51 protein-coding genes, 1 tRNA gene and 2 pseudogenes (2 of these 54 running past the window's edge) are annotated in these 56732 nt (G+C 73.5%); 29 read left to right on the top strand and 25 right to left on the bottom strand.

The genetic code is table 11. The features are described from left to right. The 3 genes from mycP to OG799_RS30410 form a co-directional block, all read left to right on the top strand. Nucleotides 1-1305, top strand: the 3' portion of a protein-coding gene (gene mycP / locus OG799_RS30420) for a type VII secretion-associated serine protease mycosin (RefSeq protein WP_406039978.1). Its footprint begins 78 nt before the window's first position; the window shows 1305 of its 1383 coding nt (coding positions 79-1383); the start codon falls outside the window, past its left edge; the stop codon is at nucleotides 1303-1305. A gap of 77 nt (nucleotides 1306-1382) precedes the next feature. After that, complete coding sequence (locus OG799_RS30415; RefSeq protein ID WP_406039976.1) at nucleotides 1383-2168, top strand: phosphatase PAP2 family protein; 786 nt, start codon at nucleotides 1383-1385, stop codon at nucleotides 2166-2168. Nucleotides 2169-2198: 30 nt separating this feature from the next. After that, the gene (locus OG799_RS30410) at nucleotides 2199-2921 is read left to right on the top strand and encodes a phosphatase PAP2 family protein (protein WP_406039974.1); all 723 of its coding nucleotides are present in this window, start codon (nucleotides 2199-2201) and stop codon (nucleotides 2919-2921) included. Nucleotides 2922-2957: 36 nt separating this feature from the next. On the opposite strand, the gene OG799_RS30405 is transcribed toward OG799_RS30410, so the two are convergent. From OG799_RS30405 to OG799_RS30380, 6 genes are all read right to left on the bottom strand, one after another. Next, the gene (locus OG799_RS30405; protein ID WP_406039972.1) at nucleotides 2958-4136 is read right to left on the bottom strand and encodes a MarP family serine protease; all 1179 of its coding nucleotides are present in this window, start codon (nucleotides 4134-4136) and stop codon (nucleotides 2958-2960) included. A gap of 63 nt (nucleotides 4137-4199) precedes the next feature. Next, nucleotides 4200-4892, bottom strand: a complete 693-nt coding sequence (locus OG799_RS30400) for an NUDIX hydrolase (RefSeq protein ID WP_406039970.1) — start codon at nucleotides 4890-4892, stop codon at nucleotides 4200-4202. Between the two features lie 55 nt (nucleotides 4893-4947). Beyond that, on the bottom strand, nucleotides 4948-5556 hold the full coding sequence (locus OG799_RS30395) for a TlpA family protein disulfide reductase (protein ID WP_406039968.1): 609 nt from the start codon (nucleotides 5554-5556) through the stop codon (nucleotides 4948-4950). After that, nucleotides 5553-6332 (bottom strand): endonuclease III, encoded by a 780-nt coding sequence (gene nth / locus OG799_RS30390; protein WP_406039966.1) that lies wholly within the window; start codon nucleotides 6330-6332, stop codon nucleotides 5553-5555. Before nth ends, OG799_RS30395 begins: the two co-directional genes overlap by 4 nt. Before the next feature lie 55 nt (nucleotides 6333-6387). Further along, on the bottom strand, nucleotides 6388-7554 hold the full coding sequence (locus OG799_RS30385) for a CapA family protein (RefSeq protein WP_406039964.1): 1167 nt from the start codon (nucleotides 7552-7554) through the stop codon (nucleotides 6388-6390). Between the two features lie 89 nt (nucleotides 7555-7643). Beyond that, complete coding sequence (locus OG799_RS30380; RefSeq protein ID WP_406039962.1) at nucleotides 7644-8306, bottom strand: adenosylcobinamide amidohydrolase; 663 nt, start codon at nucleotides 8304-8306, stop codon at nucleotides 7644-7646. 219 nt (nucleotides 8307-8525) lie between these two features. Here OG799_RS30380 and OG799_RS30375 point away from each other — a divergent pair, with 219 nt between their 5' ends. From OG799_RS30375 to OG799_RS30335, 9 genes and pseudogenes are all read left to right on the top strand, one after another. Next, on the top strand, nucleotides 8526-9203 hold the full coding sequence (locus OG799_RS30375) for a Crp/Fnr family transcriptional regulator (protein ID WP_007466162.1): 678 nt from the start codon (nucleotides 8526-8528) through the stop codon (nucleotides 9201-9203). 111 nt (nucleotides 9204-9314) lie between these two features. Then, entirely contained in the window at nucleotides 9315-10058 is a 744-nt protein-coding gene (locus OG799_RS30370; protein ID WP_406039960.1) for a metallophosphoesterase family protein, read from the top strand. 196 nt (nucleotides 10059-10254) lie between these two features. Continuing rightward, nucleotides 10255-10857: pseudogene (locus OG799_RS30365) on the top strand (TetR/AcrR family transcriptional regulator); the annotation flags it as partial. 197 nt (nucleotides 10858-11054) lie between these two features. After that, nucleotides 11055-11858 carry a TIGR03084 family metal-binding protein gene (locus OG799_RS30360; RefSeq protein ID WP_406039958.1) on the top strand — a complete coding sequence of 268 codons (804 nt, stop codon included), beginning with the start codon at nucleotides 11055-11057 and terminating at the stop codon, nucleotides 11856-11858. Beyond that, nucleotides 11855-13543: an acyclic terpene utilization AtuA family protein gene (locus OG799_RS30355; protein WP_406039956.1), complete on the top strand. Its 1689-nt coding sequence runs from the start codon at nucleotides 11855-11857 to the stop codon at nucleotides 13541-13543. Before OG799_RS30360 ends, OG799_RS30355 begins: the two co-directional genes overlap by 4 nt. After that, nucleotides 13540-14736: an acyl-CoA dehydrogenase family protein gene (locus tag OG799_RS30350; RefSeq protein WP_406039954.1), complete on the top strand. Its 1197-nt coding sequence runs from the start codon at nucleotides 13540-13542 to the stop codon at nucleotides 14734-14736. The genes OG799_RS30355 and OG799_RS30350 overlap by 4 nt, the downstream gene beginning before the upstream one ends. A 56-nt stretch (nucleotides 14737-14792) precedes the next feature. Further along, on the top strand, nucleotides 14793-16394 hold the full coding sequence (locus OG799_RS30345) for an acyl-CoA carboxylase subunit beta (protein WP_406039952.1): 1602 nt from the start codon (nucleotides 14793-14795) through the stop codon (nucleotides 16392-16394). Nucleotides 16395-16522: 128 nt separating this feature from the next. Next, nucleotides 16523-18553 (top strand): biotin carboxylase N-terminal domain-containing protein, encoded by a 2031-nt coding sequence (locus OG799_RS30340; RefSeq protein WP_406039950.1) that lies wholly within the window; start codon nucleotides 16523-16525, stop codon nucleotides 18551-18553. Then, the gene (locus tag OG799_RS30335; protein ID WP_406039948.1) at nucleotides 18550-19713 is read left to right on the top strand and encodes an acyl-CoA dehydrogenase family protein; all 1164 of its coding nucleotides are present in this window, start codon (nucleotides 18550-18552) and stop codon (nucleotides 19711-19713) included. Before OG799_RS30340 ends, OG799_RS30335 begins: the two co-directional genes overlap by 4 nt. Nucleotides 19714-19888: 175 nt before the next feature. Here OG799_RS30335 and OG799_RS30330 read toward each other — a convergent pair whose 3' ends face one another. Next, on the bottom strand, nucleotides 19889-21121 hold the full coding sequence (locus OG799_RS30330; RefSeq protein WP_406039946.1) for a GH25 family lysozyme: 1233 nt from the start codon (nucleotides 21119-21121) through the stop codon (nucleotides 19889-19891). Nucleotides 21122-21520: 399 nt separating this feature from the next. On the opposite strand from OG799_RS30330, the gene OG799_RS30325 reads away from it, so the two are divergent. Further along, the gene (locus OG799_RS30325; protein WP_406039944.1) at nucleotides 21521-21904 is read left to right on the top strand and encodes a hypothetical protein; all 384 of its coding nucleotides are present in this window, start codon (nucleotides 21521-21523) and stop codon (nucleotides 21902-21904) included. On the opposite strand, the gene OG799_RS30320 is transcribed toward OG799_RS30325, so the two are convergent. From OG799_RS30320 to OG799_RS30290, 7 genes are all read right to left on the bottom strand, one after another. Further along, a complete protein-coding gene (locus tag OG799_RS30320; RefSeq protein WP_406039942.1) occupies nucleotides 21891-23405 on the bottom strand; it encodes a protein kinase domain-containing protein in 1515 nt (504 codons plus the stop codon). The two genes, OG799_RS30325 and OG799_RS30320, sit on opposite strands and share 14 nt — an antisense overlap. 30 nt (nucleotides 23406-23435) lie before the next feature. After that, nucleotides 23436-23960, bottom strand: coding sequence for a hypothetical protein (locus OG799_RS30315; RefSeq protein WP_406039940.1), 525 nt, complete (start codon nucleotides 23958-23960; stop codon nucleotides 23436-23438). A 119-nt stretch (nucleotides 23961-24079) separates the two neighbouring features. Then, nucleotides 24080-27652 carry an adenylate/guanylate cyclase domain-containing protein gene (locus OG799_RS30310; RefSeq protein ID WP_406039938.1) on the bottom strand — a complete coding sequence of 1191 codons (3573 nt, stop codon included), beginning with the start codon at nucleotides 27650-27652 and terminating at the stop codon, nucleotides 24080-24082. Further along, on the bottom strand, nucleotides 27649-28485 hold the full coding sequence (locus OG799_RS30305; RefSeq protein WP_406039936.1) for an MBL fold metallo-hydrolase: 837 nt from the start codon (nucleotides 28483-28485) through the stop codon (nucleotides 27649-27651). The genes OG799_RS30310 and OG799_RS30305 overlap by 4 nt, the downstream gene beginning before the upstream one ends. A gap of 121 nt (nucleotides 28486-28606) precedes the next feature. Continuing rightward, entirely contained in the window at nucleotides 28607-29068 is a 462-nt protein-coding gene (locus OG799_RS30300) for a RidA family protein (RefSeq protein WP_130329714.1), read from the bottom strand. An 85-nt stretch (nucleotides 29069-29153) separates the two neighbouring features. Then, nucleotides 29154-29309, bottom strand: coding sequence for a DUF4177 domain-containing protein (locus OG799_RS30295; protein WP_013289021.1), 156 nt, complete (start codon nucleotides 29307-29309; stop codon nucleotides 29154-29156). Nucleotides 29310-29361: 52 nt separating this feature from the next. After that, entirely contained in the window at nucleotides 29362-29703 is a 342-nt protein-coding gene (locus tag OG799_RS30290) for a hypothetical protein (RefSeq protein WP_406039933.1), read from the bottom strand. Nucleotides 29704-29920: 217 nt separating this feature from the next. On the opposite strand from OG799_RS30290, the gene OG799_RS30285 reads away from it, so the two are divergent. Genes OG799_RS30285 through OG799_RS30275 form a run of 3 tightly spaced genes read left to right on the top strand, consistent with a single transcriptional unit; the run spans nucleotide 29921 to nucleotide 32784 of the window. Further along, complete coding sequence (locus OG799_RS30285) at nucleotides 29921-30586, top strand: hypothetical protein (RefSeq protein ID WP_406039931.1); 666 nt, start codon at nucleotides 29921-29923, stop codon at nucleotides 30584-30586. Between the two features lie 26 nt (nucleotides 30587-30612). Continuing rightward, nucleotides 30613-31578, top strand: a complete 966-nt coding sequence (locus tag OG799_RS30280; protein ID WP_406039929.1) for an ArsA-related P-loop ATPase — start codon at nucleotides 30613-30615, stop codon at nucleotides 31576-31578. Nucleotides 31579-31632: 54 nt separating this feature from the next. Continuing rightward, nucleotides 31633-32784 (top strand): ArsA family ATPase, encoded by a 1152-nt coding sequence (locus tag OG799_RS30275; RefSeq protein WP_406039927.1) that lies wholly within the window; start codon nucleotides 31633-31635, stop codon nucleotides 32782-32784. Between the two features lie 10 nt (nucleotides 32785-32794). Here OG799_RS30275 and OG799_RS30270 read toward each other — a convergent pair whose 3' ends face one another. After that, entirely contained in the window at nucleotides 32795-33115 is a 321-nt protein-coding gene (locus OG799_RS30270; RefSeq protein WP_406039925.1) for a WhiB family transcriptional regulator, read from the bottom strand. A 403-nt stretch (nucleotides 33116-33518) separates the two neighbouring features. Between OG799_RS30270 and OG799_RS30265 the strand changes: the two genes are divergently transcribed. Then, nucleotides 33519-35954, top strand: a complete 2436-nt coding sequence (locus OG799_RS30265; protein WP_406039923.1) for a penicillin-binding protein — start codon at nucleotides 33519-33521, stop codon at nucleotides 35952-35954. 77 nt (nucleotides 35955-36031) lie between these two features. On the opposite strand, the gene OG799_RS30260 is transcribed toward OG799_RS30265, so the two are convergent. After that, nucleotides 36032-36487 carry a GatB/YqeY domain-containing protein gene (locus tag OG799_RS30260; RefSeq protein WP_088959887.1) on the bottom strand — a complete coding sequence of 152 codons (456 nt, stop codon included), beginning with the start codon at nucleotides 36485-36487 and terminating at the stop codon, nucleotides 36032-36034. Nucleotides 36488-36512: 25 nt separating this feature from the next. On the opposite strand from OG799_RS30260, the gene OG799_RS30255 reads away from it, so the two are divergent. Both OG799_RS30255 and OG799_RS30250 read left to right on the top strand, forming a co-directional pair. Continuing rightward, nucleotides 36513-37406, top strand: coding sequence for a metallophosphoesterase (locus OG799_RS30255; protein ID WP_406039921.1), 894 nt, complete (start codon nucleotides 36513-36515; stop codon nucleotides 37404-37406). 75 nt (nucleotides 37407-37481) lie between these two features. Next, nucleotides 37482-37558 (top strand) — tRNA-Pro (locus OG799_RS30250). Between the two features lie 43 nt (nucleotides 37559-37601). On the opposite strand, the gene OG799_RS30245 is transcribed toward OG799_RS30250, so the two are convergent. Then, entirely contained in the window at nucleotides 37602-38234 is a 633-nt protein-coding gene (locus OG799_RS30245; protein ID WP_406039919.1) for a tyrosine-type recombinase/integrase, read from the bottom strand. 295 nt (nucleotides 38235-38529) lie between these two features. Between OG799_RS30245 and OG799_RS30240 the strand changes: the two genes are divergently transcribed. Continuing rightward, complete coding sequence (locus OG799_RS30240) at nucleotides 38530-38859, top strand: DUF4190 domain-containing protein (RefSeq protein WP_406039917.1); 330 nt, start codon at nucleotides 38530-38532, stop codon at nucleotides 38857-38859. A gap of 383 nt (nucleotides 38860-39242) precedes the next feature. Continuing rightward, nucleotides 39243-39428: pseudogene (locus tag OG799_RS30235) on the top strand (IS5/IS1182 family transposase); the annotation flags it as partial. A 7-nt stretch (nucleotides 39429-39435) separates the two neighbouring features. On the opposite strand, the gene OG799_RS30230 reads toward OG799_RS30235, so the two are convergent. Next, nucleotides 39436-40305, bottom strand: coding sequence for an alpha/beta hydrolase (locus OG799_RS30230; protein WP_406039916.1), 870 nt, complete (start codon nucleotides 40303-40305; stop codon nucleotides 39436-39438). Between the two features lie 340 nt (nucleotides 40306-40645). Here OG799_RS30230 and OG799_RS30225 point away from each other — a divergent pair, with 340 nt between their 5' ends. After that, a complete protein-coding gene (locus tag OG799_RS30225) occupies nucleotides 40646-41542 on the top strand; it encodes a hypothetical protein (protein WP_406039914.1) in 897 nt (298 codons plus the stop codon). Continuing rightward, nucleotides 41530-41673: a hypothetical protein gene (locus OG799_RS30220; protein WP_406039912.1), complete on the top strand. Its 144-nt coding sequence runs from the start codon at nucleotides 41530-41532 to the stop codon at nucleotides 41671-41673. Before OG799_RS30225 ends, OG799_RS30220 begins: the two co-directional genes overlap by 13 nt. A gap of 94 nt (nucleotides 41674-41767) precedes the next feature. Here OG799_RS30220 and OG799_RS30215 read toward each other — a convergent pair whose 3' ends face one another. Continuing rightward, nucleotides 41768-42226: a dihydrofolate reductase family protein gene (locus tag OG799_RS30215; RefSeq protein ID WP_406039910.1), complete on the bottom strand. Its 459-nt coding sequence runs from the start codon at nucleotides 42224-42226 to the stop codon at nucleotides 41768-41770. 346 nt (nucleotides 42227-42572) lie between these two features. On the opposite strand from OG799_RS30215, the gene OG799_RS30210 reads away from it, so the two are divergent. The 3 genes from OG799_RS30210 to OG799_RS30200 all read left to right on the top strand — a co-directional run bounded on the left by OG799_RS30210 (nucleotide 42573) and on the right by OG799_RS30200 (nucleotide 47257). After that, a complete protein-coding gene (locus tag OG799_RS30210; protein ID WP_406039908.1) occupies nucleotides 42573-43673 on the top strand; it encodes a calcium:proton antiporter in 1101 nt (366 codons plus the stop codon). A 92-nt stretch (nucleotides 43674-43765) separates the two neighbouring features. Continuing rightward, nucleotides 43766-46375: an ATP-binding protein gene (locus OG799_RS30205; protein ID WP_406039906.1), complete on the top strand. Its 2610-nt coding sequence runs from the start codon at nucleotides 43766-43768 to the stop codon at nucleotides 46373-46375. Between the two features lie 69 nt (nucleotides 46376-46444). Continuing rightward, nucleotides 46445-47257, top strand: coding sequence for a class I SAM-dependent methyltransferase (locus OG799_RS30200; protein ID WP_406039904.1), 813 nt, complete (start codon nucleotides 46445-46447; stop codon nucleotides 47255-47257). Between the two features lie 6 nt (nucleotides 47258-47263). On the opposite strand, the gene OG799_RS30195 is transcribed toward OG799_RS30200, so the two are convergent. Continuing rightward, the gene (locus tag OG799_RS30195) at nucleotides 47264-47737 is read right to left on the bottom strand and encodes a hypothetical protein (RefSeq protein ID WP_406039902.1); all 474 of its coding nucleotides are present in this window, start codon (nucleotides 47735-47737) and stop codon (nucleotides 47264-47266) included. A 111-nt stretch (nucleotides 47738-47848) separates the two neighbouring features. Here OG799_RS30195 and OG799_RS30190 point away from each other — a divergent pair, with 111 nt between their 5' ends. After that, the gene (locus OG799_RS30190; RefSeq protein WP_406039900.1) at nucleotides 47849-49138 is read left to right on the top strand and encodes an MFS transporter; all 1290 of its coding nucleotides are present in this window, start codon (nucleotides 47849-47851) and stop codon (nucleotides 49136-49138) included. A gap of 85 nt (nucleotides 49139-49223) precedes the next feature. On the opposite strand, the gene OG799_RS30185 is transcribed toward OG799_RS30190, so the two are convergent. Continuing rightward, on the bottom strand, nucleotides 49224-50963 hold the full coding sequence (locus OG799_RS30185; protein ID WP_406039898.1) for a bifunctional metallophosphatase/5'-nucleotidase: 1740 nt from the start codon (nucleotides 50961-50963) through the stop codon (nucleotides 49224-49226). A gap of 284 nt (nucleotides 50964-51247) precedes the next feature. Here OG799_RS30185 and OG799_RS30180 point away from each other — a divergent pair, with 284 nt between their 5' ends. After that, nucleotides 51248-52051, top strand: coding sequence for an alpha/beta fold hydrolase (locus tag OG799_RS30180; RefSeq protein WP_406039896.1), 804 nt, complete (start codon nucleotides 51248-51250; stop codon nucleotides 52049-52051). A 5-nt stretch (nucleotides 52052-52056) separates the two neighbouring features. Here OG799_RS30180 and OG799_RS30175 read toward each other — a convergent pair whose 3' ends face one another. Together OG799_RS30175 and OG799_RS30170 are read right to left on the bottom strand one after the other, a co-directional pair. After that, nucleotides 52057-52185 carry a hypothetical protein gene (locus OG799_RS30175; RefSeq protein ID WP_406039894.1) on the bottom strand — a complete coding sequence of 43 codons (129 nt, stop codon included), beginning with the start codon at nucleotides 52183-52185 and terminating at the stop codon, nucleotides 52057-52059. Nucleotides 52186-52313: 128 nt separating this feature from the next. Continuing rightward, the gene (locus tag OG799_RS30170; RefSeq protein WP_406039892.1) at nucleotides 52314-53093 is read right to left on the bottom strand and encodes a phosphodiesterase; all 780 of its coding nucleotides are present in this window, start codon (nucleotides 53091-53093) and stop codon (nucleotides 52314-52316) included. A gap of 186 nt (nucleotides 53094-53279) precedes the next feature. On the opposite strand from OG799_RS30170, the gene OG799_RS30165 reads away from it, so the two are divergent. After that, nucleotides 53280-54698, top strand: a complete 1419-nt coding sequence (locus OG799_RS30165) for a diguanylate cyclase (protein ID WP_406039890.1) — start codon at nucleotides 53280-53282, stop codon at nucleotides 54696-54698. A gap of 106 nt (nucleotides 54699-54804) precedes the next feature. Here the strand turns inward: OG799_RS30165 and OG799_RS30160 are convergent, their stop codons facing one another. Both OG799_RS30160 and OG799_RS30155 read right to left on the bottom strand, forming a co-directional pair. Then, the gene (locus OG799_RS30160) at nucleotides 54805-55866 is read right to left on the bottom strand and encodes an aspartate-semialdehyde dehydrogenase (RefSeq protein ID WP_406039888.1); all 1062 of its coding nucleotides are present in this window, start codon (nucleotides 55864-55866) and stop codon (nucleotides 54805-54807) included. A gap of 4 nt (nucleotides 55867-55870) precedes the next feature. Beyond that, on the bottom strand, nucleotides 55871-56732 hold the 3' portion of the coding sequence (locus OG799_RS30155; RefSeq protein ID WP_406039886.1) for an aspartate kinase. Its footprint extends 404 nt past the window's final position; 862 of the gene's 1266 nt are visible here — the last part of the coding sequence; its start codon lies off the right edge, out of view; its stop codon occupies nucleotides 55871-55873.

Here is a 56732-nt window from a genome sequence, read left to right as displayed (position 1 = left end):
CTCGGGGTGGCGGCCACCGCCGCCGCGGTCGCCGGCCCGCTCGCCCCGCCGGCGCACGCCGCCCCGGCCCGTGCCGGCACCTCGACGGTCGCGACGTCCCGACAGGTCACCGCCCTGCCGACGGCCGGCCGGGCACCGGCGTGGCGCGTCCCCACGGACACCCGGGTCGACGAGGTCCGCGGGGAGCAGTGGCAGCTCGACGAGTTGCAGGCGAAGACCGCCTGGCGCAGCTCGACCGGCCGGGGCGTCATCGTCGCGGTGATCGACTCCGGGGTGGACGGTTCCCACCCGGACCTGGCCGGTCAGGTGCTGCCCGGCATCGACCTGGTCACCCCGGACGGCGCCGACGGGCCGGACCCGGTGGGGCACGGCACCACCGTCGCCGGCCTGATCGCCGGCCGCAACGACGACGACCGGGGTGTGGTCGGGCTGGCCCCGGACGCCAGGATCCTGCCGGTCCGGGTGCTCGACGACGAGAACCGGTACGACGACGCGATGATCGTCGCCAAGGGGGTGCGCTGGGCGGTCGACAACGGCGCCCGGGTGATCAACCTGTCCCTCGGTGGCAGCGGCGACAGCCCGGCCCTGGCCGCAGCCCTCGACTACGCCTTCGCCCGGGACGTCGTGGTGGTCGCCTGCACCGGCAACCTGGCCACCTCCACCACCCCCAAGGTCTGGTATCCGGCCCGCGAGCCCGGCGTGCTCGCCGTCGCCGGCCTGGAACGCAACACCCAGAACCTCTGGTCCGGCTCGGTCACCGGCCACGAGACCACGCTCACCGCCCCCGCGACGGCGCTCTTCGGGGCCCGTACCGGCGGCGCGTACTGGCGGGTGCAGGGCACCAGCTTCGCGTCCCCGCTGGTCGCCGCGACCGCCGCCCTGGTCCGGGCCCGCTTCCCGCAGATGTCCGCCGGGGACGTGATCAACCGGCTGATCACCACCGCGAAGGATCTGGGGCCCACCGGCCGCGACGACCGCTTCGGCTACGGCATGGTGGACCCGGTCGCCGCGCTGACCGCCGACGTGCCGGCGGTGGGGCGCAACCCGCTCGACGACAACGACTCCCCGGGCGTGGTGGGCTTCGGCGCGGCGCCCGGCGCCGGGCAGGGCGAGCGGGCCGCCGGGCGGGGCGCCGACCCGTTCAGCTTCACCGCGCCGAAGCAGCAGACCCGGTGGACGGCCCACCCGGCGGGCCAGCCGGACGAGTCCGCGCCGGAACGGCTCTGGACCGGCCTGGCCCTCTTCGTCGCCCTGGTCACCGGGGCCGCGATGATGGTCCGCCGGTTCCGCCAGTCACGGCGGTGACCTCGGCGCTGCCGGGTCTGACCGGGCCGTCGGCTGGGTAGTGCTGGGGCATGCGCGGGTCGGGCGAACACAGTCGGATGTCCACGGTCGAGCGGTCCTGGCGGACCCGTCGGTTGGATCCGGACCATTCGCTGGGTCTCCGGCTCACCCTGGCCGGCACCGCGGCGTTCCTGGTGCTGGTGCCGTTCGCCCTGCTGGCCCTGCTGGTGCTGGGGGCCTGGCCGCCGCTGTTCCGGCTGGACGCGTCGGTGACCGACGCGCTGCACGGGTACGCCGTCGCCCACCCGGCCTGGGTGCGGGTGATGAGCCTGTGGACCGACGTCTTCGCCCCCGGCCCGCTGCGGGCCGCCACCGCCGTCGTCGTCGGCTGGCTGCTGTTCCGCCGCGCGCGGCGGCTGGCCCTCTGGGCGGTCACCACGATGGTGGTGGGCGGGCTGCTCGGCGTGCTGCTCAAGCTGCTGGTCGGCCGGCACCGGCCGGACCTGCTCGATCCGGTGGCCCGCGCCGCGGGCTTCTCCTTCCCGTCCGGGCACGCGCTGAACGCCACCCTGGCCGCCGGGGTACTGCTGCTGGTCTTCCTGCCGTTCGCCCGAGACCGGCGGCCGCTGCGCTGGGCGCTGTGGCTCGCCGCAGTCGTGCTCGCGGTCGTCACCGGGCTCAGCCGGATCGCCCTCGGCGTGCACTGGAGCAGCGACGTGCTGGGCGGTTGGCTGCTCGGCGCCGCGGTGGTCGCGGCGACGTCGGCCGCGTTCCGCACCTGGCGCACCCGGACCGGTCGGCGGCCGACGCGTACCACCCGGGAGGGGGTCGAGCCGGAGCTGGCCGAGCCGGCGCCGGACGAGGCGCGCCGGGGGCACGCGTAGTTCCGTGTCCGATGGGGTAATGCGCGGCCCATGTCCAATGTCGCGGTCCAGGTGACCAAGCGCGTACTGCTGCCGCTGGCCCTGCTCTTCGCCGTCATGGTGGGGCTGGGTCTCCTGGTCACCCGGGTCCTCACCCGGACCTGGCCGTTCACCGTGGAGGACGCGGTCAACCGGGAGCTGGCGGCCGACCGTACCGCCGGCTGGAACAACGTCTCGCTGGTGTTCAGCACGCTCGCCAGCACCCAGCTGATCGTCGTGGTCACCGTGCTGGTGGCCCTGGTGCTGCGGCTGGTGCTGCACCGCTGGCGGGAGCCGCTCTTCCTCTGCGCCGCGGTGACCGCGCAGGCGCTGGTCTTCCTCTTCACCACCATGGCCATCGACCGGCGCCGGCCGGCCGTCGAGCACATGGACGTCTCGCCACCCACCTCCAGCTTCCCGTCCGGGCACACGTCCGCCGCCGTGGCGCTCTACGTCGGCATCGCGGTGCTGCTGGCGCTGCGGGCGAAGCGCACCCCCGCGAAGATCGCGTGGTGGACGCTGCTGGTCCTGGTGCCGGTCGGCGTCGCCCTCACCCGGATGTACCGGGGCATGCACCACCCCAGCGACGTGGTGGCGTCGTTCCTCAACGGCGGGACCTGCGTGGCGATCATGGCCCGGGCCGTGCTCGACCGGACGCTGACCTGGGGCCGGGCCAAGCTGCCACTGACCCGCTCGGGTGACGACGTGCCCGCCCCCGCCGCCGCGGGCGGCTGACCGGGCGTCCGTCGCGGTCGGGCGCCGCCGGTCGGCTCAGGTGCACTCGCCGGTGCCGACCCCGCGGGTACGCTCCGCGCCGGCCAGCGCCACCGGCCGCGCCTCCGCGGCGGTCACCGCGAAGCCGGTGTTCGGGTCGTCGGCCGCCGCCGCGAAGATCACCCCGAGCACCAGCCCGTTCGCCGAGACCAGCGGGCCCCCCGAGTTCCCGCTGCGGACCAACGCCCGGATGGTGTAGATCTCCCGGGTCACGTCCCCGGAGGAGTAGATGTCCGGCCCGGTGATCCGGTCCACCTCCCGCACCCGGGCCGGCCGGGCGTCGTACGGGCCGTCGAGGGGGAAGCCCAGCACGATCGCGTCCGCGCCGCTGCCGGCCTGCCCGGCGGCGAAACGCAGCGATGGGCCGGGCAGCCCGGGCACGTGCAGCACGGCCAGGTCCCGCTCCGGGTCGTAGGCGACCACCTCGCCGTCGTACCGCTCGCCACGCAGCTCGACCGCCACCGAGCGGGTGCCGGCCACCACGTGCGCGTTGGTCATCACCCGGTCGTCGGCGTACACGAAGCCGGAGCCCTCAATGCGGCGGGCGCAGCTCGGCGCGGAGCCGAGCACCTTGACCACCGCCCGCTGGCTGTTCGCCACCACCGTGGAGCCGGCGAGCGCCGGATCGGGCGGGGAGACCTGCCGGGCCCGGGTCGGCGCGAGGTCGCCGAAGACGTCCGGGAAGCCGTTGGTGTCGACCGTGTCCCGCAGCGCGGTGGAGAGTTCCTGGGCCTTGTCGGGCAGGATCCGGTCGATCACGGTGAGCAGCGCGCTGTTGCGGATCGAGGAGGCCACCGCGGGCACCGCGGAGGAGCCCAGCGGCACCGCGACCAGCCAGGCCACCAGCATGACGGCGACCAGCGACACGATCGCCCCGCCGATGTCGTCGAGCCGCTTCGCCACGTCGTTGGTGATCGTCTTGCGCAGGTGCGAGCCGAGCCATCCGGCGAGCGCCTGGCCGAGCACGGCGAGCCCGAAGATCGCGACCAGGGAGATCAGCACGCGGATCCCGCTGTCGACGAACTGCCGGGCGATCAGCGGGCCGACCTGGAGGCCGATCAGCGCGCCAAGGAAGAAGCCGGAGAGCGACAGCGCCCCGATGGCGAAGCCCTGGCGGTATCCGCTGACCGCGAACACGAGCATGAGCAGGAGCAGTACGAGATCCACGACGGACACGCGTCCAGGGTACGGGCAGCCGGCACGGAAGCGGCCCACCGCTCGCGCAACGTGACCGTCAGGTCAGCGGACCGGGCTCTCGTCGACCTCGTCGGTGCCGGCCGAGGGGGCCGGGGCGGCGGCGGTCGGCGGCAGTTCCACCACCCGGCCCCGCGGCCACGGGCGGGCCCAGCCGCCCATCTCCAGCAGCGTGGCCAGCACTCCGGCGGTGAACCCCCAGACCAGCATGCCCCGGGCCGAGAAGGCCGGGCCGATCCAGCCGCTCGGGTGGCGGACCCGCATCCGGTTCTCCGGGTCCACCAGCTCGGCGATCGGCAGCCGGGCGACGTGCGCGACCTCGGCCGGCTCCCGCGGGTGCACCGGGTGCGGCGCGTGCCACCAGGCGAGCACCGGGGTGACCACGAAGTCGCTGACCGGGATCCAGAGCTTCGGCAGCTCGGCCAGGACGGTGACGCTGGCCGGGTCGAGCCCGACCTCCTCGTTCGCCTCGCGCAGCGCGGTGGCGCTGGCGTCGGCGTCCTCCGGGTCGGCCGCGCCGCCCGGGAAGGCCGGCTGGCCGGCGTGGTTGCGCAGGGTGGCGGCGCGCTGGAGGACCAGGACGTCCGGGCCGCCGCCCGGCTCCTGGCCGAGCAGCACCAGCACGGCGCTCTCCCGGCCGCCGCTGGCCGGGGTGGCGAGCCGGGTGAAGTCCTCGGCGCGGGCGGTGCCGAGCCGGCCGAGCAGCGGATCGAGCCACGACGGCGGCTGCCGGTTCACCGTGCCACCTCTGTTCGCGACTGCGGGGCCCGCAGCACCGGCTCACTCCTCGCGCTCACGCGTCCACCGCCACGCCGAGGTGGGTGCGGACCAGCTCGGTGAGCCTGGCGTCGTCGAGCGCGCCGCTCGCGTCGGCGTACCGGACCCGACCGTCCGCGCCGACGAAGAGGGTCAGCGGGAAGGAGGTCCGGTTGAGCGCCCGCTCGAAGGCGTCCCCCTGGTCGACGAGCATCGGGAAGCGGACGCCGAAATCCTCGCCGATGGACTGCGCCCCGCTGCGGCTGTCGCGGCTGTTCACCCCGATCACCTGGAACCGGCCGGCGGCGCGTTCGCTGAGCCGCTGGAACGCGGGCAGCTCCTTACGGCACGGCGGGCACCAGGACGCCCAGACGTTGACCACGGCCGGGCCCCGCACCGCGCGCAGGTCCACCGGGGCGCCCCCGGTGAAGCAGTTGAGGGTCAGCTCGGGCAGCGGCTCACCCGGCCCGGTGGTGGGCGCGGGTGCGGCGGAGGCCGGCGCGGTGGTCAGCGCCGCACAGTCGGCGAACGGCGAGGGGCGCTCGGCGCGGGTGGCGGTCGGCGCGGCCGCCTGCTGGTCGGTGGCGGTGCAGCCGGCGACCGCCAGCAGCGCCGGGACGAGCAGGGCCGCGAGTCGGCGGTTCACGGCACCTCCGCCGCGACGGCCTGCTGCGGCACCAGCTCCGGGTCGATCCCGACGGCCGCCGCGAGGTCCCGGGCCCGGGGCCCCTTGAGCAGCTTGGCGGCCGCCGCCGGCTCGGTCGGCCCGGTCCCGTACGACGGGCAGAGCTTCGCCAGCGTGCAGGCGCCGCAGGCCGGCTTGCGGGCGTGGCAGACCCGCCGGCCGTGGAAGATGATCCGGTGCGACAGCATGGTCCAGTCGCGCTTCGGGTAGAGCGCCCCGATCGCGTGCTCGATCTTGACCGGGTCGGTCTCGGCGGTCAGCTTCCACCGCTGCACCAGCCGCTGGAAGTGGGTGTCGACGGTGATGCCGGGGACGCCGAAGGCGTTGCCGAGGATCACGTTGGCGGTCTTGCGGCCGATCCCGGGCAGGGTCACCAGGTCGGCCAGCTTGCCGGGGACCTCGCCGTCGTACCGCTCGCAGAGGGCGCGGCCGAGGTTGATCAGGGAGCTGGTCTTGTTGCGGTAGAAGCCGGTGGGCCGGATCAGTTCCTCCAGCTCGGCCCGGTCCGCCCCGGCGTAGTCGGCGGCGCTGCGGTAACGGGCGAAGAGCTTCGGGGTGACCTCGTTGACCTTCTTGTCGGTGCACTGCGCCGACAGGATGGTGGCGACGGCGAGCTCCAACGCGGTCGAGTGGTCGAGTTCACAGTGCGCGTCGGGGTGCGTCTCGGTGAGCACCCGGCCGATCCGCCGGGCGCGGCGCGTACGGCCGAGGTCGGTCTCGGGGGAACTGGTGGTCACGCCGGCCAGCCTACGTCGCGGGGGCGACGTCCCGGCGGGCCGACGCGGGCCCCGGTTACGGCGCGGTGATCCGCCCCGCGGTGTCGAGCCGCGCCCCGGTCGTCGGGAAGTCCGCCCGGCTCATCTCCCGGACCAGTCCGAGACCCTGCCGCCCGGAGTCGATCGACGGCCGACCCACGCCGCTCATGACGGTCGAGGTGAACGTCCCACCGGCGAAGCTGCCGTCCGGCTTCAGGGACACCTTCAGCACGCCGCCCCAGCCGAGCCGGCCGGCGCTGTTCAGCGACTTGCCGCCGCCGGCGAAGTTGCCCAGGCTGTACGCGATCAGCCGCCCCCGGTAGAACTCCATCCCGCGCAGCACGTGCGGGCCGTGCCCGACGACCAGGTCCGCCCCGGCGTCGACGACGGCGTGCGCGAAGCGGACCGGGTCGCCCCGGTTCTCGCCGAAGAACATCTCGGTGCCCGGCTTCACGTGGCTGCGGTCGGCGCCCTCGGCGCCCATGTGCACCTGCACCACGACCAGGTCGGCCATGGTGGCCGCCTTCGCCACCACCCGCTTGGCCGACTCGATGTCGACCAGGCTGTTGGACCAGACGTACGACGAGAAGCCGGCCACCGCGACCTTGACGCCCTTGACCTCGACCACGGTGATCTGGTCGGGCGCGCCGGTGTGCTCGAGGCCGTGCTCCTCCAGCGTCCGCTGGGTGTTCTGGTAGCCCTTGGGGCCGTAGTCGTACCCGTGGTTGTTGGCCTGGTTGAGCAGCTCGAAGCCGGCGTCGCGGAGGTGCGCCGCGTACTCCGGGGGCGCCCGGAACTGGTAGCAGTTCTTGGGCGTGGGCCCGCACTTGCCGGCGCCGGTGTCCTCGGTGAGCGGCTCCTCCAGGTTCCCCATCACCAGGTCGGCCTTGAGCGCGGCCTTGACCTGGTCGAAGAAGCCCTTGCCGCCGTTGGAGGGCAGCCGGGACGGGGCGTTGCCCATGATCACGTCGCCGGTCGCGGCGAGCGAGACGGCCGCGTCCGCCGGTCCGGGGTCCGCCGATCCGGCGGGGTCGGCCGGGACCGGCGAGCCGGTCGACCCGCCGCCGGTGCCCTGCTGCCAGACCGAGTGGGTACCGGCGTCGTCGGCACAGCCGGCGGCGAGGAGCGCGACGAGCAGTGCGCCGAGGGCGGCCGCCAGGCGGCGGCGACGCGGGCGGGACGCGGCGGAGGCGGGAGAGTACATCGCCCGCGACGCTACCGCGCGGCAAACGCTGCGACGAGGGCCGATCGGTCGGAAAACCGGGCCGCCCGACGCGCCGCCCGACACCAGGTTCACCCGGCCCGCCGGTCGGACCAGGGGACGACGGGGCCGGCCCCGCCGGCGAGCACGGCCGCGTGCACCGCCCGGGCCAGCGGGCCGCCCCACGCCGACCGGGGGCCGCCGTACGGGGCCGGCTCGCCGTCGGCCGGACAGAGCACGGTGACCGCGTCGGTGGGCGTGCCGGTGGCGGGCAGCCCCAGCTCCCAGATCGCCTGCGCCTTCGCCTCGGTGGCGGTGGCCACGGCGTTGACCAGCGCCGCGTCGCCGAGCCGGGCGGGGACGTATGCGACGATGTTGACCGTGCCGACCCGCTGCGCGGGCGGCGCCGGCGCGGGCGCGGCGGCCCAGACCGGGGTGCCGAGGCCGACGGTCGCCCAGACCCGCACGCCGGTGTCGGCCCGGGCCACCACCTCGGCGACGTCGACCCCGGTCAGCAGCCCGACCCCGGGCCCGGCCAGGCCGAGCCCGCCGGCCAGCTCGGCCAGGTGGGCGGCGGGGTCGTCCCGGTGGTACGACATCGGCACGGTCGCGTTGACGACCCACCGTCGTACGCCGATCCCGCCGCCCAGTGGGCTGGTGCCGACCGCCAGCAGCGGCTCGGCGGCCCGCCACACCAGCAGCGGGATGTCCCACCCGTCCTCGTGGCGGGTGGTCAGGAACGGCTCGCTCAGCACGCCATCGACCCTACGATCCAGGTGGGGAGGGGCGGCGGCCACCCGCACCGGGCGCGGGATCGTAGTCGTTGATCAGGTCGGGCACGTTACGTCCACCGATCAAGATTCCAGGGGTGCACCTCTGATTCGTGCTCACGTGCGCCTAGACTGGCGGCGCGCGAGGGGATCAGCGGACGGCGGACCCGGCCGACGGACGGCACGCGCTGGCGGAGGTGACCGATGGACGAGGTACTGGCCCGCAGCGGCATCTTCCAGGGTGTCGACCCGGAGGCTGCCGAGGCGCTCGCCAAGGAGATGGAGACGATCGAGGTCCGCAAGGGCGAGATCGTCTTCAACGAGGGCGAGCCCGGTGACAGTCTCTACATCCTGCTGTCCGGCAAGATCAAGGTCGGTCGTCGGGCGGCGGACGGCCGGCAGAACCTGATCGCGGTGATGGGCCCGTCGGACATGGTCGGCGAGCTGTCGCTGTTCGACCCGGGCCCGCGTACGGCCACGGCCACCGCGGTGACCGACACCCGGCTGGTGCGGCTGCGCAAGCAGGCGCTGCGGCCGTGGCTGAACAACCGGCCGGAGATCGCCGAGCAGCTGCTGCGGGTGCTGGCCCGGAGGCTGCGCCGGACGAACGACTCGTTGGCCGACCTGATCTTCACGGACGTGCCGGGGCGGGTCGCCAAGAACCTACTCCAGATGGCCGGCCGGTTCGGCACCCGCGACGGCGGCGTGCTGCGGGTGACCCACGACCTGACCCAGGAGGAGATCGCCCAGCTCGTCGGCGCCTCCCGGGAGACCGTCAACAAGGCGCTCGCCGACTTCGCCTCGCGCGGCTGGCTGCGGCTGGACGGCAAGAGCATCATCATCCTCGACCCGGAGCGCCTGGCCCGCCGCGCGCGGGTCTGACCCACACCCGGACATCGACGGGGACCGCCCTCCGGGCCGGTCCCCGTCGTCGTTTTCTGCCCGGCGCAGAACCCTCTCGACGGGCGGCGGCCGGACGGGCACGGTGGGCTGATGCTTGAACGTGTCGCCGTCCTCTCCGACATCCACGGTGCGCTGCCGGCGCTGGAGGCCGTCCTGGCCGAGCCGGACGTCGCCGCCGCCGACCTGATCGTGCTCACCGGTGACATCGCCACCGGCCCGCAGCCGGTCGAGGTGCTGGACCTGCTCGCCGCCCTCGGCGACCGGGCCTGCTGGGTGGGCGGCAACTGCGAGCGGGAGCTGGTCGAGGCCCGGTCCGGCCGGCCCTCCGCGCACGGCGTCGCGAACTGGGCGGCGGCGCAGCTCCGGGACGACCAGGTGGCCCGGCTGGCCGCGCTGCCGCTCACCGTCACCCTGCCGGTCGCCGGCCTCGGCGAGGTGCTGTTCTGCCACGCGACGCCCCGGGACGACGAGGAGATGGCGGTGGTCGACTCGCGGCCGGCCCGCTGGGCGGAGGTCTTCGCCGGGCTGCCGGCCGAGGTCGGCACGGTGGTCTGCGGGCACACCCACATGCCGTTCGTCCGGCTGGTCGACCGCCGGCTGGTGGTCAACGCGGGCAGCGTCGGGATGCCGTACGGCGGGGCGGGCGCCTGGTGGGTGCTGCTCGGCCCCGGGGTGCAGCTCCGCCGCACCGGGTACGACGTGGACGCCGCCTGCGCGCGGGTGGCGGCCGAGTCGGGCTTCCCGGACGCCGCCGAGTGGGCCGACGAGTACCTCCGTTCCCGGCACAGCGACCTCGATGCGCTCGCCGTCTTCGCCCCCGCCGACGGCCGCTGAGGCCGCCGGCTCCCGCGCCGGTCAGTCCGCTCAGGCGTGGGCGACCGACGGGCTGTCCTCGTAGACGTGATGCCGGGTGACGAGCCCGTTCGCCACGGTCAGGTGCAGGGCGAAGTGGCTCGGTACGACTTCCCGGTGACTGTCGCCTAAAAAAGTCAGTCTTGACTGTTTGTTTCATGCGCGGCACGCTGTCCCCGTGCCCGCCACATCGACCCGCGTCCCTCAACAGGAGCGCAGCCGCGCCACCCAGGCCCGGCTGCTGGAGGCGACCGTCGAGTGCCTGGTCGAGCACGGCTGGTCCGGCACCACCACCACCGTGGTGGCCGCCCGGGCCGGCGTCTCCCGCGGCGCCCAACTGCACCACTACCCCACCAAGGCCGCCCTGGTCACCGCCGCGGTGGCCCACCTCGCCGAACGGCGGGCGGCGGAGCTGCGCACCGAGGCGGACGTCCTGCCCGCCGGCCCGCAGCGGCTGGACCGGGTGATCGACCTGCTCGGCGCGGCCTTCACCGGGCCACTCTTCGTCGCCGCCCTCGAACTGTGGATGGCCGCCCGCACCGACGCCGAGCTGCGCGCCGCCCTGGTGCCGTTGGAGGCCCGGTTGGGCCGGGAGATGCACCGGCTCACCGTCGAACTGCTCGGGGTGGACGAACGTCGCCCCGGTGTCCGCGAGGCGGTGCAGGCCACCCTCGACCTGCTCCGCGGGCTCGGCGTGGCCAACCTCCTCAGCGACGACTCGCCCCGCCGCACCGCCCTGCTGCATACCTGGAAACGCCAGCTCGCCACCCTGCTCACCCCGAACGTCGCCACGGCGGACGCAGGTTCGCCGAGCCTCGACACCGCGGCCGCCGGCCTCCCGGAGACGGGCGGGCCGCGGCAGCCCACCGCGCCGGAGACCGGGCCGCCGGACGCGGCGGCGCCGGCGACCGGCGGCCCGGGACCCGAGCGGCCCTGACCCCACGCCCTGACCGGCACACACCCCAGCCCGGAGGCACCATGGTCGACCTGACCGCACTGCTCGCGGATCTCACCGCCGAGTCCGACCAGCTCGACGCCCTCGTCGCCGCGCTGCCACCGGAGGGCTGGGCCCGGCCGACCCCCGCGCCCGGGTGGACGGTCGGCCACCAGATCGCCCACCTGGCCTGGACCGACCATGTGGCCCGGCTCGCCGCCACCGACACCGACGCCTTCTACGCGTCGGTCCTCTCGGCGCCCGACCCGGCCCGGCTGGTCGACGACGGCGCCGAGTCCTTCCTCGCCCCGCCCGCCGAGCTGCTGGCCCGCTGGCGGGACGGCCGGGCCGCGCTCGCGACGGCCCTCGCCGCCGTGCCGCCCGGGCAGAAACTGCCCTGGTACGGCACCCGGATGTCGCCCGCCTCGATGGCCACCGCCCGGATCATGGAGACCTGGGCACACGCCGAGGACGTCGCCGACGCACTCGGCGTCGGCCGGACCCCGACCGCCCGGCTGCGGCACATCGCCCACCTCGGCTTCCGCACCCTCGGCCACGGCTTCGCCGCCCACGGCCGCGCGGTGCCGACGGCGCCGGTGCGGGTCGAGCTCACCGCGCCCGACGGCGACACCTGGACCTTCGGGTCGCCGGACGCCGCCGACCGGGTCACCGGGCCTGCGCTGGACTTCTGCCTGCTGGTCACCCAGCGGCGGCACCGGGCCGACCTGGCCCTGGTCGCCACGGGCCCGACCGCCGACGAGTGGCTGGACGTCGCCCAGGCGTTCGCCGGGCCACCGGGCGCGGGGCGGGAGCCGTCCACCGCCAGCGGAGCGGGGACCCGGGCATGAGCGGGGTGCTGCGGGTCGGCAACGCCTCCGGCTTCTACGGCGACCGGTTCGCCGCCTGGCGGGAGATGCTCGACGGTGGCGAGCTGGACGTGCTGACCGGGGACTACCTGGCCGAGCTGACCATGCTGATCCTCGGCCGGGACCGGCTGCGCGACCCCTCCCTCGGGTACGCCAAGACCTTCCTCCGCCAGCTCGAAGGCTGCCTCGGCACCGCGCGCGACCGGGGGGTGCGGATCGTGACCAACGCCGGTGGGCTCAACCCGGCCGGCCTGGCCGCCGCGATCGGCGCGCTCGCCGACCGGCTCGGCCTCACCGTCCGGATCGGGTACGTCGAGGGCGACGCCCTGCCGCGCCCGGACGCACTCACCGCCAACGCCTACCTCGGCGCGTTCGGCATCGCCGCCTGCCTGGACGCCGGGGCGGACGTGGTGGTCACCGGTCGGGTCACGGACGCCTCGCTGGCGGTCGGGCCGGCGATCGCCCGGTTCGGCTGGGGCCGGGACGACCTCGACGCGCTGGCCGGGGCGACCGTGGCGGGGCACCTGATCGAGTGCGGGGCGCAGGTCACCGGCGGCAACTTCAGCTTCTTCACCGAGCTGCCCGACGGCGGCCACCGGCCCGGCTTCCCGATCGCGGAGATCCACCCGGACGGCTCGTCGGTGCTCACCAAGCATCCCGACACCGGCGGCGCGGTCACCGTGGAGACGGTCACCGCGCAACTGCTGTACGAGGTGGGTGGGCCGGCGTACCTGGGGCCGGACGTGGTGGCCCGGCTGGACACGGTCACCCTGACCGCCGACGGGCCGGACCGGGTACGCGTCTCCGGCGTCCGGGGCGCCCCACCGCCGGACACTCTCAAGGTGGGCGTCAACAACCTGGGCGGGTTCCGCAACTCGATGACGTTCGTGCTCTGTGGACTGGACATCCCGGCCAAGGCGGCCCTGGTCCGGGGGCAGCTCGAGGAGGCGGTCGGCAAGGAGGGGCTGGACTTCAGCCTGGCCCGCACCGACCACCCGGACGCCACCGACACCGAGGCGGCGAGCGCGCTGCTGCACGTACACCTGCGCGACGGCGACCGGGCGCGGGCCGGGCGGGCCTTCTCGGCGGCCGCGGTGGAACTGGCGCTGGCCTCCTACCCGGGCTGCACGCTGACCACCCTGCCCGGCGACGCCGCGCCCTACGGCGTGTTCACCGCGGACTTCGTGCCGCAGGACGCGGTCGCCCACGTCGCCGTGCTGCCCGGCGGCGAGCGGGTGCCGATCGCCCCACCGCTGCGCACGGGTTTGCAGGGGCCCCCTGTACAACACGAGGCGTCAACAGGGGGCCCCTCCTTGCCGGCGGCCCGGCGGGGGCCGCTCGGCGAGCTGGTCGGGGCCCGGTCCGGGGACAAGGGCGGTGACGCGAACCTGGGCGTCTGGGCGCGGACCGACGAGACCTGGGCCTGGTTGCGCGGCTGGCTCACCGTGGAACGGCTGGCCGAGCTGCTGCCGGAGACCGCCCCGCTGACCGTCGAACGGTACGAGCTGCCGAACCTGCGCGCGGTCAACTTCGTGGTCCGGGGGCTGCTCGGGCCGGGGGTGGCCGCCTCCACCCGGTTCGACCCGCAGGCCAAGGCGCTGGGCGAACTGCTCCGCTCCCGCGTCGTCGACCTGCCCGCGCAGCTCACCCCGGGGGTGCCGGCATGACCATCGTGGACATCCCGGAGCGGCGCCAGCTCCGCGAGCTGACCCGGGCCTTCGTGACCCGGGAGGTGCTGCCGCACCTGGCCGGCTGGGAGCGGGCCGGCGAGGTGCCCCGGTCGCTGCACGAGACGGCGGCGAAGGTCGGGCTGCTCGGCATCGGCTTCCCCGAGTCGGTGGGTGGCAGCGGGGGCGACCTGCTCGACTCGATCATCGTGACCGAGGAGATCATCCGCTCGGGCGGCTCGTCCGGGTTGATCGCGGCCCTGTTCACGCACGGCATCGCGCTGCCGCACATGGTCGCCGCCGCCGGCGGCCGGGCCGGGGGCGTCCTCGGCGGCCGGCTCGGCGGTGGCCAGGCCCCGCGGGACGACGACCTGGTCGAGCGGTACGTCCGTCCCACGCTGGGCGGGACGATGATCGGCGCGCTGGCGATCACCGAGCCGGACGGCGGCTCCGACGTGGCGAGCATCCGCACCACCGCCCGCCGGGACGGCGACCACTACGTGGTGAACGGATCGAAGACCTACATCACCAGCGGGGCTCGGGCCGACTTCGTGACCACCGCGGTCTGCACCGACTTTCCCGGCAGTGGCGAACTCAGCCTGCTGGTGATCGACAAGGGCACGCCCGGGTTCACCGTGGGACGCCGGCTGGAGAAGCTGGGCTGGCACTGCTCGGATACCGCCGAACTCTCCTTCGTCGACGTCCGGGTGCCGGTGGCGAACCGGATCGGCGAGGAGAACACCGGCTTCCTGGCGATCATGCAGCATTTCGCCGCCGAGCGGCTCTCCCTCGCCACGCAGGCGTACGCGACCGCGCAGCGCTGCGTCGAGCTCGCCATGACGTGGTGCCGGGACCGATCCACCTTCGGCCGACCGCTGGCGAGTCGACAGCTCGTCCGGCACCGGCTGGCCGAGATGCACACCCGCGCCGAGGCGGCCCGCGCCTACGTGCACGAGGTGGCGGCCCGGGTCGCGGCGGGCGAGCCGGTGGTGACCGAGGTGGCGATGGCGAAGAACGTCGCGGTGGCCGCCTGCGACCACGTGGTGGACGCGGCCCTGCAACTGCACGGCGGCTTCGGCTACCTGCGCGACGCCGAGGTGGAACGGCACTACCGGGACGCCCGGATCCTCGGCATCGGCGGCGGCACCACCGAGATCATGAACGAGATCATCGCGAAGGGCATCGGCCTGTGAGTGCGAGGAGTGAGCCGGGTCTGCGAGCCCCGCAGTCACGAACGGAAAGGGGCCCTGTGACCACACTGGACAGCGCGATCGACCCGTCCTCGCCGGGCTTCGGGGCCAACCGCGAGGCGCTGCGGGAACGCCTCGCCGAGCTGGACGCCGCGCTCGACCAGGCCCGCGCCGGTGGCGGCGAGAAATACGTGGCCCGGCACCACAAGCGCGGCAAGCTGCTCCCCCGGGAGCGGATCGAGCTGCTGCTCGACCCGGACAGCCCGTTCCTGGAGCTGTCCCCGGTGGCCGGGTACGGCACCGACTTCCCGGTCGGGGCCAGCGTGGTCACCGGCATCGGGGTGGTCGAGGGCGTGGAGTGCCTGGTCGTCGCCAACGACCCGACGGTACGCGGCGGCGCGGTGAACCCCTGGTCCCTGGCGAAGACCCGGCGGGCCGGCGAGATCGCCCTGGCCAACCGGCTGCCGATGGTCAACCTGGTCGAGTCGGCCGGGGCGGACCTGCCCACCCAGGCGGAGATCTTCATCCCGGGCGGGCGGGTGTTCCGCGACCTGACCCGGCTCTCCGCGGCGAAGATCCCCACGGTCAGCGTGGTCTTCGGCAACGCCACCGCCGGCGGCGCGTACGTCCCGGGGATGTCCGACTTCACCATCATGATCCGCGAGCGGTCGCAGGTGTACCTGGCCGGGCCGCCACTGGTGAAGATGGCCACCGGCGAGGTCACCGACGACGAGTCGCTCGGTGGTGCGGCGATGCACGCCAGCACGTCCGGCCTGGCCGACTTCCTCGCCGAGGACGAGCGGGACGGCATCCGGCTGGCCCGGCAGTGCGTACGCAGGCTCAACTGGCGCAAGCAGGGCCCGCCGCCGCGCAACCCGGTCCCCCAGCCGCCCCGGTACGACCCGGAGGAGCTGCTCGGCATCGCCAGCGCCGACCTCAAGGTGCCGTTCGATCCCCGCGAGGTGCTGGCCCGGGTGCTGGACGACAGCGAGTTCGACGAGTTCAAGCCGGGCTACGGCACCGCGCTGGTCACCGGCTGGGGGGAGTTGCACGGGTACCCGGTCGGGGTGCTGGCCAACGCCCGGGGCGTGCTGTTCAGCGAGGAGGCGCAGAAGGCGACCCAGTTCATCCAGCTCGCCAACGCCGCCGACACCCCGCTGATCTTCCTGCAGAACACCACCGGCTACATGGTCGGCACCGAGTACGAGCAGCGCGGCATCATCAAGCACGGCGCCCTGATGATCAACGCGGTGTCGAACTCGACCGTGCCGCACCTGACGGTCAACCTGGGCGCGTCGTACGGCGCCGGCAACTACGGCATGTGCGGCCGGGCGTACGAGCCGAGGTTCCTGTTCACCTGGCCGAACGCCAAGTCGGCGGTGATGGGACCGGCGCAGCTGGCCGGGGTGCTGTCGATCGTCGCCCGACAGGCCGCCGCGGCCCGGGGCCGCGAGTACGACGAGGACTCCGACACCGCGATGCGGATGATGGTCGAGCAGCAGATCGAGTCCCAGTCCGGGGCGCTCTTCCTCTCCGGCCGGCTCTACGACGACGGGGTCATCGACCCCCGGGACACCCGTACCGCCCTCGGGCTCTGCCTGTCGGCGATCCACAACGGACCGGTGAAGGGCGCCGACGGCTTCGGCGTCTTCCGAATGTGAGGGCCGGTGAGCGCGAGGAACGCAGCGAAGCGGAGTCCCGCAGTCGCGAACGAAAGGCAGGCACCCGTGAGCGCGAGGAACGCAGCGAAGCGGAGTCCCGCAGTCGCGAACGAAAGGCAGGCTCGGTCATGATTCGAAAGCTTCTCGTGGCCAACCGGGGGGAGATCGCCCGCCGGGTCTTCGCGACCTGCCGGACGCTCGGCGTGCAGACCGTCGCCGTGCACGCCGACGCCGACGCCGACGCGCCCTTCGTCGCCGAGGCCGACCAGGCTGTCCGCCTGCCGGGGAACACGCCGGCCGAGACGTACCTGCGGATCGAGCTGATCCTGGACGCGGCCCGCAAGGCCGGCGCGGACGCCGTCCACCCGGGCTACGGCTTCCTCGCCGAGAACGCCGAGTTCGCCGCGGCGGTGACCGACGCGGGCCTGACCTGGGTGGGACCGCCGGCCAAGGCGATCGCCGCGATGGGCGACAAGATGGCGGCGAAGGCGCTGCTCGCCGACGCGGGCGTGCCGATGCTGCCGACCTGGACCGACGCGGACGAGATCACCGACTTCCCGGTGCTGGTCAAGGCGTCCGCCGGGGGCGGCGGGCGCGGGATGCGGGTAATCCGCGACGCCGCCGGGTTGGCCGAGGCCGTGGCCTCCGCCCGCCGCGAGGCGGCCGCCGCGTTCGGCGACGGCACGGTCTTCATCGAGCGGTACGTCGAGCGCGGCCGGCACGTCGAGGTGCAGATCTTCGGCGACAGCCACGGCGCGGTGGTCGCGCTCGGCGAGCGGGACTGCTCGATCCAGCGCCGGCACCAGAAGATCGTCGAGGAGGCCCCGGCGGTCCTCCCGGCGGACGTGCGGCAGCGGCTGCACGCGGCGGCGGTGGCCGCCGGCCGGGCCGTCGACTACGTGGGCGCCGGCACGGTGGAGTTCCTGCTCGCCCCCACCGGGGACTTCTTCTTCCTGGAGATGAACACCCGGCTCCAGGTGGAGCACCCGGTCACCGAGGCGGTCACCGGGCTGGACCTGGTCCGGCTGCAACTGCTGGTCGCCGAGGGCGAGCCGCTGCCCGTCGCGGCGACCCCGCCGGCCGACGGGCACGCGATCGAGGTACGCCTCTGCGCGGAGGATCCGGGCCAGGGTTTCCGGCCGGCCACCGGCACTCTGCACCGCTTCGCGGTCCCCGGGGTGGCCGGCGGGTTCGTCCCGACGAAGGGGCTGCGGCTGGACTCCGGCGTGGTGGACGGCTCGGCGGTGGGCGTGCACTACGACTCGATGCTGGCCAAGTTGGTCGCCTGGGCGCCGACCCGGGCCGAGGCGGTGCGGGCCCTCGCGGGCGCGCTGGCCCGGGCCGAGCTGCACGGCGTCGCCACCAACCGGGACCTGCTGGTCCGGGTGCTGCGCAGCCGCGACTTCGGCGCGGCCGAGATCGACACCGGCTTCCTGGACCGGCACGACGAGGTCTTCGCCCCGCTGCTCCCCGCCGACCAGCTGCCCCTGGCGGCACTGGCCGCCGCGCTCGCCTCGGCGGCGGCCCGTCGGGCGGCGGCGACGGTGCTGGCCGGACTTCCGTCCGGATGGCGGAACGTGCCGGCGTTCCCCCAGGTCACCCGCTACGTCGGGCCGGACGGCGAGATCGAGGTCCGCTACCGGCTGGACCGGACCGGCGGGTTGGCGGAGTGGTCCAGCGTCCCACCGCTCGCCGCCTGCGGTACAACGGCCGGGAGCGGCGAGGCGGCCGACGGACCGGCCGCCGGAGAGCCGTCGACTGTGAAGCTGGTGACGGTCACCCAGGGCCGGGTCGTGCTGGACGTGGACGACGTGCGGCGGGTGTTCCGCGTACACCGGGTGGGGTCGGAGGTCTTCGTGGACGGCCCGGACGGGGCGGCGAGCCTCGCCGAGCTGCCCCGCTTCCCGCTGCCCACCGCGGAGGTGGCCGCCGGGTCGCTGCTCGCGCCGCTGCCCGGCGCGGTGACCCGGGTGCACGTCGAGGTCGGGCAGCGGGTCGCCGCCGGTGAGCTGCTGCTGACCCTGGAGGCGATGAAGCTCGAACACCCCGTGCTCGCCCCGGCCGACGGTGTGGTCGCCGAGCTGCCGGTCCCTGCCGGCGGCCAGGTCGACACGGGCGCCGTGCTGGCCGTGGTCAACTCCGAGGAGGACCCGCGATGAACTTCGACCTCACCCCTGAGCAGGACCAGCTCCGCGACGCCGTCCGGGCGCTGGGCCGCCGGTACGGCCACGGCTACTTCGTCGAGAAGGCGAAGGCCGGCGAGCACACCAGCGAGCTGTGGCACGAGGCGGGCCGGCTCGGCTACCTCGGCGTCAACATCCCCACCGAGCACGGCGGCGGGGGCGGCGGCATCACCGAGCTGGCCATCGTCTGCGAGGAGCTGGCCGCGGCGGGCTGCCCGCTGCTGCTGCTGGTGGTCTCCCCCGCGATCGCCGCCACCGTGATCGCCCGGCACGGCACCGACGAGCAGCGCAAACGCCACCTGCCCGGGCTGGCCGACGGCTCCCAGAAGATCGTCTTCGCGATCACCGAGCCGGAGGCCGGCTCGAACTTCCACCGGCTCGGCACGGTGGCCCGCCGCGACGGCGACGACTGGCTGCTGTCCGGCCGCAAGTGCTACATCTCCGGCGTCGACGAGGCGCAGTACGTGCTCGTCGTCGCGCGGACCGGGGACGCGTCCACCGGCAAGCTCAAGCCCGCCCTGTTCATCGTGCCGACCGACGCGCCGGGGCTCACCCGGTCCAAGCTGGACATGGAGATCCTGTCGCCGGAGAACCAGTTCCTGCTCTACCTGGACGACGTGCGGCTGCCCGCCGACGCGCTGGTCGGCGAGTCGCTGGACGCCGGTTTGCCGGCCCTCTTCTCCGGGCTCAACCCGGAGCGGATCACCGTCGCCGCGATGGGTGCCGGCACCGGCCGGTACGCCATCGATCGGGCCAGCGAGTACACCGCCACCCGGAAGGTCTGGGGCGGCCGGAGCATCGGCTCGCACCAGGGGGTGGCGCACCCGCTGGCGCACGCCGCGGTGCAGGTGGAGCTGGCCCGCCTGATGATCCACAAGGCGGCCACCCTCTACGACGCCGGCCGCGACCTGGAGGCCGGCATCTCCGGCAACATGGCCAAGTACGCCGCCGGCGAGGCCGCCGCGCTGGCCGTGGACACCGCGGTGCAGGCGCTCGGCGGGGCCGGCATGACCACCGAGTACGGCGTCGCCACGCTGCTCGGCGCGGTCCGCGCCGGCCGGATCGCACCGGTCAGCCGGGAGATGATCCTCAACTTCGTCGCCCAACACGTGCTCGGCCAGGAGAAGTCGTACTGACTGCGTTTGTCTGAAGATCTTGGAAGGAAACGGCCCCCGGAAGGGCCGTTTCCTTCCAAGATCTCGTCTGGGTTCCGTCAGCGGCGGCGGGTGAGGTCCTGCAGGCGCCGAATCTGGTAGGACAGCACCCGGCCCTGCCCGAGGGACAGGATCATGTCACGGCCGCTTTCGCTGCTCACGAGGTGGAGAGTTTGTCGAACTTCTCCCACGGGCCGATCGCCGTCCGGTTGGCGATCAGCGGCTTGGCCCCCGCGCTCTCCGCCACCACGTACCTGCCGTTGGCGTTGGCCCGGAGGCTGATGGTGCCGTCCGAGTTGTTGATGACCGTGAACTTCTCCCACGAGCCGATCGCCGTCCGGTTGGCGATCAGTGGCAAGGCGCCCCCGCTCTCCGCCACCACGTACTTACCGTTGGCGCGCGAGCGGAGAGCGACGAAACCGCCGCCCGCATCGATCATGTCGAACTGCTCCCACAGCCCGATCGCGGTCCGGTTGGCGATCAGCGGCTTGGCTCCGGCGCTCTCGGCCACGACATAGCGGCTGTTGGCTCGGGCGCGGAACGCGACCGGCGCCGCGGCCGCCGGAGCGCCGGTGAGTCGGGTGAGGGCCGCGTAGTCGCCGTTGAACACGTTCTGGCTGTAGTTCGCGGGCTGGCTGGGGTCACCGGCTGCGTACTGCCAGATGGTCTCCTTCGTCCAGCCGGCCGGCAACGGCGGGCGGGTGGCCGTGTAGCCGGCGATGTCCAGCGGGTGATCGCCGAAGGACGCGTCGTTGCCGGTGCACGGGTTCCAGAAGTTGGTGTTGGTGTAGATCATCGGCACCCGACCGATGCGTGTCTTGACCTGGTCGCTGAAGGCCCGGATCCAGTTGGAGAACTCGGTCGTGGTAAGCCCGTAGCAGGTGGGTGCGCCACTCCAGTACGGCCACTCGATGTCCACCATGGGTACGAGCGTCTGGCTGTCCTTGGTGAACTGCGCGTTGTCGATGAAGAAATTCGCCTCGGTGATCGGGTCGCGGCTGTCCGGGCGCGCGAAGTGGTATGCACCGACGAGCAGCCCGGCCGCCTTGGCCGCACGGTAATCCTCGGCGAAGTAGGGGTTGAGGTAGGTCCGCCCCTCGGTCGCCTTGATGTACGTGAACTTGTACCCGTTGGCCGCCACGGCCGGCCAGTCGATCGGGCCGAGGTTGTGGTCGTGGCTCGAGACGTCGATGCCTTGGATCGTGTAGCCGGCCGGGGTGGTGGCGCTCGCCGACAGCGAGCTCGTGCGCAGGCCCGGCTTGACTCCGGCGTTCGCCCGTCCACCACCGTCGGGAGTGGAGCCGGCCGCATTCACCGGTTGTGCCGTGCCGATCGCCGCGCCGAGAGCCAGCCCGGCAGAAATCAGTACAGAAATCAATTTTCTTGACATGATAGGTCGCGAATCTCCTTGGTCGGGAAGTCGACGACCGCCGGTCGCGGATGGCGGATCACGGCGTCAGAACACGCATCGCATTCGGCCGAGGGGATCGGCCGGAGCGGGATGCGGTCGTACTCTAACCCGACGAAGTGCCTGCGTGGTGTCCCGGAAGGCTCAGGTCTGCTCGCCGGTCCGGGCGGGTACCCGGCAAGGAGGGCCCGCGTGGAAGCGGTGCGGCCCGTCCGGGAATGGGCCGGGGTACGGCGGGCGCCCGATCGCCTGCCGTACCCCGAGGTCCGTCAGCGGACGGTCAGCGCGCCGACCACGGGCAGCGTGACCAGACGGCCCGCCGCCAACCCGGCGAACCGGTCCTGCGGTTGACAGCCGGGTGACCTGGGCCATGCTTGTCGGGTGAGGTTGTTCCCCAAGCCCGACGCGCGCTTCCGTGCCGCCGCCGCGACGCTGGCCCCGGTCGCCCTGCTGGTGGCCATGCTGATCTGGCGCCCGGACGGCATCCTGGCCGTGCTGCTGGCGCTGGTCCTCGTGCTGCTCGCGATGACGGCGGGCGTGGCCGTGACCGCGGCGCGGGAGAGCGCCGCCGCCACGCCGGCCGTCCCCCAGCAGCCGTCCGGCCAGCCGCTTCCGGCCGGCTACGGGGTGGACGCCGACACGCTGGAGGCGCTGGACCCCCGCGCGGTGCGCGACCTCCGGGGACTGGACGCGGACACGCTGGAGGCGCTGGACCCGCGCGCGGTGCGGGACAGCCGGACGGTGAACGGGCTCAACGACCGGTGAGCGTCGGCGCGGCGAGCGCATCCACGCCGCGCCCGGCCAGACAGCGGTAGGTGTGATCGCCGCCCGAGTCGACCGGCGGCAGCACCTCCAGGTTCCACCCGGCCTGAGGGCGGAGGCCGCTGGTGAGCCGGAACGTGCGGGCGCTGCACACGTCGCGGACGACGGGGTCGGCGCTGATCGCCGCGTGCCCCGCCCCGACCAGCGCGGCCGGCAGGTCCCCCTCGGCGTAGGTCTCCCAGGTGTGCCGGCCGTCGCAGGGGACCCGGGCCGCCTCGGCCCGCGTGCCGCGCAGCCGGACCGGCCCGAAACACTCCAGCTCGGACGCACAGCGGGCGCCCGCCGGCAGCGCGACGCCGGCCGAACCGACCTGACAGCCCGGCAGCACGCCCGACACGCCGACCCCGGTGGCCACCGGCGTCGGCGACACAACGGCCGGCGCGCCCCCGGCGAGCCACGCGCCGGCGCTGGCGGAGGCGCCCAACGCGAGGACCCCGGCGCCACCGAGGAACCACCGCCGCCGCCACCGCCGCCCCGGCGTCGGCACCGTCGGGTGCGCGTCGTCCGTCGGCGGGCGCTGGGCCGGCTGCCCCGTCCGGCCGACGGTGAACGGACCGGAGGCGCCGCCGCTGACCGGGATGCCGGAGACCGGCGCACCGGAGACCGGCGCGGCGCCCGGGTCGAGCGGCAGCGCGGCGAGCAGCCCGCGCAGCTCGACGGCGGACGGCCGCTCCCCCGGGTCGTTGGCCATCCCCGCCCGCAGCACGTCGACCAGCTCCTCCGGCACCCCGGACAGCCCGGGGATCGGCTGGTGGAACATCTCCAGCACGGTGACCAGGCTCGGGTTGCGCTCGGACTGCCAGCGCGGCGGTCGGCCGTGCATCACCGCGTAGAGGGTCGCGCAGAGCGCGTACACGTCGACCGCCGGTGAGGGTGGGCTGTGGCTGAACATCTCCGGCGGCGCGTACGCCGGGGTGAGCACCTCCAGGGTGACTGAGGCGTCCCGCACCTCGGCCAGCACCGCCAGCCCGAAGTCGGCGAGCACCGCCGGGTTGAAGTGCGAGAAGAGGATGTTGGCGGGCTTGACGTCCCGGTGCAGCACCCCGGCCGCGTGCGAGTGGGCGAGCGCGTCGGCGAGCTTGACCCCGAGGTCGCGGGCCTCTGCCGGGCCCAGCGGCGAGGTCCGCATCCGCTCCGCGTACGACCCGTCGCAGAGTTCCATGATCAGATAGGGATGCTGGTCGACGGTCACCCCGACGTCGAAGAGGTCGACCACGTGCGGGTGCGACGACATCTTCCCCGCGGCCCGCGCCTCACGCAGGAAGCGCGCCTGGTCCCGCTCGCTGTCCAGGGTGCGGTTCTCCACCTTGACCGCGACCTCGCGCCCCACCGAGATCTGGGTGGCCCGGTAGACGGTGGCGTAGCCGCCCCGGGCGAAGACCTCCAGATCGGTCAGACCGGGCACGATGGGCAGCCGGCGGGCGCCGGGCGGGGTGTCGGTCACGGCTCGAAAATACCTGTCTCCACCGTCGGCTCAGTGGACCGGACCAGCCGCTGGCGCGCTACCTGCGGCATCGTCCGCCGCCACCGGCCCGGCCGAGGCGTCGCCGTCGGTCGGGTCGGCCCGCTCAACCGGATCGATGCCGTCCCCCACCGGGGCGGCGCGGCGGGCGTCCCACCAGAGGCCGGCCGCGGTGGCCACCGCGCCCAGCCCCTCCCAGGCGGCGACCCCGAAGAACCGGCCCGGGGCGATGCCGGAGAGCACCGCGATGCTGAAGACGGTGAACGTGACCAGCCGGAACACCACCGTGAAGCGGTAGAACGGCCGCCACTCCGTGGCGGTGGCGAGCAGGTAGTAGACGCCCATGTTGAACGAGGCCATCGAGGACGCGGTGAGGAACGTGCCGGTGTAGTCGCCGGGCGCGCGGGTCGCCGGCACCTCGAAGCCGAGCAGCCGCAGCTGCGTCTCCGGCCAGATCAACCCGAGCGCGCCCAGCAGCAACGCGAGGACGCCGAAGACGGCCATCGTCCAGCCGGCGCCGGAGCGCGGCAGCCTCATCTGTCCTCCCTCACCCACGAGCGGGACCGTGAAACGGCCCCGTCGGAGACACACGCTAGCCGTCACCCCCGACGCCCACATCCCCGGAACCGCCAAACCTCCGGCGGTCCCGGCGCGGGTCAGGCCAGGGCGAGGCGGGCGCGGAGGGCGTCCGCCGCAGCGCGTTCGCTGCGCTGCTCGGTGGCGTACGCCAGGCGTACCGCCTCGTCGGCGCTGGCCAGCGCCTCGACCGGGCGACCGCAGGCGGCCAGCGCCTCGGCCAGCACCATCGCGGCGACGACCTGGCTGCGGACGTCCTCCGCCGGGGCGGCCACCGCCCGCTGCGCCCAGTCCAGCGCCTGCTCCAGCTGGCCGTGGGCGAGCAGCGCGGACGCGTACCGGGCCATCGTCTGCCGGCGGGAGAAGAGCAGCGACGGGCTGTTCGCGGCGGCGGTGGCGACCGGGGCGAGCAGCCCCACCGCGGTCGCCGAGTCACCCGCCGCGAGCCGGGCCATCGCGAGCAGCACCCGCGGCCCCACCTGCGCGGGGGCCTGCGGGTTGTGCGGCTCGACCGTGGTCAGCACCGCACGGGCGCTCCGCTCGGCGGTGGCGCAGTCGCCCAGGTCCAGCGCCACGAAGCCGCGCAGCGTGCCGGCCATCCCGGTGAGCAGCGGGTGCGACGTCCGGTCGGCGTACGCGAGCGCTTCGGTGAGCAGGTCGGCCGCGTGCTCCGACTCGCCCAACCCGCGCGCCACCACACCCCGGACCACCAGGGCGAAGCCCTGCCCCCAGTCGTCGGAGACCTCGGCGAACTCCCGGTACGCCTGCCGCGCCGCCCGGTCCGCCTCGGCAAGCTCACCCAGCTCGGCGGTGGCGTACGCCTCGACCGCGCGCAGCGTGCCGACCGCCCACGCCTCGCCGACCCGCTCCCCGAACGGGAGGAAGACCTGCGCCAGCCGGCAGGCCTCCCGCAGCCGGCCGGCGAGCAACCGGGCGAACGCGGTGGTGCCGCGCAGCCAGGCCCGCCCGTACGGGTCCTTCAGCTCGGCGAAGAGCCGGGCGGCCCGGCCGAGCACCGCGTCGGTGCCGGCGAAGTCGCCCCGGGTGGTGGTCACCCAGGCCAGGTTCTGCAGCGACCAGGCCTGCCCGCGCGGGTCCTTCGCGGCGAGGCTGACCTGGTATGAGGCGGCGAGCCGGCTGCTCGCCTGACCCAGCCGGCCGGCGATGAAGTCGGCCATCCCGAGCCGGCGCATCGCCGAGGCGCGCAGCGTGGGCAGCTCGCCCGCGGTGGCCACCTGCAACGCCTCCTGCCAGCTGCACTCCGCCCGGGCCTGGTCGCCGAGAGTCTGGTGCGCCTGCCCCGCGAGCAGCAGGGCGCTGCCGCGGGTCGGCGCGTCCCCGGCGTTGGCGGCGATCTTCTCGGCGAAGGCGAGCGCGTCGGTCGGGCGGCCGATCTGGAGCAGCGCCCGGGCGTGCACCACCCGGTCGGCCGGCGGGACGCCGTCGCGGGCCAGCTCGGCGGCGCGCTCGGCGTACTCGACGGCGAGGGCCGGCTCCCCGGCGCGCAGCGACCGGCGGGCGGCCCGGCCCAGCGCGGCGACACCGAGCGGGACGACCGCGCGGGCCGGCGCGTCCGGGCGCAGCTTGACCGCGTCGGCGAGCGCGGCGGCCCGCTCGACGTGCTCGGCGACGAAGTCGTCGCGGGCGGTCCCGGTGAAGCCGCCGGGCGTGCCGCCGGTCGGGTCGGCGGCGAAAGTCTCGGGGGCGGCCCAGCGGACCAGCGCGGCGTGCCGCTCGGCCAACTCCGCCTTGCTCACCCCGGCGTACGCGGCCTCCCGCATCAGCGGCGTCGCGAACGCGTACCCGGTGCGGGTGCGGTGCAGCATGCGGCGTTGCAGCAGCTCCTCCACGGCCCGGTCCAGCTCGACCGCGACCACCGCCGCCGGGCGGCCGTCCCGCCCGGCGCGCTGCTCGCGGAGCGCCTCCAGGGCGCCGGCCGGCACGGTGTCGCCGACCACCGCCGCGTCCCGCAGCACCGAGCGGGCGTCCACCGGCAGCGCGTCGATGCGGGCCGCGAGCACGGCGGCCAGGTCCCGGGAGAGCAGCCGGCTGCCCAGCGAGCCGGGGACCAGCCGCCAACCGGCGCCCGCGCCCGCGGTCAGGGCGCCGCGCTCGCGCAGCAGGGTGACCAGCTCGGCCAGGTAGAACGGGTTGCCCTGGGCGGTGGCGAGCAGCCGGTCCGCGTCGGCCGGCGGCAGCTTCCCGCCGCTGAGGTAGCTGGTCAGCAGCCGGGCGGCGTCGGCGCCGCGCAGCGCGGGCAGCGCGTGCACCTCGGCGTCCGCGACCCGGGTCAGCGCCCCGGCGGTACGCACCAGCTCGGGGCGGCCCAGCAGCAGCACCAGCACCGGGCCGGTGAGCCGGTTGAGGGTCAGCGCGAGCGCCTTGATGGTCTCGGCGGTGGCGTCGTGCAGGTCGTCCACCACGATCACCAGCGGCGCCTCGACGGCGAGCCCGCTGAGCAGCCCGGCGACCGCGTTCGGCACCGCCTCGGCGTCCGGGGGCGGGGCGGCGGCGTTCCACTCGCCGTTCTCGGCGGCGGCGGGCAGCTCGGCGTACCCGAGCAGGGCCAGGAGCTGGTCGGTGGCGAGCGGGGGCGGGTCGCCGGGGAGCCGGCCGAGCCGCTGGCCGAGCCGGCGCAGCCGCTCCTCCACGGCCGGTCGGGTGAGCGCGGTGGCCGCGTCGCTGGGCAGGCCGACGGCCGCCCGGACCAGGTCGGCCAGCGGGGCGAGCCGGCGTCGTTCGCCGAACGCGGCGCAGCGGACGGAGAGCACCCGGGCGCCGGTGTGCGCGGCGTACCGGCCGGCGCCGACGTCGTAGCCGGCGGCGAGGCGTTCCACCTCGGCGGCGAACCGGGACTTGCCGATGCCCGCCTCGGCGGTCATCAGCAGCACCCTCGGCTCGCCCCGGTCGATCACCTCGGCGAGCCGGCCGGCGACCCGACCGATCTCGGTCTCCCGGCCCACGAAGGGCGCCTCGTCGCCGAGACCGGATCGGGTGCCCGGGGCGTCCAGCAGGCCCAGCAGCTCGAACGCCTCGACCGGCTCGCGCTTGCCCTTGAGCCGCAGCGGGCGCAGCGCCCGCCAGGAGGCGACGTGGCGGGTGGCGGCGGAGGTCCGCGCCCCGGCGTAGACCGCGCCGACGGCGGCGGCGTCGGCGAGCCGGGCGGCGGTGTTCACCGTGTCGCCGATGACCGTGTACTCGATGGCGGCCTGGATGCCGGCGATCACGTCGCCGGTGTTGAGGCCGACCCGCAGGCCGAGGGGCGCGCCACCGCCGCGCTCGTCGTCGAGCACCCGGCGGACCGCCCGCTGCATGGACAGGGCGGCCCGGACGGCGCGTTCCGCGTCGTCCTCGTGGGCGACCGGCGCGCCGAAGACCGCCATGATCCCGTCGCCGGTGAGCTTGTCGACGTGCCCGCCGAAGGTCTTCACCGCGCCGGCGAGCGCGGCGAGCACCCGGTCGGTGACCGCGCCGACCCGTTCCGGGTCGAGGTCCTCGGACCAGGAGGTGAAGTCGGAGAGGTCGCCGAAGAGCACGGTGACCACCCGCCGCTCGGCGGCGGGCAGCGTGGCGGCGGCCGGCAGCGCCGCCCCGCAGTTGTGGCAGAACCGGGCGCCGGGCACGGCGACGGTTCCACACACCGGGCAGGTCACGGCTGCTTCAACTCCGCACCCCCGGCGCCGGATTCCCGGGGGTCGACCCCGAGGTACTCCAACTGGGCCCGGACCGACCATTCGGCGGCCCACTTCAGCGACCGGTCCACGTCCGCATAGACCCGCTCGACCACCTCCGGCGCGGTGGTGGCGCCGGCGGCGACCGCCGACCGGACCTGGTCGAGGCGGGCCCGGCGGTGGGCAAGGTAGAAGTCCGCGGCGGCGCCGCAGTCGGCCAGGGCCGGGCCGTGGCCGGGCAGCGCCGGAATCCCCCGGTACGTCGAGAGCAGTTCCAGGCTGGTCAGGTAATCGCCGAGGTGGCCGTCCGGGTGGGCGACCACCGTGGTGCCGCGGCCCAGGATGGTGTCGCCGGTGAGCACCACCCGCTCGTCGCCGTGCTCGACCAGGAAGCAGACCGAGTCGGCGGTGTGCCCGGGGGTGTCCAGCAGGCGGATCTCCAGGCCGGATCCACCGAAGCGCTCGCCGGATTCGGTCAGCGGCTCGCCACCGATGGTGTGCGCCGGGTCGGCGGCGAGGACGTGCGCGCCGCCGAGCAGCTCGTGCAGGCGGGCCGAGCCCTCGGTGTGGTCCGGGTGCCCGTGGGTGATCAGCACGAAGCCGACCGGACCGTGCGCGGCGACGGCGGCCAGATGTTCCTCGTCGGCCGGGCCCGGGTCGACCACCACGGCCGGTTCGCCCGGGGCCGCCCGCAGCACCCAGGTGTTGGTGCCGTCGAGGGTCATCGGCCCCGGGTTCGGTGCGCGTAGCAGCGTCACCCAGGAGGGCAGCTCGTCGGCGAGTGCCGCCGCCGCCCCCGTCACACGCCCGGTCATGGCTGCGATCGTACGACTCCACCCGCCGGTCCCCGCGATCTTGCAGGCCCGGCCCCTGATTCGTGCCCGTTCGGGGCTTTCACGCAGGCGCGAACTGCAAGATCGCGGGTACGAAGCGAAGTCAGGCGACCTCGACGATGACCTCCACCTCGACGGGGGCGTCGAGGGGGAGTTCGGCGACGCCGACCGCGCTGCGGGCGTGCCGGCCGGCCTCACCGAAGACGGCGCCGAAGAGGTCGGAGGCGCCGTTGATCACGCCGGGCTGGCCGGTGAAGCCGGGCGCGCTCGCCACGAAGCCGGTCAGCTTGACGATCTTGACGACGTTCTCCAGGCCGACCAGCGAGTCGATCGCGGCCAGGGCGTTCAGCGCGCACCGCTGGGCGAGGTCCTTCGCCTGCTCGGCGGAGACGCCGGCGCCGACCTTGCCGGTGGCGAGCAGTTTGCCCTCCGCCATCGGCAGCTGGCCGGAGACGTAGACGTGCTGCCCGGACTGGACGGCCGGCACGTAGCTGGCCACCGGCGGCACCACCTCGGGCAGGCTCAGGCCCAGCTCCGCGAGCTTCGCGTGCGGTCCGTTGCTCATGCCGCCACCTCGCTCCGCTCGGCGGCGCCATGAGGCACCCGCGCGCTCAGCCCGATGATTCGCTCGCTGCGCTCGCTCATGGCCCTCAGCCCTTCGGGCGCTTCAGGTAGGCGACAAGCTGCTCCGGGTTCGGGCCGGGAACCACGGAGACCAGCTCCCAACCGTCCTCGCCCCAGTTGTCGAGGATCTGCTTGGTCGCGTGGACCAGCAGCGGGACCGTGGCGTATTCCCACTTCTGCATCGGGTGAAGGCTCCCTTGCCTGGCATGGACACTTTCCAGGCACAGACTACGGTCAGGACGGCGACCTGGGCGCGGGACGCTGCCCGGGGGTCACCGGCAGCTCACCGCAGGGACCGTCGTGGTCGTAGCGCTGCGGGCACCGGCTGCGGCCGGGCAGCAGCAGGTCGCAGCAGACCCGGTGCCGGTTGTTCTGGTCGTCGGCGGTGGAGACCGTCGTCTCGCCGGCGTCCAGCTCGCTGAGGAAGCCCAGCGAGATGGCCACGGTGCCGGCCAGCGCGGTGGCCGCCGCCAGGTTGGCGACCCGGACCGGCAGGCGGATGACGTAGCCGGGCTCCTCCTCGTCGCGGCCCCGGTCGGTAGGACCGATCGACCGTCCCGGCAACGGGACGCGCACGCGTGATCACCTTCAGTCATGCGACACATGGCTCGTCCTGGAATGCGACGGCCGTTCACGTCCGCCGGTGGTGAGGTCCCGCGGGGCCACGCGGGGCTGGCAAGTCGCCCATCGACCGCTACCCTTCCGGTCGACGGGCGACCCACGCCCGCCCACCACGCTCGATCACCCGTCCGTCGCCTGGGGCGGCGACGGCGCCGCACCCCGGGGGAAAGACATGACCCAACCGCCCATCGGTGGCGCCACCGGCTCGCCCGACGGCCCGTCCCGCGCGGAGCCGCCGGCCGGCGCCGTGCCGGCCCCCGGCATGTTCCCGCCGCCGACCCCCGGCGCGTTCCCGCCGCCGACCCCCGGTGCGTTCCCGCCGCCGCCGGCCCCGGGCGCGTTCCCGCCGCCGCCGGTCGCGGGCTACCCGCCGTACCAGGGCCCGGGGGCGCCGAAGAAGCGGCGCGGCCTGCTGATCGCCTCGATCGTGCTGGCCGCGGCCGTCCTGCTCTGCGGCGGCGGCGGCACGGCGGCGTTCCTGACCCTGCGCGACACCGAGGGCGGCCAGGGCGCCAAGGAGCCGGCGGTCGCCGTGGACGGCTTCCTCACCGCCGTCTACAAGGACCGGGACGCCAGGAAGGCGGCCACCTTCGTCTGCTCCGCCTCGCGGGACGACAAGAAGATCGCCGGCAAGGTCGCCGAGGTGCAGAAGTACACGACGGAGTACCAGAACCCGCGGTTCCGGTGGACCACCCCCAAGGTGGACAACCAGACCGGCGACCGGGCCACCGTCACCACCAAGGTCACCATGACCACCTCCGACGAGAAGGTGGCCGACCAGGACCTGCGCTTCACGGTGGTGCGGAAGACGGGTTGGTGGGTCTGCGAGGTCGCCTGAGCCGGGCGGCTGGATAGGCTCGACGGGTGCGAGCAGCTGAGCAACGGTCCGAGACCTGGCCGGCCCGCCTTCACGTGGTGACCGGCAAGGGCGGCACGGGCAAGACCAGCGTGGCCGCGGCCCTGGCCCTCGGCCTGGCCGCCGGCGGCCGGCGCACGCTGCTGGTCGAGGTGGAGGGGCGGCAGGGCATCGCCCAGCTCTTCGGCACCGACCCGCTGCCCTACGAGGAACGGCACCTGGCCGACGCCCCCGGCGGCGGGGAGGTGCGGGCCCTGGCGGTGGACGCCGAGGAGGCCCTCCTCGAATACCTGGACATGTTCTACAAGCTCGGCGCGGCCGGCCGGGCGCTGCGCAAGTTCGGCGCGATCGACTTCGCCACCACCATCGCGCCGGGCCTGCGGGACGTGCTGCTGACCGGCAAGGTGAAGGAGGCGACGACCCGCACCAGCGGCCAGCGCCGGAGGTACGACGCGGTGGTGCTGGACGCGCCGCCGACCGGGCGGATCGGCCGGTTCCTCAACGTCACGGCGGAGACCGCCCGGCTGGCGAAGATGGGCCCGATCAAGACCCAGAGCGATGGGGTCTCCGCGCTGCTGCGCTCCCCCATGACGGCGGTGCACGTGGTGACGCTGCTGGAGGAGATGCCGGTCCAGGAGACGGTGGACGCGATCGGCGAGCTGACCCAGCTCGGCTTCCCGGTCGGCCGGGTGATCGTCAACGGCGCCCGGCCCCCGGTGCCGGCGGGGCGGGCGCTGAGCCAGGCCGAGCTGAAGCGGGGCCTGCTCGCCGCCGGCCTGCCGACCGACCGGGAGACCGTGGCCGGGCTGGCCGGGGAGGCGCGGGACCAGCAGGTACGCCGGGAGCTGGAGGATTCGCTCCGCGCCGAACTGGTGGAGCTGGGCCTGCCCCTGACCGAGCTGCCGCTGCTGCCGGACGGGGTGGACCGGGCCGGCCTGGAGACGCTGGCCACGGCCCTCGTCCGGGCGGATTGACTCACACCTGCGGCCGGCACGGAGCAGAGACACCCCCGAGCCCGATACGCTCGATTGGTGCCTTCCGAAGACGCGGCGCCACCGCTGGACGTCGACCAGATCCTCGCCGACCCCGGCGTACGGATCGTGGTCTGCTGCGGGGCGGGCGGAGTGGGCAAGACGACCACGGCGGCCGCGCTGGCTTTGCGTGCCGCCGAGCGGCACGGCCGACGGACGGTGGTGCTCACCATCGACCCGGCCCGGCGGCTGGCCCAGTCCCTCGGCCTGACCGAGCTGGACAACACCCCCCGCCAGGTCAAGGGCATCGACATCGAGGCCAGCGGCGGTGAGCTGCACGCCATGATGCTGGACATGAAGCGCACCTTCGACGACGTGGTGCTCCAGCACACCGACCCGGCGAAGGCTGCGGAGATCTTCGCCAACCCCTTCTACCAGGCGATGAGCTCGACCTTCGCGGGCACGCAGGAATACATGGCGATGGAGAAGCTCGGCCAGTTGCACGCCCGGGGCGAGTGGGACCTGATCGTGGTCGACACCCCACCTTCCCGTTCGGCGCTGGACTTCCTCGACGCCCCGGCCCGACTCTCCCGCTTCCTGGACGGGCGGATGCTGCGGCTGCTGCTGGCCCCGGCGCGAAGCGGGGGGCGGAGCATGTTCAGCCTCGTGACCGCCAGCTTCGGGATGTTCTCGAAGGTCGTGCAGAAGGTGATCGGCGCGCAGCTGCTCACCGATCTCTCCGGGTTCGTCGCCGCGCTCGATTCGATGTTCGGCGGGTTCCGGCAGCGGGCCGAGCAGACGTACCGGATCCTGCAGGCGCGGGAGACGGCGTTCCTGCTGGTGGCGGCGCCGGAGCCGGACGCGGTCCGGGAGGCCGCCTACTTCGCGGGGCGGCTGCGGGAGGAGCGGATGCCGCTGGCCGGCCTGGTGCTCAACCGGGTGCACCGCCCGGCCGTGACATCGCTGGACGCGGCGGAGAGCCTGGCCGCCGCGGCGCGGCTGGCCGAGCTCGGCGGCCACGAGGGCACCGTCGACGTGCTGCGGGCCCACGCCGCGCTGGCCCAGCAGGCGGCACGCGAGCAGCGGGTGGCGGCCCGGTTCACGGAGGCGTTCCCGGCGGTGCCGGCGGTGTCGGTGACGGCGCAGCCCGCCGACGTGCACGACGTCGACGGGCTGCGGACGATCGGCGCGGCGATCAGCCGGCCGTGAGGCGCGGCGGTCAGTTCGCGGCGGTCACCAGGACCTTGTCCTTGCCGGCCTTCTCCCTGGCGTTCTTCTTCATCGCGGCCTCGAACATCTTGCGCCAACTCGTCACCTGCGGGTGACGGCGCAGCAGCGCCCGGCGTTCGCGTTCGGTCATGCCACCCCACACCCCGAACTCGATCCGGTTGTCGAGCGCATCGGCCAGGCACTCGTACCGAACTGGGCAGCTCCGGCAGATCCTCTTCGCCACGTTCTGTTCGGCGCCCTGTACGAACAACGCGTCCGGGTCCCCGTTCTGACATGCCGCCAGCGACGGCCAGTCAGTGATCATGCCCATGTGTACACGTCCCCCCTTGCAGTACCTACCGACTTCGTGCGACCAGCCGTCGATTCCCCCCGGTCGTCCGGCCCGTTCCTTCCCCAAGGAGGCACGGACGACGTGTGGCTCTGTCGTCGCCACCATCATGCTCTGTAGTCGCACGATTACGCAACGTTGTCGGCGAAATCCATCATTCCGGACACTCCCGGCTTCCCGGGCCTTCGCCCGCCGTCTACCCGGCCGGAGTCGGTGAAAACGCTGCGCGGGTCCCCCGTTCGGAGGAGACTCATCGGCGGGTTCACGCAACCTCGCACCAGGGTTCGTGCGTTTAGCACAACGAGGTCGGCGCGCGCAGGAAATGGGGAAAGAACGCCCCCGCGCCCCTCGTTCCCTACTCGCGTACCCTGTCGAGGTGACCTGGATGCGGAAACGTGACCACAATGTGCTGACCAACGCCACATCGCTACTCATCTGTGGCCTCTTGGCCGGCGTGGTGGTCGCGGCGGCGGCCTTCCCCGCGGTGGCGATGTCCGGGCTGGCCGCGAAAGCCGGCGCGGAGACCTTCGGCGCACTACCCAAGGAACTGACGGTGGCCCGGTCCCCGCAGATCACCTACCTGCTGGCCTCGGACGGCAAGACGCCGCTCGCCACGATGTACGACGAGAACCGCAAGGACGTCAAGCTCAAGGACGTCTCGCCGCTGATGCAGAAGGCGATCATCGCGGCCGAGGACCACGACTTCTACAAGCACAACGGGGTCGACCTCAACGGCGTCGCCCGGGCGTTCGTGAACAACCAGGCCGGGGCCTCCCGGCAGGGCGCCTCCACGCTGACGATGCAGTACGTCCGGCTCGCCATCTCCTACTCGGCCACCCACCCGGCCGACGTGGTCGCCGCGACCGAGGACACCAGCGCCCGCAAGCTTCGCGAGATGCGCTACGCGCTCCAGATCGACAAGGAGCTCACCAAGGACGAGATCCTGGAGCGCTACCTCAACATCGCCGCCTTCGGCAACGGCGCGTACGGCATCTTCGCCGCCAGCCAGGTCTACTTCGGCAAGCCGCCGAGCAAGCTCGACATCCAGGAGTCGGCCATGCTCGCCGGCATGGTGAAGGCGCCGACCGCGTTCGACCCGACCACCAAGGCGGGCTACCCGGAGGCGGTGGCCCGGCGGGACTACGTCATCCAGAACATGGTCGACATCGGGGCGATCACCCAGGCGGACGCGGACAAGGCCAAGGCCATCAAGCTGAAGGTCAAGGACAAGCGGACCCCGAACGGCTGTGTCGCCACCAACCAGCGGACCTGGGGCTTCTTCTGTGACTACTTCTACCGCTGGTGGCTGCAGCAGGAGACGTTCGGCTCGACCTCGTACGACCGGGAACGCCGGCTCAAGAGCGGCGGCTACACCATCACCACCACCCTCGACGTGCAGGCCCAGCAGGGCGCCGACAACGCCGTCCGCCGCGGCATAAAGAATGCCGAGAGCTACAAGGCGGCCCGGATGGTGGCGGCGATCGAGCCGGGCACCGGCCGGGTGCGGGCCATCGCGGTGAACCGGAACTTCAAGATCGATGATCCGAAGAACCCGCAGAACAAGATCTCCAGCGACCCGAAGAAGGCCGCGAAGAAGATCCGGGGCAACTACCCGAACACGGTCAACCCGCTGGTCACCGGCGGTGGCGGCATCACCGGCTACCAGGCCGGCTCGACCTTCAAGATGTTCGCGCTGGTGGCGGCGCTGGAGAAGGGCATCCCGCTCAGCTACACGATCAACGCGCAGCCGTTCTTCAAGTCGGAATACATCATCGATTCGAGCTCACCAGCGGCGTGCAAGGGCACCCACTTCTACTGCCCGAAGAACGCCAACGCCAGCATGACCGGCGTGCACAACATGTGGAGCGGGTTCGGCCAGTCGGTGAACACCTACTTCATCCCGCTCCAGCAGCAGGTCGGCGCGGAGAACGTGGTGAAGGTGGCGCAGAAGCTCGGCATCACCTTCCGCGCGCCGAGCGACGCCAAGTTCGCCGCCACCCAGGACGCGGCGCACCAGTGGGGCGCGTTCAGCCTCGGCGTCTCCCAGACCACCCCGCTGGAGCTGGCCAACGCGTACGCCACCCTTGCGGCGGACGGCAAGTACTGCGAGCCCATCCCGGTTCAGGAGATCCGCGGCCCGGACGGCGACAAGCTGGACATCGCCAACCCGCACTGCGAGCAGCGGATCAGCACCGAGGTGGCCCGGGCCGCCGTCGACGCCGCCCGCTGCCCGGTCGGTGACCACTCCGCGACCTCCAAGTGCAAGGGTGCCACCGCCCGTAATGTCCGTGGGATCGTCAACGCGCCGGTGGCCGGCAAGTCCGGCACCACCGACGAGGACAAGACCTCCGCCCTGGTCGCGATGACCAAGCAGTACGCGGTGGCGGGCATCATGGCCGACCCGGACTGGGCGCAGACCAACCAGAAGATGGGCCACGACGTTGCGAACGGCATCAACCCGGCGGTGTACCAGACGCTGCGCGACGCGATGAAGGGCAAGGACCGCAAGGAGTTCACTCCGCCCAGCGGCAAGATCATCGAGGGTGACCAGCGCTCCATCCCCGACGTGAAGTGCCAGTCGATCGACACCGCGAAGTCGCGCCTGCGGGGGGCCGGGTTCGAGCCGGTCGTCTCCACCAGCAAGGTCCCGTCGAGCTGCCCGAAGGACACCGCCGCCGGCACCAGCCCGGACGGCCGCACCATCAAGGGCGGCGTGGTCAGCATCGAGGTGAGTGCCGGTGGCGGCACCCCGCCCGGCGGCGACGCCACCCCGCCCGGCGGGGTCACACCGCCGACCCGCCCCGGGCGACCACGCGGCTGACCCGTGACACGGACGGGCGGGCACCCCACGAGGGGGTACCCGCCCGTTTCGCGTACGCCCGGCGGGAGCCGGGACGGTCAGAGGCCGAGCTGTCGGCGTACCTCGGCGGCGACCCGACCCCCCTCGGCCTGGCCGGCCACCGCGGCCTGGGCCGCCTTCATCGCCGGGCCCATCTGCGCCTTGCCGGTGAAGCCGCCCGCGGCAAGCGCCCCCGCGACCAGCTCGGCCAGCTCGTCGTCGGAGAGCTGCTTCGGCAGGTAGCGGTCCAGCACCTCGCCCTCGGCGGTCTCCTTGGCGGCCTGCTCGCCACGGCCGGCCTCGGCGAAGGCGGTGGCGGCCTCCCGCCGCTTCTTCGCCTCCTTGGTCAGCACCGCGAGCACCTCGTCGTCGGTGAGCTCGCGCTTGGCCTTGCCGGCGACCTCGGCGGTGCCGACGGCCGCGAGGGCCATCCGCAGCGTGGAGGTGGTCAGCTCGTCGCGCGCCTTGAGAGCGGCGCGCATGTCTGCGGTGAGGCGGTCCTTCAGCGTGCTCATGGACGGTCAAACTACCCTGAACGCCATGCGAAAGCGCACACTATTCCGGCTCGCCGCCGGGACCGTCGCCGCGGGCGCGGCCACCCTGGCGTACGCGTCGCTCGTCGAACGCAACATGTTCACCCTTCGCCGGTACGACGTGCCCGTGCTCCCGGCCGACGCCGAGCCGCTGCGCGTGCTGCACCTGTCGGACCTGCACATGATGCCCGGCCAGCGGCGCAAGCAGGACTGGGTGGCCTCGCTGGCCGCCCTCGACCCCGACCTGGTCGTGGTGACCGGGGACAACATGGCCCACCCCGACGCCGTCCCCGGCGTGCTGCGGGCCCTGCAACCACTGCTCGACTTCCCGGGGGCGTTCGTCTTCGGCTCCAACGACTACACCGGGCCGGTCTGGAAGAACCCGTTCACCTACTTCCTGCCCGACCGGGAGTACACCGAGGGCGTCACGCTGCCGTACGAGGAGCTGCGGGACGTCTTCACCGGCGCCGGCTGGGCCGACCTGAACAACCACCGGACCACCCTCAAGGCCGGCGGCCGGGAGGTCGAACTGGTCGGCGTCGACGACCCGCACATCGAGCGGGACGACTACGAAGCGGTGGCCGGCCCGGCGTCCGCCGCTACCGAACTCACCATCGGCCTGGCCCACTCCCCCGAGCCGGCCGTCCTCGACCAGATGGCCGCGGACGGCTTCGGGCTGCTGCTGGCCGGGCACACCCACGGTGGCCAGGTCTGCGTGCCGGGCTACGGCGCGCTGGTGACCAACTGCGGGCTGCCCCGCTCGATGGCCCGCGGCCTGCACCGCTGGCCCGGCTCGGACTCCTGGCTGCACGTCTCCGCCGGGCTCGGCACCCACCCCACCGCGCCGGTACGCTTCGCCTGCCCGCCGGAGGCGAGTGTCCTCACGCTGATCCCCCGCTGAGCGCCCCCCGACCGGGGGTGGGGGGTACCGAGTTTGACCATCGGACCGGGTGGGCTACTATTTGTCGGCACGCCTCGGGGTGTGGCGCAGCTTGGTAGCGCGCTTCGTTCGGGACGAAGAGGTCGTCGGTTCGAATCCGGCCACCCCGACCAGAGGTAGCAGCAGGTCAAGGCCCTTCCGTGGAGGGGCCTTGATTCATTTCCGGCGATCACTGCTCTGCCGGAGGCAGCGAGAAGGCAGCAAACGACGCGAGCACCCTGCGATCCCGGTCACGTGTCGAGTGCGTGTAGCGGTCCAGGGTTGTCGGCGTCTGCTCGTGCCCCTCACCTTCGCCACGTCGTTGATGGGCACGCCGTCGGAGACGAGCCACGTCGCGTACGAGTGCCGAAGATCGTGGAACCGGAGCGCGAGGGACAGGCCGGCCCGTTGCAGCGACGGCTTCCAGATGCGCGCCCGGAACGTGCCTCGCTTGAGCGGTTCGCCGGTCCGGGCAACGAAGATCAGCCCCTCGACGCCCGTCTCGAAGGACTGCCGGTGGTCGGTCAGCGCCTGGACGACGAACGGCGGGAGCGGCACGGTCCGCCGGCCAGCTCGTGACTTCGGGTACGGCTTGAGCGTGACGTGCCCGGACACTTCCTCCGCCACCCGCACGACCCGGAGGACGCCAGCGGCCAGGTCGACGGCGTCCCAGCGGAGCCCGGCGCACTCGCCCCAGCGGAGCCCGGTGCCGGCGGCGACGGCGACCAGGGCGCGATACCGGTCGGGGATCGCAGGCAGCAGCTTGCCGAACACCTCCGCGCGGGAGATCACCAGTTCGTCAGTATCCATCCGACGGCGCGGTGGTAGCCGGACGCCCTCGCAGGGGTTGAACCCGATGAGCCGATCCAGGACCGCAGAACGCAGAACTCCGGACGTGAGGCGGTAGCACTCGCGGACAGTGGCGGGCGACAGACGCTCGCCCAGCTTGGTCACCCACTCCTGACGCCCGCACATGCCGCTGTCCGCGCGCCCGCCGTTGTGGATGTCCTGGGGCTGTCAGCGCCACGACGTGAAAGTGTTTCCTGGGGTCCGCTTGCGGGCTCCTTCACACTGTGGAGGTAGCCGCCACCCTCTGGAGGGCAACATGACCGACCAGCCGCCGACTCAGCAACCCCCACCGGTGCCAGGCCCGACGCCGGGCTACCCGCCGTATCCGCCCTATGCGTACTCTCCGCCGGTCAACATGTACGCGATCCTCGCGCTGGTCTTTGGCGCGATGGTGTTCCCGCCGTTGGGCATCTATTTTGGCAACAAGGCCAAGAAACAGATTGCCCAGACGGGCGAACGCGGGGTTGAGCTTGCCACCGCCGGTCTCGTGGTCGGCTGGATCTTCACCGCCATCTACGGGCTGTTCGTCCTCGTCTGGTGCGGCTTTGTGGGCACGATGATCGTCGGCTCTACTGCCGGGAGCTAACGGTCAGGCCCGACGGCTTCGAATCCCTGGTCATACAGGGACCGTGGTTCCGACCGGACCTGGTCGCATGTTGACCCTCCTACTGCTCCTTGCCGCGTCATCTGATCTGTTCGACTCGCCACGCTGAGATGTCTTCCTATGCCGCGAGTCGCGCGGTCGGCGCGATCATGTAACAGGGATGGTTAAGAGGCTGAGGTTGGTGCCGCCCCGTGCTCACAGCGGTTAGCCAACGTGCTAGGGCATCGTGCGACAAGGTCTCTCCACGGAGGGCCTTGATTCGTTTCCGGCGATCATTTCTCGACCTGAGGCGGGTGGCCAGGCCGCGCCATTCCTTGATCTTGCTGACGAGGCGGGCAGGAGCGATGCCGGATGCGTGACCGTGCATCGAACGTACCAATTCCTGGATGAACGGGTACGGCAAGTTCCGCCGCTGCACCGACCGCGATGGCCAGATCGTGGACTTCTACCTGCACCTGTCCGCCGGGTTTGTCACCGTACGCCGCCTCATCCAACGTGCCCGCAGGGTCTACCGCTGGGACACCCGCCCTACGACCAGGCGACTGAAGTGATCCCTTGTTACGGGGCGCGCTTGACGGAAACCAGCCCGTCAGGTTCTTGTGCATCGTCCTCACGCGTGATCAGTTTTCGGACATCAGCGAAGATCCGCTCGTGTGCGGCTGCCGCCTCGGGGCTAGTCAGGTCCATTCCCTGGATGAACCCATGCACAAGACCAGATTCGCAGCGGTACGTGACGGGCACCGCCGCGTCGGCCAGGCGGCGTGCGTAGGCGGCGCCCTCGTCGCGCAACGCGTCATGTTCGGCGGTCACCACCAGGGCGGCTGGTAGGCCGGACAGGTCGGGGTGATGCAACGGGCTCGCCGCGTGGCGCTCAGCCGGGTCAGGCACCCACTGAACGACGAACCAGCCCAGCATGTCGGCGTCCAGCCCGTAGCCCGTCCCCTTCTCGATGACGCTCGGCTGGGAAAGCGTGAGATCGGTGTTCGGACATATCAAGATCTGTACGGCAGGCGGGTCACCCTCGTCACGCAGTCGCAAGCAGGCCATGATCGCGAGGTATCCACCCGCGCTGTCCCCCATGACGGCCATGGGCTTTGCCCAGCGGAGCACTTCGACGACGTCGTCGATCGCAGCCGGGTATGGATGCTCCGGCGCCAGCCGGTAGTCCACTGCCAGCACTTCAACATCACACTCCTTAGCAAGTCGGCGACAGGTTCTGTCGTGAGTCTCCAGATCACCGAAGACCCAGCCACCGCCGTGCAGGAACACCATCAGAGGGCGCGGCTCGGAGGAGGGCCGATAGTGGCGCAGCGGTAGTCCTGCCGGGCTGATCAAGTCCTCGACGTGCACCAGATCGGGTCCCTTTGGGCGCATGCCGTTCCGCTTCCGTGCGCCTTCACGTAGTTCGCTGGCGATATCTCGCGACATGCCGACACATGGTACGCGCGCACTCAACCATCACTCGGCGTAGTTATTGGTGATCACCCATGTTCATGTCCTATCCGCAGGTCACTGACCTGCAGCACCTATTGCCGGTTGCCCTGAGACGGCACCTCAACTCCCCCGCCCGAGGACCCGTCGATCCCCCGTCGCGCGTCGCCACGCCCCGGCGCCGAGTCCGCCCCGAGTGCGCCGGTGTTCCCCCGTACGGTGGACGCGTTCAGGTTCCCTGTCTCGTGCCCCACGCGCCGGAGGATTCCGTGACCGTCGCTCGTCTTGTCGCCACTGTCGCCGCACCGCTGGACCCGACGTCGCGGACGCTCCCCAGGTGCTGCGCTGGCCCGGACGCAGGCTGCTCGTGCAGCGCGGTGACACCGAACTGGTCGCCCTCGATCTGGATGCGGCCTCCGCAGGCGGGCAGCTCGCGGAGGTGCGCTTCCCGGCGCCCTGGCCGCGCCGCTTCGGATCGGTGGCGGTGACGCCGGAGGGCGACGCGGCGGTGTTCGCCGGCGCGCACACGGTGCGCGTCGTGGAGGCGACCGGGGCGACGCGGTGGGAGATGCGGCACGTCTGCTCGGCGGGCGAATGCCGCCCGATGCACACGTCGTTCGCCGAGTACGGCGGCGACGAGGACCATCGGTATCCGGACAGCGGATCGGCCGCCGTTTCCGGGGACGGCAAGCTCGTCTGGGCGCACGTCCGCGGACCGTTGAGCGACGACAAGGAGGGGGCCGACGACCAGGAACTGTGGCTCGTCCTGGACGCCGCCGACGGCAGGGTCCTGGGACGCGCGGACACCATGACCGTGGCCTCCGGTTCCGAGCAGATGCCGCACCCGGACCCCGCACAGATGGGACTGAGCATCGGCGAGGGCGAGGAGGGGTCGCCCGTGCTGTGGGGACGCTGGGACGGGCAACGGTTGACCGTCGAGCACACCGGTATCGAGCGGATCCTGCTGGCGGTGAGCCCGTCCGGCCGGCACCTTCTGACCGTTCCTCTCAGGCAGTGGTCCCTCTCCCTGCACGGGCGGAGGACGGCTCGGTCCTGCGGAAACTGGACGCCCAGGGCACTGTGCCGGCACAGCCGGGGAACACCGGCGGGGACAGGGTGTACTGGGACTACGAGGCGGCCTTCGTGGACGAGAACAACATCGTCGCCGGCACCTCCGAGTGCGACGCCCGGTACGGCACGGCCCGCCACTGGCTCGTCGACGTGCGCGGGATGACCCTGCGCGGCGAGATCTCCTACCCCTTCCCCGTCTCCGGGCCTCCCCGCTCGGCAGGGGACGGCACCTGGTACACGGTCTCCGAGGACCGCACGTCCCTGCATCTGTGGCGGCCGGGCGGCGAGGACTGACTCGTCGCGGCGCGGCCCGCCAATGGGGGACCGGCGGGCCGCGGAGGTGAAAGCACCAAGCGCGCCATGGTCAGCAGGCGGGGCGGCCGGACGGTCAGTCGAGCGCGAACGATCCGGTGACGACCTGGCCCGCCGGCTCGTACGTACCGATCACGACGCCGGTGGTGGAGACCTTGTTGTCGACGAGCTTCAGCCCGGCGGGGACGGCGCCCGCCGAGAACAGGCGCTTGCCCGACCCGAGGACGACGGGAAAGACCCACAGGCGGAACTCGTCGACGAGGTTCTGCCGCAACAGCGTCTGGATCAGGTTTCCGCTGCCGTGCACCTGCAGTTCCGGCCCGTCCTCCTGCTTGAGCGCCGCGACGCCGTCGGCCGCGTCGCCCTCGATCAGGACCGAGTTGCGCCAGTCCAGGGTGGGACGGCTCCGCGACGCGACGTACTTGGTGGCGTCGTTCAGTGGTTTGGCGCCGTCCTCCTCCGTGGCGCGCGGCCAGTGGGCGGCGAAGATGTCGTAGGTCCGGCGGCCGAGGACGAGGTCGAACGGCTGGCTCATCGCCGCCCATGACCTCGCCCATCATCTCGTCCCAGTAGTTCACCGACCAGCCACCGTGCGCGAAGCCGCCGTCGTCGTCCTCGCCGGGTCCGCCCGGAGCCTGCATGACCCCGTCGAGGGTCAGAAAGGTGCTCACGATCAGCTTTCTCATCTCGCGTCCTCTCGTCAGCGTGGACCGTCGGCCGACAGTTCGTCGATCTGCTTCCTGACTGGATCCTCTCTCAGTCTTCGGCTCGGATCTGCTCGACACGACTGGCGCCGCGCCCCCGTCCGCCCGGTGACCTCGAGCGCGGACGACGACGGCGGCCCGGGGCAGTTGATCCAGTTTGCTGGCATGGTTGATTGCATGGCCGCGCGGATTCGAGCACGTCTGACCGACTGGACCTTCGTCGTACCGCTGGTCGCGATCCTGATGCTCGTCGCCGGCTGGGGCCGCGACCTGCCCGGCGTGGTCGTCGCGGTGGTGGCCGCGCTGCTGGCCGGCGCGGTCCTGGCGGCCGTGCACCACGCGGAGGTGGTGGCGCACAGGGTCGGCGAGCCGTTCGGTTCGCTGGTCCTCGCGGTGGCGGTCACCGTGATCGAGGTGGCCCTGATCGTCACGCTGATGATCAGCGGCGGTGACAAGACCCAGGCGCTGGCCCGGGACACCGTCTTCGCGGCCGTGATGATCACCTGCAACGGGATCCTCGGCCTCTCGCTGCTGATCGGGGCGCTGCGCCGCCGGGTGGCGGTCTTCAACCCGGAGGGCACCGGCGGGGCGCTGGCCACCGTGGCCACCCTCGCCACGCTCAGCCTGGTCGTCCCGACCTTCACCACCAGCCGGCCCGGGCCGGAGTTCTCCCCGGCGCAGCTCACCTTCGCCGCGGTCGCCTCGCTCGCCCTGTACGGGCTCTTCGTGCTGGTGCAGACCGGCCGGCACCGCGACTACTTCCTCCCGGTGGAAGGGAGGTACGCCGACGCCGACGGTGACGACCACGCCGACCCGCCCTCGACGGGTGCCGCGCTGGCCAGCCTCGCCCTGCTGATCGTGGCCCTGGTGGCGGTCGTCGGCAACGCGAAGCTGGTCTCGCCGACCATCGAGGCCGGCGTCTCCGCGGCGAATCTGCCGCCGGCGTTCGTCGGGGTGGTCATCGCCCTGCTGGTGCTGCTGCCGGAAACCCTCGCCGCGTCCCGCGCCGCCCGCCGGGACCGGGTGCAGATCAGCCTGAACCTGGCCCTCGGCTCCGCCATGGCCAGCATCGGGCTGACCATCCCCGCCATCGCGCTCGCCTCGATCTGGCTGGACGGGCCGCTGCTGCTCGGCCTCGGCGGCACCCAGCTCACGCTGCTCGCGCTCACCGCCGTGACCGGTGTGCTCACCGTGGTGCCGGGTCGGGCCACCGTGCTCCAGGGCGGGGTGCACCTGGTGCTGCTCGCCGCCTTCGTCTTCCTCGCCGCCAGCCCGTGACAGCGACTGCGCGGGAACCGGAACGGCAGTGAGCAGTCGGCTCGCCGTCACGACGGCCCGCCCGCCACCGCGCCTGGCTAGCATCGGCGGCAATGGAGCTGCTGGAGCGGGCCGGCCCACTCGGCGCGCTGGACGAGCTGCTGACGGCCAGCGCCGCCGGTGGTCGCGTCGCGCTCGTCGCCGGCGAGGCGGGCGCCGGCAAGTCCGCCCTGGTGAACGCGTTCGCGGCGACGGTCGGGGCCCGCGCCCGGGTGCTCCGGGGCGGCTGCGACCCGCTGCTCACCCCGCGCGCCCTCGGCCCACTGCACGACATCGCCCGACAGGTCGGCGGCGCGCTCGCCGCGCGACTCGCCGACACCCAGGCCGGCGACGGTCGGGAGGGCGAACGCCCCGGCCTGCTCTTCGACGCCCTCCTCGACGAGCTGGCCGGTCCCCGGCAGCGCCGCCGACCGGTGCTGGTGATCGAGGACGCGCACTGGGCGGACGAGGCCACGCTCGACCTGACCGCCTTCCTCGGCCGCCGACTGGCCGGCTGCCACGCCCTGCTGGTGCTCACCTACCGCGACGACGAGGTCGGTCCCGAACACCCCCTGCACGCGGTGCTCGCCGGGCTGCCCCGCGCGCTGGCGCGCCGGCTCCCACTGCCGCCGCTGTCCACCGCCGCCGTCGAGGAGCTGGCCCGCCGCGCCGGGCGCTCCCCCGCCGGCCTCCACCAGGCCACCGGCGGCAACCCGCTGCTGGTCACCGAGGTGCTGGCCGCCGCCGGGCCGGGCGTCCCGCCGACCGTACGCGACCTGGTGGCCGCCCGGCTCGCCGCGCTCAGCCCGGCCGCGCGGGAGGTGGCCCGGCTGGTGTCGGTGGTGCCGTCCCGGACCGAGTCGCACCTGCTGGCCGGGGAGCCGGCGGCGGCCGTCGAGGAGTGCCTTGCGGGCGGGCTGCTGGTGCCGGCGGAGGACGGCGTGCGGTTCCGCCACGAACTGCTCCGCCGGGCGGTACGGGACGGCCTCTCCCCGGTACGCCGCTCGGCCCTGCACGCCGCGGTGCTGGCCCGGCTCGCCGTACGGTCCGACGTGGACGCCGCCCGGCTGGTGCACCACGCGCACCACGCCGACGACGCGGCGGCCGTACTGCGGTGGGCGCCGCCGGCCGCGCGCCGGGCCGCGGCGGTCGGCGCGCACCGGCAGGCCGTCGCCCACTACGCGGTGGCCCTGCCGCGCGCGGCCGGACTGCCGGCTGCCCGCCGGGCGGAACTGCTGGAGGCGTACTCGTCCGCCGCGTACCTGGCCGGGCTGGGCACGCAAGCCCTCGCCGCCCGGCGGGAGGCACTCGCGCTGCGGGAAGCCGACGGCGACATCATCCCGATCGGCGAGAACCTGCGCTGGCTGTCCCGGCTGTGCTGGTGGACCGGGGACAGCACAGCCGCCCGTGCGGCGGCCACCAGGGCCGTGGAGGTGCTGGAATCGGCGCCGCCCGGCCGGGAACTGGCCATGGCGTACAGCGGGATGGCGCAGCTGCTGATGCTGGCCAACCGGGACGACGAGGCGATCGACTGGGGTGGCCGGGCGCTCGCGCTGGCGGGCCGCCTCGGTGACCGGGACACCGAGGCGCACGCGCTGGTCAACGTCGGGTCGGCGCGGCTGCAGCGCGGCGACCCGGACGGCGTCGAGCTGCTGGAACAGGCGCACGTCCGGGCCGCGCTCGACGGGCTCGACGACCATGCGGCGCGGGCGCTGGTCAACCTGGCCACCATGTCCGTCGAGCGGTACGACCTCGACGCGGCCGGCGCCCGACTGGACCGCGCGCTGGAGTTCACCACCGGACGGGACCTCGACGGGTACGCCCGCCACCTGCTCGGCTACCGGGCCCGGCTGCGGCTGCTCCGGGGCGACTGGGCCGGCGCGCTGGCCGACGCCGAGACCGCCCTCGCCGGCCCGGGGCAACCCGGCGGCAGCCTGATGCCGGCGCTGCTCGTCCGCGGCCTGCTCCATTCCCGGTACGGCGATCCGGCGGCGGCGGACGAGCTGGCCCGGGTGGCCGGGTGGGCGCACGACACGGGCGAACTCCAGTTCGTCGGCCCCGCGGCGGCGGCCCTCGCCGAGCACCACTGGCTCGACGGCCAGCCGGAGCGGGCCGCCGTCGAGGCCCGGCGCGGCTACGACCTGGCCGTCGCGGCGGGAGAGCCGTGGTCCACCGGGGAGCTGGCGTACTGGCGATGGCAGGCCGGGGAGCTGACGTCGCCGCCGGCGGTGGCCGCGTCGCCGTACCGGCGGCAGCTCGACGGCGACTGGGCCGGCGCGGCCGACGAGTGGCGGCGCCTCGGCTGCCCGTACCGCCGGGCGGAGGCCCTGGCCTGCGGGGACGCGGAGGCGGCGGGCGAGGCGCTGCGGATCCTGGACGCCCTGGGCGCGGTCCGGCCGGCCCGGCGCCTGCGGGCCGAGCTGCGCGGGCGCGGCCTGACCCGGGTGCCGCGCGGCCCGCGACCGGCGACGGCGGCCAACCCGCCCGGGCTGACCGCCCGCCAACTGGAGGTGCTGTCGCTGGTCGCCGACGGGCTGACCGACGCCGAGATCGCCGCGCGGCTGTCGCTGTCGGCGCGCACGGTGGGGCACCACGTCTCGGCCGTCCTGGACAAGCTGGCCGTGCCCAACCGGGGGCAGGCCGCCGCGGCGGCACGCCGGCAGGGGCTGGTGCCGCCAACATAGGTGGTTCTGCCCATGTCCGGCCGCCGCCGCGTGCCTAGCGTCACCGGCAACCGAACGAAGGGCACTGCCATGACCACTGCTATCGACCTGGCCGCCATCAAGGCGCGGCAGCAGCACACCTGGGCCAGCGGCGACTACGGCGCCGTCGCCGCCCGCATCCACCTCATCTCCGAGCTGCTCGTCGAGGCGGCCGACCTCTCCGCCGGGGCCGCCGTGCTGGACGTGGCGACCGGCACCGGCAACGCGGCCATCGCGGCGGCCCGCTGCGGATGCCGGGTGACCGCCGTCGACTACGTACCGGAGCTGCCGGAACGCGCCCACGCGCGGGCGGCGGCGGAGGGGCTGCCGGTGACTTTCGCGACCGGTGACGCCGAACGGCTGGCCTATTCGGACGCGTCGTTCGACGCGGTGCTCTCCTGCGTCGGGGTCATGTTCGCGCCCGACCAGGAACGCGCGGCCGCCGAGCTGGCCCGGGTCTGCCGGCCGGGCGGGGTGATCGCGCTGGCCGCCTGGACCCCGGAGGGCTTCATCGGCGACCTGTTCCGCACGGTCAGCCGGCACGTCCCGCCGCCGGCGGGGCTGCGCGGGCCGGTCGAGTGGGGGCGCCCGGAACGGCTGGCCGAGCTGTTCGGCGCGACGGTACGCGACCTACGGGCCACCCGGCGGACCTTCGTCTTCCGCTTCACCGTGCCGGAGGAGTTCGCCGACTTCTTCCGGGTCAACTACGGGCCGACGCTGAAGGCGTTCGAGGCGCTCGACGAGCAGCGGCGACCGGCGCTGCACGCCGACCTGGTCGAGCTGGCCCGGCGCTACGACCACTCCGTCGACGGCACCGTTCGCATCCCGGCCGAGTACCTGGAGGTGGTGGCGGTGCGGGCGTGATCCGCCTCAGTCGTGCAGCTCGGTGCGCGCCACCTCGGCGAACGCGGCGGTCAGGTAGCCCTCCAGCGGCCGGCCGGTGACCGCCAGCAGGTCGGCGACGAGTAGCGGGGCGTGCCGGGCGACGGCCGTCGGGTCCGGCGGGGCGTCGTCGTCGCCCGAGTCGTACACGCCGAGGGCGCTGGCCAGCAGGACCAGCAGCACGTGCGGGTCCACGTCGGGCCGCCACGCCGCCACGTCCCGGACGCAGCGTTCCAGCACCTGTCGTACGTCGTCACCGTCCAGCCCGTCCGGGTGGGTCTCCTCCAGCAGCAGCCGGACCACCCCGCCGAGCACCAGGCCGGCCCGGTCGACGCCGGTGAGCCGGTCCACCGCCGCCTCGTACGCCCCGGCGTCCCGCGCCGCGGCGGCGGCGACCGCGGCGGTGCCGGCCACCGCGATCTCGCGGGCCGGGGCGGGCAGGTGTCGCCAGGTGACCATCATCCGGCCAGCATGGCAGACGGACGTGTGGTTGCTCACCCGCCGGCTCTGCCGAGTGCAGAACCAGCGGTAATCGGGTCGCGGAGCGTCGTACCCGCCGCAGAGAATCCAGCCATGCTGCGCCGCGCCCTACCCGCCCGTCCGGAAGCCCGTCGGATCCTGCTCGGCACCCTGCTGTCCGCCGTCGGGCGCGGCCTGACCCTGCCGTTCCTCTTCATCTACCTCACCGACGTGCGCGGGCTGACCGACACCCGGGCCGGTCTGGTGATCGGCTGGTTCGGCGCGGTGACCCTGGCCCTGTCGCCGGTGGGCGGCACGCTGATCGACCGGTTCGGGGCCCGGCGGGTGGTGCTGCCCTGCCTGGTGGTGGAGGCCGTGGGCACCGGCTCGCTCGCCCTGGTCGACTCGACCGCGTCGGCGTTCGCGGTGGCCACGCTGATCGCGGTGGGCGGCTCGGCGCTCTGGTCCGGGCAGACCACCATCCTCGCCTCGCTGACCGACGACGGCGAACGGCAGCGGGTCTTCGGCCTCCAGTTCGCGCTGCTCAACCTCGGCATCGGGGTGGGTGGCCTGATCTCCGGCGCGATCGTGGACACCGCCCGGCCGGTCACCTTCCAGGCCATCTACCTGCTGGACGCGCTGAGCTACCTGATGCCGGGGCTGATCCTGCTGACCCTGCCGCACGTCGGCCGCCGGCTCGCCGCCGCCCCCACCGGCGGGGACCGGCCGTCGACCGGGGGCTACCTCACCGTGCTGCGGGACCGTCCGTTCCGCCGGCTGGTCGTCTTCGGCCTGGTCCTCACCACCTGCGGGTACGCGCAGATCGAGGTGGGCTTCACCGCGTACTCCGTGCGGGTGGTGGAGGTGACGCCGCGGGTGGTGGCGTGGGCCCTCGCCGGCAACACCGTGATGATCGTGCTCTCCCAGCTGCTGGTGATCCGCCGAATGGAGGGGCGCAGCCGGACCGGCGCGCTCGCCGCGGTCGGCGCGGTCTTCGCGACCGCCTGGCTGGTGCTCGGCGCCGCCGGCATCACCAGCACGGGGAATGCGCTGCTCGCCGCGCTCGGCGTGGTGGCCTGCGCGGCGATCTTCGGCTTCGGCGAGACGATGCTGTCGCCGGTGATGCCGGCGCTGACCAACGCGCTCGCCACCGACGAGCTGCGCGGCCGGTACAACGCGATGAGCTCGATGATCTTCGGGGTCAGCGGGATCATCGGCCCGGTCACCGCCGGCCCGCTGATCGGCGCCGCCGACGGGCGGATCTGGGTGGTCGTCGTGGTCGGCGGCTGCCTGACCGCCTCGGCGCTGGCCCTGTCGCTGCGCCGGCTGCTGACCCCCGCCCAGGACGGCCGCCTCACCGCGGCCTCGGCCCCCGCCCGGGACCCGGAACCCGCCGCCCTCTGACGACGGGCCGGCAGGCGGACGCGGCCGGAATGCGAACGGGCCCCGGAGCGGATGCTCCGGGGCCCGTCTGCGTGAGGGCCTGCCGTCAGGCGGCGGGAACCTCGGTGGTGGTCTGGATCCGGTTCAGCGTCGGCGCGGAGACCGGCGACTTCTCGGTCAGGTACGCGGTGAAGGCGTCCAGGTCGATCATGCCGGTGACCGGGTTCGTGCCGCCGGTGAGGACGCTGAACCCGTCGCCGCCGCCGGAGAGGAAGTTGTTCACCGTGACCCGGTAGGTCGCGGTGTCGGTGACGGGGGCACCGTTGATGGTGAGGCTGCCCCGGACCACCCGGGTGCCGCCGCACGGCGCGCCGGCCGCGGCGGTGGTCCCGTTCGGGTCGACCACGTAGTGCACGGTCGACGAGGCGTACAGCACCCGGGCGACCGTGAACTGCTGCTCCAGCATGCAGTAGAGCTGCGCGCCGGTGAGGTCCAGCGTCACCAGGTTGTTGGCGAACGGCTGCACCGTGAACGCCTCGGCGTAGGTGACCGGGCCGGCGTCGAGGTCGGCGCGGACACCACCGGGGTTCATGAACGCGGCGACCGCGTTCTGCTCGTTGTCGGTGGCGGCGAGCTGGGCGTCGGCGATCAGGTTGCCCAGCGGCGACTCACCGGTCTGGTACGTCGGCTTGCCGTTGGCGTCGACGCCGGTCTGGTACAGGTTCTCCTGCGTCTTGGTGATCGCGCTGGTGGTCTCGCCGACCACCTTGTCCGCGACCGGGCCGAGCGCGGTCTTGTACCGGTTGATCAGGTCGGTGGTCGCCGGGTCCTTGGCGACGTCCCGGGTGACCACGACGTTGTTCGCCTTGGCGGTGAGCACGTCACCGGTGCGGCGGTCGATCTGCAGGTCGATGTCGGTGACCAGGCGACCGAAGGAGCTGGCGCTGGTGACCAGCTTGCCGTTGATGTTGCAGTTGTACGCGGCGTGGGTGTGCCCGCTGACGATCACGTCGATCGACGGGTCCATCCGGTTGGCGATGTCGACGATCGGCCCGCTGAAGCCGGTGCAGTCGTTGATCCCGCCGCCGTTCTGCACGCCGCCCTCGTGCAGCAGCACGACGATGGTCTGGACGCCCTGAGCGCGCAGGATGCGGGCGTACTTGTTGGCGGTCTCCGCCTCGTCGGCGAAGGTGAGGCCGGCGACGCCCTGCTGGCTGACGATCTGCGGGGTGCCCTCCAGGGTCATCCCGATGAAGCCGACCTTGACGCCGTCGACCTTCTTGATGCCGTACGGCGGCAGCAACGGCTGGCCGGTGGCGGTCTTGAAGGCGTTGGCGGAGAGGTACTGGAACTTGGCGCCCTCGAACGGGGTGCCGTCGGCGCAGCCGTCCACCGGGTGGCAGCCGCCGTTCTGCATCCGCAGCAGCTCGGTGGCGCCCTCGTCGAACTCGTGGTTGCCGACGCTGGTGAACTCGAGCCCGGCGAGGTTCATCTCCTCGATGGTGGGCTCGTCGTGGAAGGCCGCGGAGAGCAGCGGGGAAGCGCCGATCAGGTCACCGGCGGCGACCGTGATGGTGCGCTCCTGCTCCTCCTCGGTGGTGCCGCGCAGCTTGGCGAGCTGGGTCGCCAGGTACTCCGCGCCACCGGCCGGCTGCCCCGCGATGGTGCCGCTGGAGCCGGTCGGCGGCTCGAGGTTGCCGTGGAAGTCGTTGATGGCCAGCAGCTTGACGTCGACCGGCTTGGGGCCGGCCTCGGCCTGGCTGGGGTTGGCGGCGACCGTGCCGAGCGCGGTCGCGGCGAGCGCGACCAGGCCGACGGCGGCCCGGCGCATCCCGGGGACGGACATGGAACTCCTCGTGAGAATCGGCGCGTGGCGGTCCGGACGATGGTTCGCCCGGCGACCCTGATTCGTGCCGTGACAGGGGTCGATGGCGGGTGACGGCGGTCGGGGGATGCCGCCCTGCCGCAGCAAGCTTGCCATCCGGCATGCGATCGGTCGACCGGGGTAGCACAACAGAACCGTGGATCTGGCCGGCGACCTGTACCGGTCTGCCCGACGAGTCCGACATGACGGGCAGGTGAATTCCTTCAGGGCCGCCCGCTGTCGGTGAGCTGGGCTAGAAAGTAGCCATGACTTTCGACGGGACAACCTGGACGGTGGGCTCGGCCCGGTCCGCCGACGGCACCGCGATCGCGTACGAGACGGCCGGCGAAGGGCCGCGGATCATCCTGGTCGGCGGCGCCTTCAACGACCGGTCGACGACCCGTCCGCTGGCCGCCGCGCTGGCTGCCGACTTCACCACGTACGGCTTCGACCGGCGGGGCCGGGGCGGCAGCGGCGACACCGCGCCGTACGCGGTGCAGCGCGAGATCGAGGACGTGGCGGCGCTGATCGAGGCGGCCGGCGGCACGGCGTACGTCTACGGTCTCTCCTCCGGCGCGATCCTCGCCGCGTACGCGGCGGCCGAGGGGCTGCCGATCGCCGGGCTGGCCCTCTTCGAGCCGCCGTTCCAGGTCGGGCCGGAGGGCGGCCCCAAGGCCGAGCTGTCGGAGCGGCTCACCGAGCTGGTGTCCGCGGGCCGCCGGGGCGACGCGGTCGAGCTGTTCCTGACCGACGCGGTGGGCGTGCCCGCCGAGGCCGTCGCCGGGATGCGCGGGATGCCGGCGTGGTCCTGGATGGAGGGTCTGGCGCACACCCTGGCGTACGACACCACGGTCACCGGTGACGGCGCACTGCCCGCCGCCCGGCTCGCGACGATCGCCACGCCCACCGTCGTGGTGGACAGCACCGGCAGCCCGGACTGGCTGCGTGACGCCGCCGCCGCGACGGCCCGGGCGATTCCCCGCGCCACCCACCTCAGCCTGGCCGGCAGCTTCCACGAGGTGCCGCCGGAGGTGCTGGCCCCGGCGCTGCGCGAGGCCCTGCTCGACTGAGTGAGTCAGGCGTCCGGCCCGGGCTTCCCGCGCTCCCCCGCGGCCGGCCCATCGCCGGAGGACTCCCGGCCCCGGTGCGGGCCCGGGAGGGGGCGGATCGCCCCGGTGATCCGGGCCAGTCGCCATCGGGACATCGCGCCATCCTCGCAGAGGGCCGGCCGGATCGGCGGGCCGTGAGGGCGGCGCCGGCTCCCAGTGACGGGGAACCGGCGCGGCGTGCAGGTTCGACCCGTACGCCACGTACCAGAGCCGGTCCGCCGCTTCAGAACCAGCAGGTCTGCCCGCCGGCGTGGCTGACCTGGACGGTGTGCGTGACGCAGCCGCCGTCGGCCACCCGGTGCAGCAGGAACGCGGTCGGCTCGGCGACCAGCCCGATCGGCTCGTCGTCGGTCATCGTCAGCGAGGCCTGCACCCAGGTGCTCGGCGCGGTGGTGAGCACCGTGCCGGCGAAGCCGGCGGTGACCGCGCGGTGCAGGTGACCGGCGGTGACGCGTACGACATGGGGGTGCCGGCCGATCACCTCGGCGAGCGCGTCGGCGTCGGCGAGCCGGATGGCGTCGGCGGCCGGGACGCCGACGGCGACCGGCGGATGGTGCAGGCACACGACGGCCGGCACCTCGGGACGGCCGGCCAGCACCCCGTCGAGCCAGGCCAGCTGGTCGTCGCCGAGCCGCCCACCGCTGCCGCCGGGGGCGAGCGAGTCCAGCACCACGACCGTCCCCCCCGGGTGGTCGACGTGGTAGAAGGCCGAGAAGCCGCCACCGAGGTACGGCGTGCCGCCGAAGGTGTCCAGCAGCGACTCCCGGTCGTCGTGGTTGCCGGTGGCGAGGTGGACCGGCAGCGGGAACCGGCCGATGATCTCGCGGAGCGCGACGTACTCGTCGGTGCGGCCGTTGTTGACCAGGTCGCCCGTGATCACCACGCAGTCCGGGCGGGGGCGCAGCGCCAGCACCCGGCCGAGGGCGCGGTGCAGCCCGGCGGCCTGCTCGGCGGCGAGCGGGCCGGTGGTCACGTGCGGGTCACTGAGCTGGGCGATGAGCATCGACGCCTCCTCGGGACCGGGATCCTCACGCTATCGCCGACCACCCCCACCGCGCGGCCCCGCCGTACCCACAGGCCGCGTCCACAGCCTGTGGATAGCACATGTGTACGAAGGTCGCAGCACCCGTCGCTGAGTACCCTTGATCGCGCCCCCCGGCGCCGGTCCGGGCCTCTCACCAGGAACGACGTGGATCACGAGCGAGTAATCCGGGACGTCACGGTCCGCCTTCCGATGGCGTCGACCGCTCTGGAGGCGTGCCAGTGGACCGTCGCCGCGCTCGCCCGGCACACCCCGGCCACCATCTCGATCCTGCTCCAGGTCCACGACCGGCTCCGCTGCGTCGCGGCCACCGGCGCCTGGCAGGTCTTCTCCACCGTGCCGCCGAAGACGGGCATCGTCGGCCGGGTGTACGCCTCCGGCGAGCCCGCCACCGTCGCCGACGTCACCACCGACCCCGACTACCTCCCGGTACGCCCCGACGTGTCCACCGAGCTCTGCGTACCGTTGCTGGACCCGGCGGGGCGGCCGATCGGCGTGCTCGACCTGCAGTGGAGCGGCCCGGCGGAGCTGGGGCCGTGGCGGGGGACCGCGGAGCGGCTCGCCGCCCGCCTGGGCGCCCGGATCACGGCGCTCGGCGGGCCGCCGGCGGAGAGCCGCAGCGAGAAACTGCTCCGGCACGCCGCGGCGATGACCTCCGCCCCCACCGACTGGGACCTGATGGCCGCCGCGATCACCGCGGCCCGGGACGTCTCCGCCCTCTCCGCCGCCGTACTCGTCCTCGCCGGCCGCAGTGGCGCCCGGCTCGGCGCGCCGACCAGCGCCCCCGGGGAGCTGGAGGCGCGGATCCGCACCGAGCTGGCCGAGGCCGGCGCGGCGCCCCTCGGCCGGCTGATCGCCCGGGCCCACCGGCACGGCGCGGCGTACACGCTGGGCGAGGCCGGACACCCGACCGACGACTATCTACCGCTCGCCCGGGCCGGGGCGCGCACCCTGGTGGCGGTGCCCGTCGGGCCGCCGGACGGCGGCGGGGTGCTGCTGGTCGCCGACGAGCGGCTGCTCCGGCCCGACCCGACCACGATCAACCTGATGGAGCTGCTGGCCGGGCAGGCGTGGACCTGCCTGGACCGGCTGCGCACCCTGGCCCGGTTGCGCGAGCAGGCCAGCTCGGACCCGCTCACCGGGCTGCGGCACACCGGACCGTTCGGGCAGCGGATCGCGACCGCCACCCCGGGGCGTACCGCCCTGCTGGCGATCGACGTGGACGGCTTCAAGGACGTCAACGACACGTACGGCCACCAGGCCGGCGACCGGTTGCTGGTCGGGCTGGCCCGGGCGCTGGAGGAGGCGCTGCGGCACGGCGACGAGCTGTACCGGATCGGCGGCGACGAGTTCGTCGCGGTGATCGAGGTGAACCGCCCCGAGGAAGCCGTCCGGATCGCGGAGCGCCTCACCGAGGCGGCCCGCCGCACCGGCCGCACCATCAGCGTCGGCGTCGCCCTGCCCCAGGCCGGCGAGTCCCCCGAGCTGACCCTCCGCCGCGCCGACCAGGCCCTCTACGCGGTGAAACGCCACGGCCGCGACGGCGTCCGCCTGGCCGCCGCCTGACCGACCCCCGCTCCCACCCCGTCGATCTTGCAGTTTGGGTCTGCGTTTCGCGCCTTCAGTCCCGATTTGTGCGGGCACGAAGTGCAAGATCGCGCGGACGAGGGCGTCAGGAGTGGGTCAGTTCCTTGGCCAGGAGTTCGGCGATCTGGGCGGTGTTCAGGGCGGCGCCCTTGCGGAGGTTGTCGCCCGTCACGAAGAGGTCGAGGGCTCTCGGGTCGTCGACGGCGCGGCGGATCCGGCCGACCCAGGAGGGGTCGGTGCCGACCGCGTCGATCGGCATCGGGAACTCGCCGGCGGCGGGGTCGTCGACCAGGATCACGCCTGGGGCGTTGCGCAGCGCCTCGCGGGCGCCCTCGGCGTCCACCTCGGTGGCGAAGACCGCGTGCACGGCCACCGAGTGACCGGTCACCACCGGCACCCGAACGCAGGTCGCGGAGACCTTCAGGTCGGGCAGCCCGAGGATCTTGCGCGACTCGTTGCGCATCTTCATCTCCTCGGACGACCAGCCGCCGTCCGCGAGGGAGCCCGCCCAGGGCACCACGTTGAGCGCCAGCGGGGCCGGGAACGGCCCCAGCTCGTCGCCGACCGCCTGCCGCACGTCGCCCGGGCGGGAGCCGAGCACCCGGTCCCCGGCGATCTTGCCGAGCTGGGCGTGCAGCGCGTCCACGCCGGCCTGACCCGCCCCGGAAACCGCCTGGTACGAGGCGAGCACCAGCTCGCGCAGGCCGTACTCGCGGTGCAGCGGGGCGATCGCCACGATCATCGTGAGGGTGGTGCAGTTGGCGTTGGCGATGATCCCCTTGGGCCGGTTGCGCGCCTGCTCCGGGTTGATCTCCGGGACCACCAGCGGGACGTCCCGGTCCATCCGGAACGCGCCGGAGTTGTCCACGGCCACCGCGCCGCGGCTCACCGCGACCGGCGCCCACTCGGCGGAGACCTCGTCGGGCACGTCGAACATGGCGACGTCGACGCCGTCGAACGCCTCCGGTGTGAGGGCCTGGACGGTCAACTGCTCGCCCCGGCACTGCACCTGCCGCCCCACCGAACGCTCCGAGGCGAGCAGCCGGATCTCACCCCAGACGTTGCGCCGGGAGGAGAGCAGCTGGCACATCACCGTGCCGACGGCACCGGTCGCCCCGACCACGGCGAGGGTGGGCAGCGACGACATCCGGTTACCGCCCGGTGCCCGCGTAGACCACGGCCTCGGAGTCGCCGCCCAGCTCGAAGGCGTCGTGGATGGCCCGGACCGCCTTGTCGAGGTCGGTGTCCCGGCAGACCACGGAAACCCGGATCTCGGACGTGGAGATCATCTCGATGTTGACCCCGGCCGCGCCGAGCGCGGCGAAGAAGCCGGCCGCGACACCGGGGTGCGACCGCATGCCGGCACCGATCAGGGAGACCTTGCCGACGTGGTCGTCGTACAGGAGGCCCTTGAACTTGACCGCCTCCTGGATCTTGCTGAGCGCGGCCATCGCCGTGGGGCCGTCGGTCTTGGGCAGGGTGAACGAGATGTCCGTCCGGCCCGTGCCCTCGGTGGAGACGTTCTGCACGATCATGTCGATGTTGATCTCGGCACCGGCCACGGTGTCGAAGATCCGCGCGGCGGCGCCCGGCTCGTCGGGCACGCCGACGATGGTGATCTTCGCCTCGCTGCGGTCGTGGGCGACCCCGGTGATCAGTGCCTGTTCCACAGGAAGGTCCTCCATCGATCCGGTGACCATCGTGCCGGTGTTGGTCGAGTATGACGAACGGACGTGGATCGGCAACCCCGCGCGCCGGGCGTACTCGACGCTGCGCAGGTGCAGCACCTTGGCGCCGCAGGCGGCCAGCTCCAACATCTCCTCGTAGGTGATGTGCTTGATGTGCCGGGCGTTCGGCACGATCCGCGGGTCGGCGCTGAAGATGCCGTCCACGTCGGTGTAGATCTCGCAGACGTCCGCGTCGAGCGCGGCGGCGAGCGCCACGGCGGTGGTGTCCGACCCGCCCCGGCCCAGCGTGGTGACGTCCTTGGTGTCCTGCGACACGCCCTGGAAG

Origin of the sequence: Micromonospora sp. NBC_00898 (assembly GCF_045207895.1) — a bacterium.
Lineage (GTDB): Bacteria > Actinomycetota > Actinomycetes > Mycobacteriales > Micromonosporaceae > Micromonospora.
Note: the sequence above shows the minus strand (reverse complement) of the source record. Positions and strands in the feature narration are given on the sequence as shown.

Coding starts and splice junctions, on each gene's coding strand:
- OG799_RS30300 (WP_130329714.1), bottom strand. CDS start 29,068: ATGAGCAACGGACCGCACGCGAAGCTCGCGGAGCTGGGCCTGAGCCTG.
- OG799_RS30170 (WP_406039892.1), bottom strand. CDS start 53,093: ATGCTCATCGCCCAGCTCAGTGACCCGCACGTGACCACCGGCCCGCTC.
- OG799_RS30245 (WP_406039919.1), bottom strand. CDS start 38,234: ATGGATACTGACGAACTGGTGATCTCCCGCGCGGAGGTGTTCGGCAAG.
- OG799_RS30295 (WP_013289021.1), bottom strand. CDS start 29,309: ATGCAGAAGTGGGAATACGCCACGGTCCCGCTGCTGGTCCACGCGACC.
- OG799_RS30255 (WP_406039921.1), top strand. CDS start 36,513: ATGCGAAAGCGCACACTATTCCGGCTCGCCGCCGGGACCGTCGCCGCG.
- OG799_RS30330 (WP_406039946.1), bottom strand. CDS start 21,121: ATGTCAAGAAAATTGATTTCTGTACTGATTTCTGCCGGGCTGGCTCTC.
- OG799_RS30240 (WP_406039917.1), top strand. CDS start 38,530: ATGACCGACCAGCCGCCGACTCAGCAACCCCCACCGGTGCCAGGCCCG.
- OG799_RS30315 (WP_406039940.1), bottom strand. CDS start 23,960: ATGAGGCTGCCGCGCTCCGGCGCCGGCTGGACGATGGCCGTCTTCGGC.
- OG799_RS30200 (WP_406039904.1), top strand. CDS start 46,445: ATGACCACTGCTATCGACCTGGCCGCCATCAAGGCGCGGCAGCAGCAC.
- OG799_RS30350 (WP_406039954.1), top strand. CDS start 13,540: ATGACCATCGTGGACATCCCGGAGCGGCGCCAGCTCCGCGAGCTGACC.
- OG799_RS30340 (WP_406039950.1), top strand. CDS start 16,523: ATGATTCGAAAGCTTCTCGTGGCCAACCGGGGGGAGATCGCCCGCCGG.
- OG799_RS30355 (WP_406039956.1), top strand. CDS start 11,855: ATGAGCGGGGTGCTGCGGGTCGGCAACGCCTCCGGCTTCTACGGCGAC.
- OG799_RS30175 (WP_406039894.1), bottom strand. CDS start 52,185: ATGTCCCGATGGCGACTGGCCCGGATCACCGGGGCGATCCGCCCCCTC.
- OG799_RS30205 (WP_406039906.1), top strand. CDS start 43,766: ATGGAGCTGCTGGAGCGGGCCGGCCCACTCGGCGCGCTGGACGAGCTG.
- OG799_RS30185 (WP_406039898.1), bottom strand. CDS start 50,963: ATGTCCGTCCCCGGGATGCGCCGGGCCGCCGTCGGCCTGGTCGCGCTC.
- OG799_RS30335 (WP_406039948.1), top strand. CDS start 18,550: ATGAACTTCGACCTCACCCCTGAGCAGGACCAGCTCCGCGACGCCGTC.
- OG799_RS30210 (WP_406039908.1), top strand. CDS start 42,573: ATGGCCGCGCGGATTCGAGCACGTCTGACCGACTGGACCTTCGTCGTA.
- OG799_RS30265 (WP_406039923.1), top strand. CDS start 33,519: ATGCGGAAACGTGACCACAATGTGCTGACCAACGCCACATCGCTACTC.
- OG799_RS30360 (WP_406039958.1), top strand. CDS start 11,055: ATGGTCGACCTGACCGCACTGCTCGCGGATCTCACCGCCGAGTCCGAC.
- OG799_RS30285 (WP_406039931.1), top strand. CDS start 29,921: ATGACCCAACCGCCCATCGGTGGCGCCACCGGCTCGCCCGACGGCCCG.
- OG799_RS30270 (WP_406039925.1), bottom strand. CDS start 33,115: ATGGGCATGATCACTGACTGGCCGTCGCTGGCGGCATGTCAGAACGGG.
- OG799_RS30415 (WP_406039976.1), top strand. CDS start 1,383: ATGTCCACGGTCGAGCGGTCCTGGCGGACCCGTCGGTTGGATCCGGAC.
- OG799_RS30305 (WP_406039936.1), bottom strand. CDS start 28,485: ATGACCGGGCGTGTGACGGGGGCGGCGGCGGCACTCGCCGACGAGCTG.
- OG799_RS30195 (WP_406039902.1), bottom strand. CDS start 47,737: ATGATGGTCACCTGGCGACACCTGCCCGCCCCGGCCCGCGAGATCGCG.
- OG799_RS30230 (WP_406039916.1), bottom strand. CDS start 40,305: ATGTCGCGAGATATCGCCAGCGAACTACGTGAAGGCGCACGGAAGCGG.
- OG799_RS30375 (WP_007466162.1), top strand. CDS start 8,526: ATGGACGAGGTACTGGCCCGCAGCGGCATCTTCCAGGGTGTCGACCCG.
- OG799_RS30180 (WP_406039896.1), top strand. CDS start 51,248: ATGACTTTCGACGGGACAACCTGGACGGTGGGCTCGGCCCGGTCCGCC.
- OG799_RS30160 (WP_406039888.1), bottom strand. CDS start 55,866: ATGTCGTCGCTGCCCACCCTCGCCGTGGTCGGGGCGACCGGTGCCGTC.
- OG799_RS30190 (WP_406039900.1), top strand. CDS start 47,849: ATGCTGCGCCGCGCCCTACCCGCCCGTCCGGAAGCCCGTCGGATCCTG.
- OG799_RS30370 (WP_406039960.1), top strand. CDS start 9,315: ATGCTTGAACGTGTCGCCGTCCTCTCCGACATCCACGGTGCGCTGCCG.
- OG799_RS30410 (WP_406039974.1), top strand. CDS start 2,199: ATGTCCAATGTCGCGGTCCAGGTGACCAAGCGCGTACTGCTGCCGCTG.
- OG799_RS30215 (WP_406039910.1), bottom strand. CDS start 42,226: ATGAGCCAGCCGTTCGACCTCGTCCTCGGCCGCCGGACCTACGACATC.
- OG799_RS30385 (WP_406039964.1), bottom strand. CDS start 7,554: ATGTACTCTCCCGCCTCCGCCGCGTCCCGCCCGCGTCGCCGCCGCCTG.
- OG799_RS30260 (WP_088959887.1), bottom strand. CDS start 36,487: ATGAGCACGCTGAAGGACCGCCTCACCGCAGACATGCGCGCCGCTCTC.